Raw genomic sequence first — 47,142 nt, 5'->3', positions numbered from 1 at the left:
GTTGCGATCACGTTGACGCCTGTGGCGAATTTACCCATTGCATTTCTGAACTGACGATCTTCCATTATAATTTCCCCCTTGAGTTTATGATTATAAATCCACCCAGTCGAGCTATTGATTGATAATGTACTTTTGATGTCCTATAATGAAATCGCTACCAACGATCATTATAAAAAAATTCAGGATATAAGCACCCTGGATAGGATACTTAAATATTATCACCGGCAGGATTTAATTATAAGCTACCAACTGTGCTAAAAAATAAGGATTATTAGTACAGAATATACTAATAATTAAATCTATTCTGATTAATCAGGACCGGACAAAGGGGTGCATGAATGATGACCAACACAGTCAATGAGGAGAATAATGTGCAGAAATTAAGTGATGTCTTAAGATTGCCTGATGACCAGTTGGGCAGAATTTTCAATGACCGTACAGTGAGCATACCCGTCTCTGCGTTACATGCCTTGAAGCAGGAATTGATCTTCAGTATCGGAAACGACCGGACAAAAGGCGTTTTCATAAGGTACGGATGGCATACAGGTGTAAGCGAGGGGCAGAGGATGCGGGAGCTGGAATGGGAAAGGGAAGAAGAGCTGGTAAGGGCCGGACCGATGCTTCACAGGATGCATGGCCACCTGGATGATGTCATCGTCGAAGAGATAAAGTACGATGAAGAAGATACAATAAACTACATCAGGGCTTCATGGCACAACTCATATGAAGTGGAGAAGCAGCTGGAATTTGAAGGACCTGCCGATCAGCCGGTCTGCCATACACTTTGCGGGTTTGCCAGTGGCTATTTATCGAGTGCACTCGGCAGGCCGATGCTCGTTAAAGAATCAAAATGCGGCGCAACAGGGGATGGGCAGTGCGAAATGGTCTGCAAGCCCATTGAAGCGTGGGGGACGGATGAGCATGAAACCACATATTACCAGTCATCCAGTGTCATAGAAGAACTGGATGAGGTGGCGGCCAAGTTGAAAGAGGAAAGGGATTATCTCACCACCGCCCATGATGTACACAAGAAAATGATAGAAATCATCCTGTCGAAAAAAGGCCTGGAGCGCATTGTGGATCTGCTCCGGGGCACGACAGGGCTCCCAATATTCATCGAGGATGAGTATCATAACGTTGTTGTGAAGTCCGAAGACGTATCACTTGATTGTGATCTGAAGGAAATGACGGCCAAGACGACACGGTTCTTTGAGCTGGGACCTGAAATCGGTCTGCTCCGGACACCGATTTATTTCGATAATAAAATCCGCGGTTACTGTTCATTCATCTACCACGGGGACAGCAGACCGACGCCACTGGAGCACATGATCATCGATCAGGCGTCGCTCACGGCGTCAATCGTACTGCTGCATGACAACATCAAAATCCAGACCACCCAGAACATCAGACGGAGTTTCCTTACGGACATTCTGGATGAGAAGCTTGAAGAAGAGGAACTGTATAGGATAGCCAAGTATCTGAACCTGGATCCTGAAGGCGATTACTGGGTCTTCACTTTGGAAAAGGGGGAGGGCGAGGACGATGACTTGAGCCTGGAAATTGAGAGGAATGAAAAACTGCTGAGGCATATCAACCTGTTCTTCAAGCAGCGCGGACTGGACATTTTTGCCTGTTATAAGGCGGGAAAGCTGATCTTTGCTTTGGAAGAACAGACGGATAACACACTTTTAAAAGATAAGCCGTCAATGATTAACGATTTACTGAAACATTGCAGAAAGAAGTTTAAACGCCATCAGTTTTATGTCGGTGTCAGTTCTGTTCAGGAAAACATAAACTCACTGCCTGCACTCTACAAAGAGACGGAGATCGCCCTGAATACGAAGGCGGATGACAAAACCGTGCTTTACTATGATGACCTGGGGGTTGAGAAGCTGTTATTCCAGATCTCCGATCAGTCAATGTTGAACAGGTTCGTAGAAAGCCAGATAGGGGAGCTGATCGCTGCGGATAAACATGATGAACTTACGGAGACATTGAAGTATTATATCGAAAACGGCATGAGCATCAATGCGACTTCAAAGGCGATGGCGATGTCGATCTCAGGCCTCCGTTACAGGCTTGAGAAAATCAGTGATCTGCTGAACGTGGAGCTGGATGACACGAAAGCGTTGTTCTCGGTTTATATGGCATTGAACGTGGCTGCCGTGAAGAAGAAGTGAATATGAAAAAGCGCTTATCCCGAATTTCGGGATAAGCGCTTTTCATGATGTCATTGACCTTTCGTGAATGCAAGGATATGGTCGATGAACGGTTCGGTCTTTTCAATCTGCGTCCAGTGGCCGCACTGGTTGAAAAGATGCAGTTCTGCATTAGGCAGTAGCTTCATCAACTTGTAGCTGGTCGCTTCAAACGGGATGACCTGATCTTCCAGTCCGTGGAAGAGGATGGTTTGCTTTTCAATATTCTTGATCTCCTCATCTTCAAGGGACAGTTCCTCAAGCCTTTCCTGCTGGTTGGTGTAGAACATGTTATGGAAAGCCTCTTTGGATTCCGGATCCATGCTCGCCTCATATCTCAATTTGACCAGTTCCTCATTATTTGCGGCTTCCTGGTTGTACGAGAACAACTTGATCAGCTCGCGCATGTTTTCAATGCTCGGGTCATAACCCCACACTTTTTTGAGACCGTATGACAACTCATGTTTCACACCCGCGGGGCCCATCAGGATCAGTTTATTGATCAGGTCAGGCCTTCTGTGGGCGATATGAAGTGCCATGGCACCGCCGAAGGAGTTTCCGACGATATGGACGGGGCCGTCCGAAACTTCCTCGATGAAATTGATCAGGTGGTCCACCCATACATCCAGTCCATACTCGTTCTCCTCGAGTTTCGCGGTCTTGCCGAAACCGATCACGTCCGGTGCAAAGACATGGAATGTCTCACTCAGACGCGGTATCACCAGTCTCCAGTTGGCGAATGCCGAGACTCCGGGGCCGGAGCCATGGATTAATACCATGGTCTCCTTATTGCCGGCGCCCGCCTCAAGGTAGTTTGTCTGAATGCCGTCAACTGTCATCTGTTTTTCAATTTTTTCCAAAGTTGCTTCTTTGACTGCCAAATTCATTACCTCCGAATGTATTATTTATTGGTGACTTCTTCAACTTCAGCTTCAACCGGCTGTCTGTCAGGTGTGCCGTATGCAAGGAAATTCTCAGGCAGGTTGCTGCCGCCGTGCCACAGGATTGCTCTTGCTGCATCTTCGCCTTTCCATTCCACTGTCTTCCAGTCCGGATCGAAGATGAGGTAGCCTGAATCGCCAAACAGCTCAACACGGTTGCCGCCCGGCTCGTATACATACATGCAGTATGCCTGGGATATGCCATGCTTGATCGGTGCAACTTCAATGTGGTGGCCGGCTTCAACAAGCAGCTCGGATAAGTCGATCAGGTTTTGCGGCTGGCCATACCAGTAGCAGATATGGTGAAGGCGCCCCTTTTCCCCCAAAGGATCTGCCATGACTGCAATATCATGGACGAGGTTGGTGACACTCAGCCATGCTGCAACATGGGTATCATCTTCATTTACAATGCGTTCACGTGTTTTGAAACCGAGCGCCTCCTGCATGAATTCAACATTTTTATCTGCATCACTGGAGAGTAGATTGATATGGTCGATACGACGTACCGGCATGCCGCGGTTCGGGCGCTTCTGCACACGGTTCAACAGCTCGGTTTTTTCTTCTTCAGGGCAATCGTAGTAATCAACTTCCCAGAAGATTTCCATCTTATGACCGTCAGGTGATTGGAACTGGTATGCAGGGCCGTGGCCGATATCGCCGTCGATCCAGCCGATGCCGTAACCCGTCTCTTCGATGGCCGCGGCACGTCTTTCAAGTGCTTCAGGTGATTTAGTCCTCAATGCCAGGTGGCCGAGGCCCGCTTCGTGATGCTCTGTGATGATCAGTGAGTTATGGTAGTGATCTTCGTAAGCGCGCAGGTAGACGGAATTGCCTTTCCGCGTCACTTCATTCATTCCAAGCATTTCTTTAAAGAACGTCACTGATTCTTCCAATTTCGGGCTGTAGATTTCCATGTGCGCCAAATGTGCAATATCTAAGATTTCTTCATTAGTCATTTTCATTTCTCCCCTATATTAATATATTTTTTTCATATCATTTCAAATCAAAAGCTTTACCACATCGGGTGGCCGTCCTGACCGACGATCGTCTTGCCGTAACCGACCATGGCGTCTTCATACAGATGGGTCGGGTGGCAGGATACGGCAATCAGGTCACGGACGAATCTTTCCGCGCCGGATTCCCTGTAAAGGGCGTTTCCACCGAGCACCGTCAGAAGTCTGGTGGCGATGAGCGGTGCATGCTTAGCGACATAGCCGCGCATTGCAAACAATTCCTGACGCTCTTCCTCTTCCAGTACTCGGACACCTTTTTCAGCGTAGCCCTGCATCCTTGCAAGGTAATCATCAGCAATCTTCTCAAGAGCATTGTACTCCATCTTGATCTCACCGAGCGTCCGCTGGGAACTGCTGTTGTCCTTCTCCTGTGAATTGTTGTTGTATACTCTGACACGGTTCTCTGTCCTCTCAACGAACTCATCGACAAGTCTCTTCAGGCCGCCGACCAGGATCTGTGAGAATCCGGAAAGGAAGTAGGCGATGTACGGTACGTTGAAGAGCAGGTAATCCTCTTCGTAGTTGCCGTCCGGTGCAGTGGCACCTTCAACGACTCTGCTGAGCGGGAAAACATATTCCGGTGCGACATAGTTTTTATCCAGCTTCACCGCATTGCTCCCCGTGCCGCGGAGGCCCATCGTATCCCAGTTGTCGATGACCTCGACATCCTCCTTACGCACGATGAACAGGCTCAGTTCAGGCTTGTCGCCGTCTTTCATCGTATGGAAAGCACCGAGGGCAATCCAGTCGGACCATAATACGCCGCTGCAGAAGTTCCATTGGCCGCTGACGAGATAGCCTTTGCCGTCGTCTGCATCTTCCACTTTACCGACAGGTGCAAAGACATCGGCCATCAATTCGTTGCTGTTGAATAAAGTATCCCGGGCATCTTTCGGTATGAATGACGGCCACGTTTCATGGATGATGACGAAATACGTCGCCCATGCCGCCGATACACTGTGGTAGGCAACGGTGCGGATGATATCGCCGAACGTTTCAAAATCCAGGTCCTGTCCGCCGTATGCTTTCGGGCGGTGGAGCAGGTGGAAGTTGGATTCCTTCAGCTTTTGGGTGACCTCTTCAGGAAGTCTCCGCTCTTCATCTGTCTGCAGTGCATATTTTTCAGCAAGTTCGCCGATTTCTTTGGCTCTTCTCAGCAACTCTTCACGGGTCACCGGTTGTTGCTTGGTTATGCTGCTCATAAATAATCCCCCTTTGATTTGTAAGCGCTATCAGTTATAGCTTATAAATGAGTATAGAGCAGCATTTTATTTAAATATAGATACGAATCATACGAATACTTAAAATATTTTGACATATTTAATACTAAAAATCCGGAAACCAAAAAACCGCCCGGCATCATGTAGATTGATGTGCCGGACGGTCTGACTCATTTCTGTGCAACAACTTTATTCTTCTGCTCTCCGAGATCGATTGATGCATCTGTACTTTTGATGCTGGCACGGATGACATCGCCGTCTTTCAAATAATCGGTGTTGTCTGTCTGGGCATCCAGGAACCCCTCAACCTTTCCGCTCAACGGTGAGGTGATTTTAGTCGCTGCTTCCAAATCCGCTTTAGATAAGTTCATCGCGACACCGCCGGGCGTCCCGGTGAGCAGTACGTCCCCGGGAGAGAAGTCCATCACCCGGGAGAGTTCCGTCAGCGTTTCCTCAGGTTTGAACAGCAGTTGATTCGTATTGGCCGACTGGCGCAATTCATCGTTGACCCATAAATTCAGTTCCAAATCATGGATTTTCGGATATTCATCTTCATCAAGTATGTAGAGGAACGGGCCCGCCGGGGCGAAGGTGCGGTAACTCTTCCCCCTGAGCCACTGGCCTTCCGGCAGCTGGACATCGCGTGCGGAAATATCATTCATGATGACAAGACCAGCCACATGGTGATGAAGGTTTTCGTTGGTGACATCCACGGGTCCGGATATATCATTACCGATGATGAGGCCGAGCTCGATTTCATAATCGAGAAGCTTCACACCTGCGGGACGGATGACATCCGAATCATGGCTGCACAGTGCACTGTCCGCCTTGCCGAAGATCAAGTTGAACTCGGGGCGGTCGGCGGTCATGCCGGATTCCTGACGGTGACTCGAATAATTCGCCCCCTGGCATACTATGTTGGCGGGCCTGGTGACCGGGCTTGCCAGCACCGCTTCTTTCAAATCGACTGTATCTGAAGGCGGCTCATCAAGTGTGGCCCTGGCCTGATCGACACCTTCCTTCAAAAATTCTGCCAGTGTACCGGAATCATTTTCCACATCAAGGATCTGTTCACCCGAGAGCACTCCCCAGCGGAGGTCGCCGTCTTTCTTATACCTTACTATCTTTAAACCCATCCAATTACACTCCCTTTGTATAAATTAACTCACATTAAACTACTGAACTGATGAACTGTCAATCAATCAGCTGTGTAAAACACTTTTGAATTCAGCATCTGCAGTCTATTTTTTCAAGAGAAAATAAAAGCCATATTATGAAGGAATTGTCGGAACTGCCGAATTTTCATCTCCCGTCAGGGAGGATTTTAATTTTGGGAATTGACAAATGGTCAGTCTTGCCTTAAACTTCAAAATATAATTGTTAACATTTCAGAAAATTAAGAAGAAGACTGGTAGTTCAAATGGATTGGACACCTTTACGTAGAATATGTTTATAAATATGGGGGATGAAGAAATGGAAAAAGTGAAATGTGCAATCATAGGTTCCGGCAACATCGGCAGTGACCTGATGATGAAACTGCTGGAAAATGAATATTTGGAAGTGACCGCACTGATTGGTATCGACCCTGAATCGGAAGGTTTGAAAAGGGCTGAAAAACACGGCGTCAAAGCAATCTCGAACGGCATAGACGGACTGGTGGAAGATCCTGATATTGCGGATATCGTATATGAGGCAACATCAGCAAAAGCGCATCTGCACAACTCGAAGATATTGAAAGACCTCGGCAAAAAGGCGATCGATCTGACACCGGCGGCAGTCGGGCCTTTCCTGGTGCCATCCGTCAACCTGAAGGAAGAAGAAATCCCGCATCTGGAAAATGTCAACATGGTGACATGCGGCGGACAGGCAACGATTCCAATCGTCAAGGCGGTATCGGATGTACTTGAAGTGGATTACGCGGAGATTGTCGCGTCCATCTCGAGCAGGAGCGCCGGACCGGGGACGAGGCAGAATATCGATGAGTTCACGGTGACCACGGCAAATGCTCTGAGGGAAGTCGGAGGTGCCAAAGAGTCGAAGGCGATCATCACTTTGAACCCTGCCGACCCGCCGATACTCATGAGGAATACGATCCACCTGAAGACAGCAGGGGACGCCGAGGGGCAAAAAGATGAAATCCTGAAATCACTCGATGCAATGGTGGAAACCGTTCAGTCCTATGTACCGGGCTACCGCTATAAGGCGGATCCGGTCGTCAAGGGCGACATCGTGACGGTATCCGTTGAAGTTGAAGGCAACGGGGACTTTTTACCGAATTACGCAGGCAACCTGGATATCATCACGGCAGCAGCCGTTAAAACAGGTGAAGTCATCGCGAAAAGTATGCTTGAAAAGGAGAGGGTATGATGAGCCGTAAAATTACAATCAACGATGTCACTTTAAGGGATGGCATGCATGCCATCCGTCATCAGTATTCCAAAGAACAGATTGCAGAACTCGCCCGGGTGGTCGACGATTCCGGTGCGGATATCATCGAGGCGACGCACGGGGACGGCCTTGGCGGCAGCTCGATCCAGTATGGTTTTTCAAAAGAAAGTGAAGAGACCATCATCAGGACGACGGTTGAGAATGTGAAAAATGCAAAAGTCGCCGTGCTGCTCCTTCCTGGAATTGGTGTAATCGATCATCTTGAAAGGGCCCATGACTGGGGCGCGAGTGTGGCACGCGTGGCGACGCATTGTACGGAAGCCGATGTATCCGAACAGCATATCGGAAAGGCTGCAGAGCTCGGGATGGACACGGTTGGATTTTTAATGATGTCCCACCGCACGTCACCGGAAAACCTTCTTGAAGAAGCGAAGAAGATGGAATCCTACGGTGCCGGCACCGTATACGCTGTGGACTCCGCAGGCGCCCTGACGATGGATGGCGTCAAAGAGAGGGTTTCGCTGCTGAAAAATAATCTCGATCCGAAAACGGAAATCGGGTTCCACGGGCATAACAACCTCTCGCTCGCCGTTGCGAATTCCATCGTTGCAATCGAAGAGGGTGCAAACCGCATCGATTCGAGCCTTGCAGGAATGGGTGCAGGCGCCGGCAACACCGCAACGGAACAGCTCGTCGCAGTGCTGAACAGGATGGATATCGAACATAATCTTGATTTGTACAAGACGATGGATGCGGCAGAGAACCTGATGAAACCGATGATGGAGAGACCGGTGCAGATCGACCGTCTGTCCCTGACCCTCGGTTATACAGGTGTCTACTCAAGCTTCCTGCTGTTCGCTGAACGTGCAGGTAAAGAGTATGGCGTGGACCCGCGTGACATACTGACGCGCATTGCAGAGATGGGCGCCGTCGGCGGCCAGGAAGATTGGATCGTCGGTGTCGCACAGGAGCTCGCCGCTAATAAATAAACATTATTAAAATATAAAAAGACTGTAAAATCGCTGATGATTTTACAGTCTTTTTGCATCACTTCGTATTGAAGTTGCGGCGGTCCGGGTCATGGGCAGTATAGTCGCTCTCTTTGGTTTCCTCAAACTTATACTTGTTTCTGATTGCCCGGTCATCCCTTGAAAGGCCTTTATTTTGCGAAGCTTTGACGTCTTCACTCGACGTTTCAATATCATCACGGTTTTCGGTGTCATCGTAACCGTAGGTCGACACATCGACCCTTTCGCCCGTTTCTTTGGTGATATATTCCTCGAATGGCTCTTCGTCGACGACGCGTGCATCCCTCTCGATATCCTCATCACTGATATCTTCACCTTCATCCGGCTGGATCGTCCGGCCTGAGCCTGCAACCATGGCCGCTTCCTGATCTTCATACCGTTTTCCTGCGGTGCCGGCATCATATGTCTGCTCCGGTGCCGCTTCACTCACCCTCGCCTCTTCGTTGCTGACTGCATCACTCTTCTCTCCCGAGTCCGTATGCGCGGGGCCTTCGGTTGTGCGGTCATCGTCCGCCCGGGCGGCATCTGCTTCTATTATCCTGACACGTGAGCCGGATGCTTTAGTGCCATAACCGGCTGCCTCTTTATCCTCCCGTGTCGTGTCATCTGCATTGGTGCCGTAATCGCTCACATCCTTGTCCTCCCGTGTCCGGCCATCTGAATTGGTGCCGGGTTTGTTACTGATGCCCCGTGAATCGACATCCACTTCTTCGTCGCGCACATCGCTGCGCTCGTTTTCACCTGAACTCAACGTGGAACCGGGAGCAGTGTTTGCTGAAACGGCGGCTGCTCTGTCTGTGCCCGGCAGGCCGGGATCATCTTCTTCCCGTCGGTATTCGGCATCGTGGCGCTCGCCGCCGACCGCATCATCATCACTTTGAATGTTTGCCTCGTCTTCTTCATTGTTGCCGAGGTTTTCTTCCGAGGCGCTCCGGGCCTCTTCGCTGACGAACATCAAGATGTCTCCAGCCTGAAGGGCCGTCATGTATTCCTCCCTGTTCGCCTCATCCAGTCCAAGGTCTGCCATCGCCCGTTCTTCAGGCTTTTCAGAAGTGAAGAATGACACAAATTTGTCCCATGCTGTGCCGTCTGCACTTTTGAAATTGACGTTCGTGTAATTCAGGGAGGTCCCTTCCAGACCTTCTTTTGAAAAGACGGTGATATCATCGTCGCTGACACCGTCAGCACGCAGCTGTTCAATTCTTCCAATGAGTTCCTGTTCGCTTTTGAAGTTTTCAAACTTTCTCATGAGTACCCCTCCAGGCATGATAATTTATCAATTAGAAATCTCGTGTACTGTAAAGATACCCTCTCGTCATGCAGATAAAACGATGAACGTTTTTCCAACCTGAAGATAAAAAAATCTCCCTGATATATCAGGGAGATGTAGACCATTTATGATTATTAAAATCTATCCTTGTCATTATCTCTGCTGCGGTCATGATCGAGTGCCGAGTCATCTTCCTTGACGTCCAATTCTTCACGGCGGACATCCTCTTCCACGTGCTCAGTGTCAGTGACCTTGTTTTTCTTGACGACGACTTCTTCATCGACGACATTGTCTTTTGATACATTCACTTTTTCCTCATGGAGCGGGACGTTGATCGAGTCGTCCCCATCAAGTGAGGTGTCATCGAATGAACCACCAGCCCTTTTTTCACCTGAAACCGGACGGCGTTCGATTTCGACTTCTTCCCTCTCAACAGGAACGTCCACTTCCTGACGTTCAGTTTCAACATGCTTGTCCACCTGCACTTCACCTGTCTTGACATTTTCCTTGTCGACATTCAGTCTTTCTTCGCGAAGTTCAAGTGACTCTTCTTCGTCCGTTCTGCCTGCAGCCCCAGCATCTCTCGTTGTGCCGGCTGCAGCGCCTGTACCTGTAACATCATCTTCTGCACGCATCGTACCTTCGTAGTCCTTATCCATTTGGTTCCCTTCTTCGGTGTTCGGGGAAGGTCTGAGCGCTTCATCCTCTTTTCTGCCGGCCTTATCGTTCAGGTGTCCCTGGTTCTGGGCCACGCCGTCGTCGGCGGGATCCGGCACCCGGTCTTCCGAGCTCGTTGAGGCGACGGGTGATTCCGTTGTTTCACGTGTTCCGGCACCCACTCCAGCGCCAGCTGCAGCACCGGTGCCCATTTGAGACTCCGGTGGCGTGTTGTCGTCTACATATAACAGGATATCTCCAGCCTGCATGGCATTGATGTATTCCTGCTGCTCCGATTCACTCAAGTTCATATCTTTCATGACGCGCTCTTCAGGCTCTTCCGAAGTGAAGAAGGCCGCAAATTTATCCCATGCAGAACCTTCCGCATCCTTGAAATTGACATCAGTGTAATTCAGTGATGTGTTTTCGAGGGAATCTTTTGAAAATACTGTGATTTCATCATCGCGCACCCCATCGGCACGCAGCTGCTCGATTCTTCCGACAAGTTCCTGTTCGCTTTTAAACTTTTCCATCTTGCTCATCAGTACCCCTCCAGGCATAATAATTATTTTTACATTAAGTGATTCTTTACTTAATTGATCTATAAAAACGATACCCCTTCATGAAAATATTAAACAGGAATAAAAATATTTGTTGACAAAGCAGACCTGCGATATATATTTAAATTATTATAATAAGGGGGCAGCATATTGACGACTATAGGGGACAGGATCAGGCGGGAGCGCACAAAACAGAGGATTTCACAGAAGATGCTGAGCAGGGGGATATGCTCGCAGTCCAGCCTGTCCAGGCTTGAGAACAACAATGGGAGTCTCTCCATGATGAAAGTGAACCAGATTCTCGGGAGGCTGAACTTATCCTTCAATGACTTATTGGCAAATGAGGGGATGACCGGGGAGGAGGTTTTTACAAATGAACTGGATGCCGCAAGGGAACAGAATGATTATGCGGCAATGATGAAGGTCCTGGATGTGCATCAGGGGAATGTGAAGGCGTCCAGCGATAAAGTTAAAATGTATGCGAAATGGCACCGGGGGCTTGTGTCATTTCATGAAATGTCTTATGAGGACGCCGAGACCCAGCTTCGCCATGCGATTTACATTGCGGATAAACACAGGCTGAGCAGTTATCTCCCTCATCTCTACATGGCGCTCGGGGACACAAAGCATCACCTCGGGGAAAAAGCATTGAAATATTATGCGGACGCCGATAAACTTTACCGGAAATTGAATATCGATGATTTCAGGCTGGGGACGAAAATATTGTATCATCTGACCGCATGTTACAGTAATGAGGGCCAGCACCATCAGGTGATCTTGAAATGTAAAAAAGCGATCAACATATTGAGTATGAATTTTTCTTCTTATATGATGTGTGAAATCTACGATTTATGGCTGAAAGCCCTGGCCGGCCTGGGTGAGAAAAAAGGATACGATGACTTGAGGCAGCGGGCGCACATCATTTTTGAACAGCACAGCTGTCTTGAAATGTGGGAAAAATCAAAAAACTATCCAGTTGTGGATAGTTAGCTTCCGGCTATTCCTTTGCAGGTGAACCTCAACTATCATTTATATTAATAAAGAGGGGGTAATAAATATGAATGATGATTACAGGATGTACTGCAATGAATGGGCCGAAAAAGGAGTATATGGGAGAAAAGCGTCAGGAAATGAAAACCATAATGTATCGGAATGTGTATTTTAAATGGGGACGGACGATAAGCCGCTCAGTCGCAAAGAAGAACGCCTGCTGGTTTATTTATTATTGATGGAACGGCGTGACCGGTACACCAAAGGCAGTGAGAACTACAGGAATTATGAATATTACATCGATATCGTCATCAATGGCATTGAGAGTAAGTATAATGAAATATTCGAGCATGTACATCATATGGATGAGGGGATATCAAAAAAAGTAAGTGAAGAAGTGGAGATCATACTGACGATGTATCACTGCATTGAAACTTCCTTCGAGTTTTTGAGCCACTCGGACCAGCAGTATTTAAGAAAGAAATACATCATAGAGTTTGCAGGTTTCAGAAGCGATATCGAAAGTGAACATAAGTATTTGAGCTACTATAGATTCCTGAAGAAGCATGAACAGCAGAAGCTGCCGCGGGTCATTGAAAATCCGGATATGGATATAGAGACATACCGTAAAATGCTGCTCAAATTCAAAGACTTCAACATACCCAAAGTCGGCATCCCGACTTACATAACCAAGCAGCAGCTGGTTGAACTGTTCTCAGTGCAGGAGGGTAAAGGACGGATTCCGGCACGGGGAAGGCGCAAACACCCGCATCAGAGATGATGCGGGTGTTTCATCATGTGCTAATATGCACCGGCATCCGGCGCTTTGCCGGCATCTTTTTCCCTTGCATATTTTTCATCATCCGTATAAAAGAGGAAAAACTCCCCGTTTTTGATCCTTTCCAAATATTCAACCGACGATGCATCATCCAATTCGATTTTCTGCATGAAATTTTTTGCCGGTTCATTTGCAGAGAACATCGACTTCATGCTTTCACCTTCATCAAAGTAAGGATGGAAGTAGATGTCCGTATATTTGATCCACTGCATCTCATCAGGATCCGCTTCTTCAGCAGCCAGTACATGGAAATCGGATTCGTAATACCCCTCACCCTTCAATAATTCAATCTCTTCCAACAATTCATCACGATTCGGGAAAAACTCATAATAATTCATATCGATGCCTCCGATTATTAAATGTATTATTATGTATCTACCCCGGCGCCCTGAATTTTACTCATTTCATAATGAAGATATTTGTACTATAATCATGTACAATAAAGTTGTATGTCATCATTGTTTTTGTTATCATAAGTAATTATTTATTTCATATAATCACAATAATATGGATTGTGAGTTTCTAGGGTTTTCCTTAAAAAAACCTGCTATGAGATAACAATTAATTGAATACTTTAATTGTTCTTCGTCATATTCATTTATTGGAGGTTATCATCAAATTTTGGAGGCAAATAATATGTGGGAAAGAAAGTTTGAAAAAGAAGGTTTGACGTTTGATGATGTATTGCTGCTCCCTGCGCATTCAGAAGTGCTGCCGAAAGATGTTGATTTATCCGTACAGCTGTCACCGCAAATCAAGTTGAACATCCCTGTACTGAGTGCAGGCATGGATACTGTCACAGAGTCGGCTATGGCTATTGCGATTGCGAGACAGGGCGGACTTGGCGTGATACACAAGAACATGTCGATCGAAGCACAGGCGGAGGAAGTCGAGAAAGTCAAACGTTCCGAAAATGGTGTAATCAAAAATCCATTCTTCCTGACTAAAGAAGAACAAGTATATGCAGCAGAACACCTCATGGGCAAATACCGCATCTCCGGGGTGCCGATCGTGAACAACCCTGAAGAAAAGAAACTGATCGGCATCATCACGAACCGTGACCTGCGATTCATTGAAGACTATTCGATGACGATTGATGAAGTGATGACGAAAGAGGATCTGGTGACCGGCAAAGTGGGTACGACGCTTGAAGAAGCAAGCCGCATCCTGCAGGCGCACCGCATTGAAAAGCTCCCGCTGGTGGACGAAAATGATGTCCTGCAGGGATTGATCACAATCAAGGATATCGAGAAAGTGATCGAGTTCCCATACTCTGCAAAAGATGAGCAGGGCCGCCTGCTTGTCGCAGCGGCGATCGGGGTGGCCAAAGAGACTGAAAAACGTGCTGAAGAACTCATCAAAGCGGGCGTCGATGCGCTCGTCATAGATACTGCCCACGGCCATTCACAGGGCGTGCTCGATGCGATAAAGGATATCCGGGAGAAGTTTGAGGACATCACATTGATTGCCGGCAACGTCGCAACTGCAGAAGGTGCTGCAGCATTGTACGATGCGGGTGTGGATGTCGTCAAAGTCGGCATCGGTCCGGGATCGATCTGTACGACACGTGTCGTCACAGGTGTCGGGGTGCCGCAGATCACTGCGGTTTACGATGCAGCTACGGAAGCACGCAGGCGCGGCAAGGCGATCATCGCGGACGGCGGCATCAAACTGTCCGGCGATATCACAAAGGCGCTTGCCGCAGGCGGACATGCAATCATGCTCGGCAGCCTGCTTGCCGGAACGACGGAATCCCCGGGCGAAGTTGAAATGTTCCAGGGCCGCCGCTACAAGACATATCGCGGCATGGGCTCAATGGGCGCGATGGACCAGGGTTCGAAAGACCGCTACTTCCAGGAGGACAAGGAATCCAAGAAGTATGTCCCGGAAGGCATCGAAGGCCGTACCGAGTATAAAGGACCGGTCGAGGATACGATCTACCAGCTGATGGGCGGATTGAAATCAGGCATGGGCTATACAGGCAGCGCAGACCTTGAGGCATTACGTGAAAATTCCCAGTTTATAAAAATCACGGGTGCAAGTTTAGTGGAAAGTCATCCGCATAACATCCAGATCACTAAAGAAGCGCCGAACTACACTACCTAGACAGGAGATTTTTATAAATGGAAATGGCAAAAGAACAGGAACTTATTCTGGTAATCGATTTCGGCAGCCAGTTCAATCAGCTGATCACGCGGAGGATCCGTGACCTCGGCGTATACAGTGAACTGCACAATCCAAGCATTACAATCGAAGAGATCAAAGCACTCAACCCGAAAGGCATCATCCTATCAGGAGGACCGAAGAGCGTCTATAACGACGACGCCTACCGGGTGGACCCTGAAGTGCTTGAACTTGGCGTGCCGGTACTCGGCATCTGCTACGGCATGCAGCTGATGGTCCACACACTCGGCGGGGAAGTCGTCTCCTCCCCCGGCAGGGAGTTCGGCTCGACGGACCTCATACTGGATCCGTCGGAAGACATTTTCAAAGGGATGAACGAAGAAGAGATCATGCTGATGAGCCACAGCGACAAAGTGACGGGCATCCCGGAAGGCTTCCGTAAGATTGCGCATACCGAAAACTGCGAATATGCTGCGATCGCGCATGAAGAACAACCGCTGTACGGTGTTCAGTTCCACCCGGAATCCAAGCACTCACTGAATGGGGATGCGTTCCTTAAGAACTTCATCCGTGAAATCAGTGGATGCACGGGCGAATGGACGATGGAGAACTTCATCGACATTGAAGTGGAGAAAATCCAGGAACAGGTCGGCGACCGCAAAGTCCTCTGTGCGATGAGCGGCGGTGTCGACTCGTCCGTCACTGCAGTGCTGCTGCATAAGGCGATCGGAGACCAGCTGACGTGCATATTCGTCGACCACGGCCTCCTGCGTAAAGGCGAGGGTGACCTGGTCATGGAACAGTTCGGTGAAGGCTTCAACATGAACATCATCAAAATCGACGCCCAAGACCGCTTCATGGAAAAGCTGAAAGGTGTCTCAGACCCTGAGAAGAAACGTAAGATCATCGGAAATGAATTCATCTATGTATTCAACGATGAAGCGGCGAAGCTGACTGAAGTCGACTTCCTTGCGCAGGGCACGCTTTATACAGATATCATCGAGTCCGGCACCGAAACCGCGACGACGATCAAATCCCACCATAACGTGGGCGGACTGCCCGAAGATATGGAGTTTGAACTCATTGAGCCGCTGAACACTTTATTCAAGGATGAAGTGCGGGAGCTCGGCATCGAACTCGGCATCGCAGAACACCTTGTGTGGAGGCAGCCGTTCCCGGGGCCGGGGCTCGGCATCCGGGTGCTTGGTGAAATCACGGAGGAAAAACTTGAAATCGTGAGGGAAAGCGACTGGATCTTGAGGGATGAGATCAGGAAAGCAGGCCTTGATCGGGACATCTGGCAGTACTTCACGGTACTTCCTGACATCCGGTCCGTCGGCGTCATGGGCGACTACCGGACGTATGACTACACCATCGGCATCAGGGCCGTGACCAGCGTCGACGGCATGACCAGCGAATTCGCGAGGATCGACTGGGATGTACTGAACAAGATCTCGAAGCGGATCGTGAATGAATCCAAACATGTCAACAGAGTCGTGTATGATATAACGAATAAACCACCGGCAACAATCGAGTGGGAATAATTGCAGGAGAGCCGTAAATCCTTTGATTATAAGGGTTGCGGTTCTTTTTCTTATGGCATTGCTCCACCAGCAATACTGCGGGGCACGGTTATTCATTTCTTGCATCTACTTTTATCCAGGTAACTCAGAGAAAAAGTGCAGTGATTAATATTCCTATCGTGCTGGACGTGCAAGTCGCATGGTACGGCAGCTTGAACTTTTACGGATCTATGAACAAGGGCGCATTTACAATCAGACTGAAGCATGCGAAACTTGTGAAACAAATTATGGGGCGTAAATAGCAGGAAATAGAGTTTATTTTATTTACGTACTTAAAAACGTACGTTATAATAAATGTGAGGTGATTAATATGGAAATTTTATCTCCAACTGATGCACGCAAAGAATTTTACAATATTTTAAAAAAGGTTAACGAAGATCATCAGCCAGTGATCATTAATGGATCCAAAAAAGAGAATAATGCAGTCATCATCAGCCAGGAAGATTGGAACAGCATTCAAGAAACATTAATTTTAGAGCAAACTGGAGTGATGGATAAGGTAAGGGAAAGAGAAAAAGATGACAGTGGCTTTACAAATGTAGACGAGATAGATTGGGATAAACTTTAATGGAGAACTATCAAGTAGTATTTAAAAATTCAGTGAAGAAAGATTTAAAAAAGATAAAACAATCTAATTTAAAAAGCCAGTTTGAATCAGTAGTGCAGGTTTTAAAAGAAGAACCCTTTCAACCAACCCAATCTTTTGAAAAACTTCAGCCCAAGCATCTGGGCAGGTATTCCCGAAGAATCAACCATCAACATCGTGTAGTTTATACAGTAGATGAGGAATTAAAACTGGTGAAAATTTATTCTGCCTGGTCACATTATGAGTGATTATAACGAAAAGCGGATATGAATGAAAAGCCCATACCATCAAAAAGGATGATATGGGCTTATTCTTGATTTCATGAATTCATGTCGCTATACACATACTCTTAGACTTTATTGATATTTAAGATTTACAATCGTCCGGCCTTTGACTTTCCCCTCGATGATATTATGCAGCACTTCAGGCAGTTCCTCCAAAGTCACTTCATTCACGAGATCCTTATCCATGAGGTCGGGTTTCAAGTCTGAGGCCAGCCTTTCCCATACGTCTTTACGTAATTTCATCGGATAATTGACGGAATCCACACCGACCCAGTGGATGCCGCGGCCGATGAATGGTAAGACCGTAGTGTACACTGCGATGCCTGCCACCAGTCCAAACGTCGCCAAAGCACCTTCAGGCTGTATATGCTTGATGAGATACTCTGTCGTTTTGCCGCCGACCGGGTCGATGGCCGCCTGATATTTCGGCTCCCCGACAGGGCCGCCCTCCTGATTGGTCACCTCGTCCCGGTGGATGACTTCTGTGGCTCCCAGGGATTTTAAATACGCCTCTTCGTCCATGCTGCCTGTACTGGCAACAACCCTATACCCTGAAGCGGCGAGCATATTGACGGACAAACTGCCTGTACCGCCGGTGGCGCCGGCAACGAGGACAGGGCCCTCATCGGGGGTCATACCGACAGCCTCGAGTTTTTTTATTGAAATGCCCGCAGTCAGCCCTGCAGTGCCGAGCTCCATTGACTCTTTTAAAGTCATTCCGTCAGGCAAGGGTACAATCCAGTCTGCCGGAATTCGTGCCACTTCGGAAAAGCCGCCGGAGATGCCCGTACCGATTTTGTAACTTGTGGCGATGACGGCATCACCTTTCTTATACCTGTCATCACTGGATTCGATGACTTCACCGGCGAGGTCGATGCCAGGGACAATCGGGAATGCCTCTGCAATTTCACCCATTGCGGCGACCATGCCATCTTTGTAGTTGACGCTGGAATAATGGACGTCGATCAGCACCTCACCTTCGGTCAGATCATCGACTTGCAGTTCTTTGATGTGCATTTCGATTTTTTCATCTATCTTATCAGCAACTAAAGCATTGAAAGCGTTCATTATAGTCCTCCTAAGACAATTATTAACCATATCTTCCCTGAATTGAACTTATATAATCTGTTTTAAAGGATTTTTGCTATCAGACGCTCATCTTTGGAAGATGATGCTTTTGGATAATTCTGCGCCCATTTCCACACTGTGTTTGAACATCATTTCGCCGGCAGAGCCGTGGGTGATGACGACGGGTGCCTTGATGCCGAGTATGAAACCGCCGCCGATGTCCTGGTTCGTATATCTGTTGATATAACTGTACATAAGGTCTTCCATCATCTTTTCATCGTTTTCTGCCAAACTGCTGTTGGCCTTGATCTTTTCCAACAAGTCGTGCATCAATATGCCGGCTGTGCCTTCCACTGCTTTCAGCATGATATTGCCGGTGAAGCCGTCCGTCAGGACAACTTCATGGGTGCCGCCGAGCAGCGTGTGCGGTTCGACATTTCCGGTGAAGTTCAAATCTTCATCGGCCGAGAGCAATTGAAAGGTCTCTTTTGTGAAGGCGTTGCCTTTTGTACTTTCCGAACCGATGTTCAAGAGGCCGACCCGTGGATTTTCCGCTTGCAGCAATTGCTCGGCCACTTTACTGCCGACCCGGCCGTACTGTGCCAGGTGTTCCGGTTTGGCGGCAATATTTGCACCTGAGTCTATGATGAGATAATGGGGTGTGGATTCGGAGACCGTCGGCAGTACGGTCACGGAAGCGGGCCGGGTGACGTTCGGATTCTGCCCGATGATCGACACGCTGCCTGCAAAGATTGCGCCACTGTTGCCGGCGGAGACGAAAGCATCCGCTTCACCTTCCGCAACGGCCTTCAATCCCTTGACGATCGTGGAATCCTTCTTTCTGCGCACAGCCCGGAGCGGGTCATCTTCATCCGTGATGACCTCATCTGCCGCAATGATCTCCATTCTGCTTGTATCCGCAAAGCCCGGCAGCGCGGCTTCAATCTGAGATTGATCTCCAAAGAAGAGGCATTCCAATCCGGCGTTATCCCGCATCGCAAGACTGGCCCCGTATACCGTCGTGCCGGGACCATGGTCACCGCCTGCAGTATCGACTGCGATCTTCACCATCTATTCCACCCCGCACTTGGGCATCAATCCGAAGGATAATGCATTTCTGCCGAGATGGGAACAGAATGCTGTGCCGATCATACGGATTTCAACAGGCTGCCCAGGCAACAGTTCCCTGATGGCCTCTCTCAACTTCAGCGCTTTATTTTCGGAAAGGGTATGACCGATGCCAATCTGGATCTTGTGGTCCGGGAACTTTTCACTGTACTCAGCTGCAAATTCTGCCAGCTTCTTATTCCGTTGTTTACTCGTACGATACGTTTCCGTAAGGACCGGTGTATCTTCCGGTATGTACTCCAAAACCGGGAGCGTCTTGAACGCATCATTTTCCAGTTCTTTCAAAGATTCGCCCCGCCCGCCTTTGATCAGGTTGTCATGCTTTTCGACAGCGATGAAAAAGCGGCTCTGTGCATTCAGCCAGGTGGCTGCTTCCTGAATCTCTTCAACCGATTTTCCGGCATCGATCATGATGGTGAGCTGCCGGATCAGCTGCTCCATATTCACGGACAGGCCGACCGCATCAAAGTTGATGATATTCAATTGGTCGGCATACTCCTGTCCGACGGCGTGGGCGGTCTGGAATGTGCCGCTCACACCCGAACTTAAATATACACCGAAGACGGTGTCGTATCCTGCGGCGATGATTTTTCGGAAGGCGTCATGATAATCCTGAATGCCGGGCTGCGCCGTTTTGGGCTGTGGTGTGCCTTCCTGCATCCACTCATCGAAAAAATTTTCAAGGTGTGTTTCATCTGTCGACTCGGTGATCACTTCATCATTTGGAAGGACGAGCGTAAAGTCGACCTGGTACAGATCCTCCCTGCCTGTCAAAGGTGAAGCGAGATAAGCTGAACTGTCACATAGTATTGCTGCTTTCATAATGGTTCCTCCAGATGTTTGAATATATTATTCATCCCACCGCTTGATCAGCAGTGAGCTGTTGTGGCCGCCGAACCCCATCGAATTGGATAAGGCGTATTCAACCGGCTGCTGCCTGCCTGTTGAAGGTACATAATCAAGGTCGCATTCGGGGTCCCTGTTTCTCAGGTTCAGTGTCGGGGGGATGAAGCCCTCCCGGAGCGCTTGAATGCAGACGATCGCTTCAGTGCTGCCGGCAGCGCCGAACATATGACCGAAGTAGCTTTTCGTGCTTGAAACAGGTGTGTTGTAAGCAGATTCGCCCAAAGCATGTTTGATGGCCTCTGTTTCGCTTGTATCATTTGCGGGTGTGCTTGTGCCATGGGCATTGATGTACGTCACCTCTCCGGGATTGATTCCCCCCATGCGCATCGCCTTTTTCATGGCTGTGCCTGCTGCATGTCCGTCAGGAAGCGGGGCGGTGACATGATGTGCATCTGTGGTCGCACCATAGCCGGAGATTTCTGCATAAATCGTTGCCCCCCTTGCCTGTGCGGATTCCAATGATTCAAGCATCAATATGCCTGCACCTTCACCCGGGACAAATCCGTCGCGTGCCTTGTCGAACGGCCGTGAGGCCTTGTCGGGATCAGACTGTTTGGACATGGCTTTCAGGACTGAAAATCCGCTGAATGTCGAGTCATTCAAAGTCGCTTCAGCACCGCCCGCAAGGCATGCTGTAAGCTGGCCCTGACCGATCTTCATGAAAGCTTCCCCGATCGACTGGCTGCCGCTTGCGCAGGCGGAGGAGACGGACATCGAGTCACCTTTCATGCCGAACCGCATGGCGATGTTCGCCGCTGCCATATTCACGGGAGTCTTGATATGGAAGAGGGGCTCCACTTTGTTCGGGCCTTTTTCATGGAGCCTTATGACATTATCCTCCATGGCCATATACCCGCCGCTGCCGGAACCGACGATGACGCCGGCATCGAATTGATTTCCCCCGTTTATTACGAAACCGCTCATTTTGAAGGCTTCATCTGCTGCTGCAACCGCATATTGTGCAAACAAATCCATTCTTTTGGCTTCCCGCCTGTCCATCACCATTGACGGGTCGAAATCTTTCACTTCTGCGGCCACCGGTGTCCTGTAATCATCAGGATTCACTTTAGTTGCCGGACCGATGCCGTGTCTGCCGGCCCGGATGTTCGCCCACATGTCTGCAAGGTTATTGCCGATCGGTGTGACGGCCCCCATGCCTGTCACTACAACTCGCACCATCTAATCATTCCTTCAGTTTTCTTTATATGTAGAATACAAATACATTCACTTTGTCATTGTACCATTAGGGGGTGGGAGACTGAAGCGGGAGGTGTCATGATTGGGCTGGCTGAAAGAAAAATGAATAAGACATGATGCAGGTGATGACTGCAGCATGCCTTATTTCTGATTATGAAATTAATTTAATTCGTCATCTGTTTAATGTCCTACGGGTGCATACGACCAGATCCAGCAGACACCATCGAACATGAAGTGGTATTCATAACCTTCATGGATGAAATAGTGCTCGTAAGGGTGTGCATTCAACGGTCCCGAATTCAATGTTTCAGGTTCATGCATTGCGAGATAAGCCAGGTTGTCATATGAAATATCAACATTCAAAGGATGGATTTCATCATGCCATACTTTGTCCCCATAGTCATGGTGGTCGTAGTAATGATGATCATAGTAATAATAATCATAGTAATAATGATCATAATAGTGGACATCGTAATAATGATGGTCATGATATCCATCGTGGTATCCATCGTAATAGCCGTCATGATAACCGTCGTAGTAACCGTCTTCATAGCCGTAGTAATAATCATCGTAATAATAGTCGTCTGAGTACTCGTAATGACCGTCGTATTGACCTGCCATATGTGCTTCTTCTCTTTGCCATATCACTGCGACAGCTTCATTGAACGCAACCTGTGACAAATCGCCGAAATCCTTGTCATAAGCCAGCTGGTTGATTTCATTCTGTGCTTCCTGGGACATCCATGTCGGATCAAATCCCATATTTGCCCAGCCGTCACCATCCGGATCCGTTTCGGCAGGGAGTATTTCACCCCAGAGCGTTTTTGCGCCTTCTTCCTCGTACGCTTGTGCCGCATCATCCAACCCTGTAATCATCAATGCGCCTGCAGCTAAAAGTGAACCCAGCCAAATCCTTTTCTTCATCAAAGCAGCCTCCTCTCAATAAAAGGGTAATATCACACTAATGATAACACGGAATATTGAATATTAAAAATATTTTAAAATGGACATGATGGTTTAATCCTTTCAAGCATTCTCGTAAACGCCCTGACTCGGTGCTGCAGTATTATTCCCCCGTGTCCGACCTCCTTTTCTCAAATGGTTATTGATAATGTCATGAACGTTTGGTCTGATGATGTGGAGGGAATATGTATCTCATCTACATAATCAGCCTTAAGGAGGAGAGAGGGTATGTCTTGGCCGCTGCTTGATGATCTGCCGAATTATATGAATGCATATCTATTATTGGATATCATCCTGATCGCCCTCTTCCTCATCAACCTTCTCTTCGCAATCAGCCTGATTTTCCTTGAAAGGCGAAGGAGTCCGCAGAGCGTGTGGGCATGGCTCCTGATCCTTCTCTTCATCCCAATCGTTGGTTTCATATTATATATGCTGTTCGGCCGCACAATCTACAGGCAGAACTTGTTCCAGATGGATGAAGAAGAGCAGGCGAGGCTTGAGAGCATCGTTAATGAACAGCTCGAGGAGTTGCAGGACAGGGGTCATGAACTCCCAAACGAGGTGACCGAAAAGCACAGGCCTTTCATCCATATGATGCTGAAAAGCCATCTGACATTTTTGACGGACAATAATAATGTCGAAACATTCACCAACGGACGTGAAAAATTTGATTGTTTGCTGCAGGATATCAGGAATGCCAAGGATCATATCCACCTGCAATATTATATCTTCAAGAAGGACACCATCGGCAGGGAAATTTATGATGCGCTCGTCGAAAAGCAGAAAGAGGGCGTTGCAGTGAAGGTCCTGTACGATGATCTCGGCTCAAGAAGCTTGAGCAACCGCCACTTCAAAGAACTGAGGCAGGCGGGCGGCAGGGTGGCCGCTTTCTTCCCGAGCATACTGCCGCTCATCAACCCACGCCTCAATAACAGGAATCATCGTAAAATCGTCGTCATCGACGGAATCACCGGTTATGTCGGCGGATTCAACGTCGGAGATGAATATGTGGGCTTCGATAAAAACAAAGGGGAGTGGCATGAAGCGGACCTCCCGCCCCGGCGCGACACACATCTGAGGGTCGAAGGGGATGCCGTCAAGCTGCTCCAGCTCCGTTTCATGCTTGACTGGAACTCCCACAGCAAGCGGGATAACCTGACATGGGAGAAACATTACTTCCCGTCAGTGGCATACGATGGTGATGTAGCCATGCAGATTGCTTCCAGCGGCCCTGATGAAGAGTTTCAGCAAGTTAAAAACGGATATTTCGATATGATCAACAGAGCAAAAGAATCATTGTATATTCAAACGCCGTATTTCATTCCCGATCAATCGATATATGAAGCGATAAAATCTGCCATCTTAAGAGGTGTCAAAGTCCATCTGATGATACCGGACCACCCTGATCATCCATTCGTCTACTGGGCGACTTATGCCAATGCCGGTGAACTCGTCGACCTGGGCGCGGAAGTTTATATATATGAAACAGGCTTTTTACATGCTAAAACGATAATGATAGATGATGAGATGGTCAGTATAGGGACGACCAACTTTGATGTCAGGAGTTTCTACCTGAATTTTGAAGTCAATGCATTCATCTTTGATGAGGGGGAGGCAGTGCGTCAGCGTCATACATTCGAGGAGGACATCAAATCGAGCACATTGCTGACGAAGGAGAAATATGAATCGAGGAGTCACTGGATCAAGGTGAAAGAAGTGTTTGCGAACCTGATTTCACCTATTTTATAATGATGTAGATGAAATGAAGCATGCCACAGGATATTTCCAGCGGCATGTTTTTTATATTTCGGTCAGCTGTCACTGATGATGGATCTGCTTTTCTTCATTGACTAAAAAGGTTTGGAGCCGTGGAGGATCAAATCACAAACTCTTTTCCAATCAATTGAACCACGAACGGGTCAGGAATTTCTCCGTATAGAACGGCTGGTCGTTTTCATTGAAGGCGACGCCGACGCCCAGCTCCTCGAACCTGGTTTGCAGTATATTCTTACGATGTCCTTCGGAATTCATCAGTCCCTGATGCGCAAAAATGCTGCTGGGTTGTCCGGCGGCGAGATTTTCACCTGCGGTGCTGAATGAAATGTCATCTTCCGCCATCCGGTCGAATGGGGACTGTCCATCCTGATTCTGGTGGCTGAAATAGTCGTTCTCAGCCATATCCGTACTGTGTGCCCTTGCTGTCACGCTGACCGCCTCATGCCATTCGAGGGGCGTCAAATCGTGCTTCACACGTGCGGCGTTCGTCAAATCGAACAGCTGGTATTCCAGACCTTCGGCCAATGCTTCACTGCCGGGCGCAAATAGTCCATCTTTCGAGCGTTCAAGCCCTTCATCGATCAACTGGACGGCGGCCACCTGATCTTCCTGATGGACGTCATAAAAGAGGGTGGCATGCACGCCCTCCAGCACGTAAAGATCATAGGCGCTTTCATCATTAATCTGATAGATATGAGGGCCGCTTTGAAGGGTTTCCTCGGGTTCGCCCATTATTTCGTTCACCGTCTCCTGTGAGGTTCCGAGCGATATATCCGACCGTGAAGAAAGCATATCCTGGTTGGTGTAAAGCCCGCGTACCATATCCTCTTCATCATATGCGACCTTCATGAAGTTCTGATAGCTTTCATGATAGGCGGCCCACTCCACGCCGTATTCGTTTGCGCTTTCACGCTCCGGTGCGCCGTACATTTCTTCGACGGTCTCCCGTGTATCTCCAAGTTCGATATTGCCTATGGAAAAGAACTGCGCCTCCGGAACCGAGAGTGCCGGCGTTTCGGCTTCTTCTGCGGCGGTTTCAATTTCAGCCTCCGTAAAGGAGGAGATGAGTGAAGACGCCTGCTGCCTCAGGGCGTCAAAATCGATGTCTTCAATCATACTGCTGGTGAAGTCGCCTGCCGTATCGAATGCTTCCGACAGCTGCTTCGGCGTGTTTTCACGAACGGGTTCCTCCCAATACGGCTTTGTGAGAATCCCTCCGGCTATGAGCAGCAAGATAAAAAATAAACGTTTGAAAATTTCAACCACCACCTTTCTCGATAAAAATAAATCAACTGCATTTCATCATTCGAGAAGAAACACAGTTGATTTATGGACCGGGAGTCAGTGCCCCGTCTTTTATATGTTTTTGAATAATATTCATTTCCCTTGAACCGCATGCTTTCCGAGGAAATCCCGCAGCGTGTACTTAAGTTTACTTCATGAAGCGGATTAATTTCAAGTGAAGAGAACCGGGGGCATGGGGGAATCTCTTGAATAAAGACATGACCTGCTGCCTGAGTCAAACGCATAACATATATGAGAAACACTGGTTTTATTCGCCCTTATGTTTGCCAGGGTGAATTCTTATTGAAAATCATAGGAAAATAAAAGTAATCAAGGTTGAACCCTTGTAAATCCTAGTGTTAAAATAGGTTTTAATGTCATAGTTTTATTATATGAATTAAAAAGAAGGGTGAAGATACATAGTGAATGGAAAATATTATATCATCATCATGGTGGTAATGGCGGGCATACTGACTGCTTGTACCAATGACCAGGCAATTGATGGAAGTACAGAAGCGGCAGAAGATACGGTTTCAGAAGGTGGGGATTTCATTGTTTCCACTGGTACTGACGCAGTCTCCATGGACCCGCATGGCAATAACGACCTCTATTCTGACCAGGTGAGGAATACTATTTATGAGGGGCTCGTCAAACATGATGAAAACATGGCTATAACCCCGTTGCTTGCAGAAGAGTATGAGCAGGTGGATGAGGTGACTTGGCGATTTAGTTTGAGAAACGATGTTGTGTTTCATGACGGCAGTGAATTCAATGCAGAAGTCGTCAAAGCAAACCTTGAAAGGGTCACTGACCCCGCCACAGCATCACCCCGGCTGAATATTTTCGAAATGATTGAGGAAGTGAACGTCATCGACGATTACACTGTGGAAATTATAACAGAATACCCTTTTGCTCCTTTCCTGAACCATTTGACTCATAATGGCGGCGGGATGATCAGTAAGGCTGTCATAGATGAAGATTATGAAAATGCACTGGAGAGTGCGGGGCATGAAATGTCTGCTGCTGAATATTATGATTTAAGGCAAGGAAGCGATGAGGAGCATACCAATATAGCAGATGACATTTTCAACTATATCGGTGAAGTTGTGGAAAGTAATCCGACAGGTACCAACTATGCTGCCTTTTCATCAAGGTCACCTGGTGAAAAAACTGTCGTTGAAAAATTCGATGACTATTGGGGAGAGCCGATGAATCTGGATACCGTGACTTTTAAGATAATCACCGAAACAAACTCACGTATCGCAGACCTTGAAACAGGGAATTCCCATATGATAATGGGTTACGAAGGCAGCCATCTCTCACAGATTGAGCAAAGTGAAGTGATGGAGCCTTACACACTCTACAATATGGCAGTCCAGTATATAGGTTTCAACACCGAGAGCGAACCTATGGATGACAAACGTGTCAGACAGGCAATTTCCCATCTGGTGGACAGACAGGAAATCATTGACGGCATCTACAGCGGTTCGGGCAAGTTGCCGAAGGGTATCGTGACATCCGAGCTGCTGGGGTACGATGAAAGTTTGGAAGGCTACCCTTATGATGTGGAAAGAGCGCAGGAACTGATGGAGGAAGCAGGGTACGAAGACGGCTTCGAAATATCAATATTGACGAATGATGATGATGAAAGGATCAACGTAGCTGTTTATCTGCAGGAAGCTCTTGAAGAAATCAATGTGAAAGCGAATGTAGAGCAGTTGGAGTGGGGTGCCTTCCTTGAAAAAGCAGGACAGGGTGAGCACGATATATTCATACAAGGTGCACCGAATTCTACAGGAGACCCGGATCAGATGTTATGGGATGTTTTCCATTCTTCCATGAAAGGCACTCAGGGTAACCGGACTTTCTTTGATGATGAAGGATTTGATCAGCTGCTCCAAGAAGGCAGGGAAGCAACTTCCGATGAAGAGCGTGAAGAAATTTATAAAGAGGCACAGGCCATATTGGAAGATGAAGCACCGATGATTTATTTCAGGGAAACTGAGAGCATGAATGCATACGGTGAAGGAGTGGAAGGTTTATACATCGACCATTTCAACAGACCGGATTTCCGTGATGTCACCATCACAAACTAGTGGTGTACATCTAAGGATGTGTACAGATTTGCAGCCTCCCGGGCATGCGGATGATTAATGACTCTGTAAGCCCGGGATTTTTTGTCTGCGGTTAAGAAAATTTTTGAAATAGTTCAATCCATCTCCATCAGAGATATCCCTCATCTTTACCGCCTATTTTACATATGGATATGTAAGCGCTTAATATCAAGGTATATACAAATTGAAAGGCATCTGTTCTGTGTGCCTCATGGGGGAAGATAAGCATGACAAAGCATTATGAAGTGATTGTGATCGGTGCGGGTTCAATGGGGATGGCAGCGGGTTATTATTTGGCGGAACAGGGGATTAAAACACTGATGATCGATGCATTCGATCCGCCGCATGCGAGCGGCAGCCACAGCGGGGACACGCGGCTGATCCGACATGCATGCGGCGAGGGCTATGATTATGTGCCGCTTGCGATGCGCGCGCAGGCACTATGGGATGACCTGCAGACGAAAACGAGCGAACGGATATTCCTGAAAACAGGTGTGGTGACCTTTGGACCGAGTGACTCACTTTTTGTCCAGACGGCGATCAACGGCGGGCTTGAATATGATTTGAATCTGGATACACTATCAGCGGATGAAATCAATGCGAGGTGGCCGGGCATCGCCGTGCCGGACGGGCAGATCGGATGCTACGAACCGGATGCGGGTGTTTTATTCTCAGAGAATGCCATACGTACATTCAGAAGGCTTGCACTGGAGAGGGGTGCTGAACTGAAAGTCAACTCACCGGTGATGAACATCGATGCCTTCGCCGATTCGGTGAAAGTCGAGACGAATACGGAATCATTCACTGCAGATAAACTGATCATCTCAGGTGGTGCATGGAACAAGAAGATACTGGATGACCTGGACTTGAAGCTGCGCATCCAGCCGTCGAGGCAGACCATCGCTTGGTTTGATTCTGATGATGCCCTGTACAGAGCCGACGACTTCCCGGGGTTCTTTGCGGATGTGCCGACCGGTGTCTACTACGGATTCCCGAGCATCGACGGTTCAGGATTGAAAGTCGGCCGCTATGATAATGGTGAGGAAATCGATCCCGAATACTACAACCAGGAGTTCGGTGCGCTGGATAAGGATGAAGGTGATCTCCGAGGCTTTCTCGGGGAGTACATGAAAGAGGCGAATGGCAGTCTTGATGTGGGCCGGACTTGCATGTTCACGAATACACCGGATGAAAACTTCATCATCGATAAACACCCGGCGCATGATCATATTGCGATTGCGGCAGGTTTTTCGGGACACGGATATAAATTCTCAAGCGCGGTCGGTGAAATACTGGGTGAACTGGTGACGAAAGGGGAGGCTTCCCAGGACATCTCACTCTTTAAAGCGACACGCCCGAGCCTCCAGCCGGAAAATAAGGATGAGGTGTATTTTAAAGCGAGGGGGAAGTGAAGCATTTGAACGCTTGATGGACTTTAATAAAGGATTGATCAATGGTGATGCAGGATACAGGGCTGCGGCAGGGATCCCACTGCCTGCAGCCTTTTTAATATCTTCCTGAAACCGGTCTCGTGTATACTGTTATTCAAATGATACGAACGGGGCGGTATGATGGAATTCAAAGATCTGAGGATTTTTCAAAGTGTCGCGGCACACGGCAGCATCAGCCGTGCGGCCAAATCGTTGAACTACGTGCAGTCTTATGTGACAGCGCGCATCAAAGCCCTCGAGGCGGAGCTCGACACTCAATTATTCACACGTCACAGCAAAGGGACGAGGCTCACTTCGGAAGGCGAAAAGTTGCAGGTCTATGCAGAGCGGATCATCAAAACGATGGATGACATCAATAAAGCTTTCCACGATACCGAAGAGCCTTCCGGCCGGTTGAATATCGGGACGGTGGAGACCATTACAAAGCTGCCGGAAATCCTATCGATGTTCCGCGGGCTTTACCCGGATGTGTCACTCTCCATCGACAGTGATGTCACTGCGAAGGTTGCCGCCAAAGTCGTCGATGAGACACTCGACTGTGCCTTCGTCTCCGGTTTCGGCCGGCATCCCGCCATCCATAAGGCTGAACTCTTCCAGGAGCAGCTCGTGCTTGTGTCGAGTGACGGTGGAGCGAGCCTCGATGATCTGAAGGAGAAGCCGATGCTGGTGTTCAAAGAGGGGTGCAACTATCGCAGAAACCTGGAGCGGTGGCTGGGTGATGAAGGTGTCGAAGGTGAAAAGATCGTGGAGTTCGGAACGCTCGAGACAATCATCGGCAGTGTGAAATCCGGGCTTGGCATCAGTCTGGTGCCGGTCTCTACAGTAGCCGCATCCCTCTCGGCAGAAGAATTGTACGGCTATGAGCTGCCGGATCAATACAGCGAAATATCCACGGATTTCATCTGGCATAAAGATGCATTTTTGACTGCGTCCATGAATAAATTCATCGAGACAGTGAACGAATATAAAGAAAACAACATCAGTTGATATATGAAGTGCGGTTGCTCCCCGGGCGTTTAACGTGGTAAGGTTCATGAAAGTGAAGAATGAAGTGAACTATTCAAGGAGGCAGATGATGGAAAGAAGAAGCGGTTTTTGGATCAGACTGGGTGCCCGGTTAATAGATGGGCTGTTCATGGCGGGTGTGGTGTATTTTCTGATACTCATTTTTTCACTCGACACGCAGAGTGCCGCAGTACAGGCAGGAGAAAGTGCTTTGATGATCCTGTATTTTGTGCTGGTACCTGTACTCTGGTTCGGGCATACACTCGGAAAATGGGCGCTGGGCATACGGATTGTGCGTGATGACGGCAGTGAAGTGAACTTCTTGACGATGGTCATACGTGAATTCCTCGTCGGACTGCTTTATGCCGTGACACTCGGCATTGGCATAATCGTTTCAGCATTCATGATCGGTTTGCGTGAAGACAAGAAATCGATCCATGACCTGATCGCCAAGACGAAAGTGATCTACGGCAGGGCGTAGAATGATTTTTTAGGTTTTCCAACTTAGGCGCATCACGAATCCACCGGAAATCGGTCAACTTCAGCATCCTGTGAAATAAAACGGACAGTATTTCAGTTGGCTGGCAATACTATGTGCATCCCTCCACGGCCCGTGGAGGGATTTTTTATTTGGGGCTGGCATCAGCCCATGGTCGTTCCGCGGCGCACGGCGGCATAATTAAATGATGGAATTATTTTTATATATGGAATATGAAAAATGTTTTGACAAATAAGGTGATCCATAGTATCGTAATATGCATTACAGATAATCATAGTTTCAAGGTATGCATTTAAAATTGAATGATCGACTTATCCAGAGAGGCGGAGGGACTGGCCCTGTGACGCCCGGCAACCATCAGGCAGATGTGTCTGAAAAGGTGCCAATTCCAGCAGGATTCAAATCCTGAAAGATAAGAGGAGGTAACGAAGGCGCTCTTCTTATACACAGAAGAGGGCTTTTTTTAATTCATAATAAATTTGGAGGAATGGACATGTCAAATACACATAATTCTACTTACGATCTGGAAACTTTATCACTGCACGGTGGTCAGGCGCCGGATCCGACGACGGGTTCGCGGGCGGTGCCGATCTACCAGACGACTTCATACGTCTTCCACGACACAGATCACGCGGAAAGCCTGTTTTCACTTGATGAGCCGGGCAACATCTATTCACGCATCGGCAACCCGACTGTGGAAGTGTTCGAAAAACGTATGGCGCTGCTTGAAGAAGGCGTGGCGGCCGTTGCGACTTCCTCAGGGATGTCTGCCATCACGCTGTCCATCCTGAACCTCGCAAGTGCAGGTGACGAAATCGTCGCCGGATCGAACCTTTACGGCGGTACATACAACCTGTTTGCCGTGACGCTGCCGCGCTACGGCATCAACGTGAAATTCGTCGACCCGACGGACCCTGAAAACTTCAGGAAGGCCATCACGGATAAGACGAAAGCGGTATTCGGTGAAACCATCGGCAACCCGGGGCTGCAGGTGCTCGATATAGAGGCTGTGGCGGACATCGCCCACGAGGCGGGCGTGCCGTTCATCATCGATAACACTTTCGCCACACCGCATACATGCAAGCCGATCACGCTTGGTGCAGACATCGTCGTCCATTCCGCCACGAAATGGATCGGCGGCCATGGGACTTCCATCGGCGGTGTGGTCGTCGACGGCGGCCGCTTCAACTGGAATACCGAGAAATACCCGGAATTCACGGAACCGGACCCGAGCTATAACGGAATACGTTACGCGGTGGACTTCGGCACACTCGCATTCAGTACTAAAATCCGGGTGCAGCTGCTCCGTGACTTCGGAGCTTCCCTCAGTCCGCAAAACGCATTCAACCTGATCCAGGGGCTTGAAACACTGCACGTGCGTGTGGAACGCCACAACGAGAACGCAGAAGAACTGGCAAAGTTCCTGACGGAGCATCCGGCGGTCGAGTGGGTGAACTACCCGGGTCTTGAAACGCACCCTTCATATGAAATTGCGAAGAAGAACTTGAGGAACGGATTCGGCTCGATCATTACATTCGGCATCAAAGGCGGGAAGGCAGCCGGTAAGCAGCTGATCGACAATGTGGCGCTCTGGTCCCACGTGGCAAACGTCGGTGATGCGAAATCACTGATCATCCATCCGGCTTCAACGACGCACCAGCAGATGACGAAGGAACAGCTGGATGAAACGGGTGTATACGAAGAACTCGTACGCCTGTCGGTCGGCATCGAATCCATCAGGGATATACAGAATGATTTGAGCCAGGCGCTTGTTAAGGCGACCGGCATCGAAACGGGAGAAGCGGAAGAGATCGTCATCAATGATGAAGGTGTCATCAAATCGATACTGGACACCCCGACGGAAAAAGTGACGGAGAACGGTGAAGAAACGACGCGCCGGAAGACATTGGCAGTCGTCGGTCTCAGCGGCAAAGAATCACGTCCGAGCTACAGGCTCGCGAGGAAGATGCAGAGGCTCGGCTATAAGATCATCCCGGTCAATCCGAGGGAGACTGAAATACTCGGTGAAAAGGCATATCCCGATTTGAAGAGCGTGCCTGAGAAGATCGACGTGGTCCAGGTGTTCAGAAGCCCGGAAGCGGCGATAGGGATCGCAAGGGAGGCACTCGAAGTGAACCCTGAAGTCTTCTGGCTGCAGGAAGGCGTCATTTCACCGGAGGCGGCCGATATCGCCAGGGACGGCGGCCTGCAGGTGGTCCACAACCGATGCACATACAAGGAAGCACAGCGTCTGCGCGGCACCATATCCACATATGCATGTGAAATTTAATTGAGGAGGAACTGAAATGAAGCAACTATCATCTGGAAAACTTGGATTATTCACGGCCCTGGCGACACTCATGGTGCTGGCAGGGTGTTCTTCCGATACAGCAGAATCTTCGGACACGGCAGAAGGGCCGGAAGAGATCAGGCTGGATTATGCCTACTACTCACCGACGAGCCTGGTGCTGAAAGAATTCGGATGGGCGGAAGAGGAATTTGAAGAAGACGGCATCGATGTTTCATGGACGCTCAGTCACGGGAGCAATAAAGCGCTCGAATTCCTGAACAGCAACAGCGTCGATTTTGGATCTTCCGCAGGTGCGGCCGCACTGATGTCCAAGGCGAACGGCGCACCGATCAAAAATGTATATATATACTCCCAGCCGGAATGGACGGCACTCGTCAAAAGTGCAGATTCGGACATCGATTCGATCGGAGATCTGGAGGGTAAGCAAGTCGCTGCAACGCTCGGTACGGACCCTTACATATTCCTGTTGAGGGCCATGGCCGAAGAAGGTTTGAGTCAGGATGACGTGGAAATCGTCAATGTGCAGCACAGTGACGGGGCAACGACGCTGAACAACGGCGGAGTGGATGCATGGGCCGGACTTGATCCGCATATGGCACGCCTTGAAGTCGATTCAGGTGCAGAGCTGTTTTACAGGAATACAGATTTCAACACTTACGGTTTTCTGAATGTCAGGGAAGAGTTCGCAGAAGAATACCCTGAACATGTGGGCCGTGTGATTGAAGTGTACGAAAAGGCGAGGGAATGGATACAGGAAAACCCTGAAGAAGCGGCCGAAATATTGATGGAAGAAGCACAGATCGATCGGGCGGTTGCTGAAAAGCAGCTTGAAAGAAACGACTTCTCAAACCCGGTGCCGGGTGCGGACCATCATGAATCAGTATCGGAAGCAGGCAGGATACTCCAGGATTCCGATGCCATCGGAGCGGATATCGATGTGGAACAGCTGACGGATGACCTGATTGATCCATCATTTGCAGAAGGCACAATAGAATCTTCGAATTAGAGTGAAACGGAGTGATTTTAGTGAAGAAGAGTTCCGAATTGACGGCGGGCGGGCTGAATGAAACCAGACCGCAGGTCAAGACTGGATTGAAATCGCAGAAGGCCAGGCTTCAGCCTGTGCTGCTCGGAAGCCTGCTGCCCATCATCCTCATCATTGCTTGGGAACTGCTGAGCCGTGCAGAAGTTTTCCCTTCTTATCAGCTGCCGGCGCCCACGGTCATTTTGGACACGATCGCAGGCCTGGCGGCTGACGGCAGCCTGTGGGGACATGTCGGGATCACCGTGTACAGGGTATTCATCGGATTCCTGATCGGTACGGCATTTGCGGTCCTGCTCGGATCGGTCGTCGGCTTCTATAAGAAAGCGGAGCAGCTGTTCGATCCGATGATACAGGCTTTCCGTTCGATCCCCTCCCTTGCATGGGTGCCTTTATTCATCCTGTGGATGGGTATCGGTGAACCATCGAAAGTCACGATGATATCTGTCGGTGTCTTTTTCCCGGTGTACCTGAACGTCGTCAGCGGCATCAATGGTGTCGACCGGAAACTGATAGAAGTCGGGAAGATGTATGGCCTGAATACATTCGAGCTGATCAGGCGTGTCATACTGCCCGCCTCACTCCCGTCATTTCTGACGGGTCTCAGGAGCGGCCTCGGCCTCGGGTGGATGTTCGTGGTGGCGGCCGAACTCATGGGTGCCAGTTCAGGCCTCGGCTATCTGCTTGTACTCGGCCAGAACACTTTGTCACCTGAAACGATTTTGGCAAGCATCATCCTTTTTGCGATCGTCGGTAAGTTATCCGACTGGCTTTTGAAAATCGTGGAACAGAAATCCCTGCACTGGCAGGATAATGCTGTAAAAGCTTAGGAGGGGTCAGATGAGTTTGAAAATCAATAACATTTCCCGGTCCTTCAACGGCAGCGAGGCTGTTAAAAATGTTTCTTTTGAAGCAGGTCCGGGGGAAATCGTCGGGTTGCTCGGAACGAGCGGCTGCGGAAAAAGTACTGTACTCAGAGCGATTTCAGGTCTTGATGACGGATACCGGGGCGAAGTTGAAATCAACGGGGAAGTATCGAGGCAGGTCGAAGACTCCACAGGATTCATTTTTCAGGAACCGCGCCTCATGCCATGGTTGAACGTGATGGAGAACGTCACGTTCGGCCTGAAAGGCAACAAGGCGTCGAAGGACGAAATCGGGAAGAAATACTTGAGGGATGTCGGCCTCGCGGGCAGTGAACACCTTTACCCTAAAGAACTGTCCGGCGGCATGGCCCAGCGTGTCGCCATTGCCCGTGCACTGATCACATCCCCTGAAGTGCTTCTGCTGGATGAACCGTTCAGTGCGCTCGATGCCTTCACCAAAATGCAGCTTCAGGACCTGCTGCTGAAAATCTGGGAAGCATACAGGACGACGATCGTCCTGGTCACTCATGACATAGAAGAGGCGACCTACCTGTGCGATAAAATCGTCATTTTAAAAGACCGGCCGGGCCGGGTTGGACGTGAGATCACACTTGATGCGCCGCGCCCGCGCCACAGGGGCAGCAGTGAACTGGCGGAATATAAGACGGAAATTTTGAACAGCCTGGATTTGAGCAGGGTTTAAGCAATGAGTGCATAACCTCAGTAAAGGAGTTTTTATTGTGACTTTAAAACAGCTGAAAATCATTGAACCGGTGGCCGGGGATCATAACCTCCCGGATTATTCGGAAGTGCGTAAGGATTTCAAATGGGAAGATGCCGGAGCGGACTTGAGCTTCAAAGAGACGGGGCTTTTGAACATGGCCCATGAGGCGATCGACAGGCATGTCGATGACGGTTATGGAAGCAAGACGGCCCTCCATTATGTGAACGGTGATGAAAGAATCAGCTATACTTTTAAAGAGGTGAAGGATAAGACGGACCACTATGCCCGGATTTTGAAAGAGAACGGCATCGTGAAAGGTGACAGGGTGTTCGTCTTCCTGCCGAAAACACCGGAGTGTTACATAGCGATCCTTGCTGCGATAAAGATCGGTGCGGTCGCAGGCCCGCTGTTCGAGGCATTCATGGAGGATGCTGTGCGTGACAGGATGAATGACTGTGATGCGAAACTCCTCATCACGGATAAGGACATGGTGGAGCGGGTGCCGCAAACCGACATACCTTCACTTGAAACGATCCTTTACGCAGAAGATATCGAGGCGGCGCCTTTCCGGGAGGACGGAGAGGAGTATACGGAGTGGATGGAAGCAGAAGACGGTATGCTGATCCACTATACAAGCGGCTCGACCGGCAAACCGAAAGGTGTGCTGCATGCCCACCGGGTGGTGACGCATCAGTACGAGTCGGGTAAATGGGTGCTCGATATCAAAGATGATGATGTCTACTGGTGCACCTCCCACCCCGGATGGGTGACGGGCAGCGTATACGGCTTGTTTGCACCGTGGCTGAACCGTGCGACGGTCGTGATACAGGGCGGGCGCTTCAAGGCCGAGCACTGGTACAAACTGATTGCGGAGCTCAAGGTGACGATCTGGTACAGTGCACCGACCGCTTTCAGGATGCTTTTATCACAGGGCGATGTCCTGAAAGACTATGACTTGTCCTCGTTAAGGCATATACTGAGCGTCGGCGAGCCGCTCAATCCCGAAGTCATCTACTGGGCCTGGGAGGCGCTCGGCGTCAGGATCCATGATACATGGTGGATGACGGAAACCGGCGCACATCTGATCGTCAACCTGCCCGGGGAGAAGATAAAGCCTGGATCGATGGGACGGCCGTTCCCGGGCATCGAAGTCGGCATACTGGATGAGGCCGGGGAAGTCGTGCCCCGCGGCACAACCGGGCAGCTTGCGGTGAGGACGCCGTGGCCGGGGCTGATGAAGGAAATATGGGGGAACAAGGATAAATTCGACTCCTACTTCAAATATGAAGGATGGTACTTATCAGGTGACCTTGCCTATCAGGATGAGGAAGACTATGTATTCTTCCAGAGCCGGGACGATGATATGATCAATTCCTCAGGGGAGCGGATCGGGCCGTTTGAAGTGGAAAGCAAACTGATTGAACACCCGGCGATACAGGAGGCGGGCGTCATCGGCAAACCTCATGCGGTCCGCGGAGAAATCGTCAAAGCTTTCATCGTCCTCCGGGAAGGTTTCGAGGAGACGGCGGAACTGCTTGAGGAGATCCGGATATTCGTCAGGAACAACCTTGCGGCGCATCTTGCACCGAAAGAAATTGAAGTGATGGATGAGCTGCCGAAGACGACGATCAGCGGCAAAATACTGAGGCGGGAACTGAAGCAGATGGAAATTGAGAAATCTGCAGTGAAGCATACATTATAATGGGACATCTCCCCGCAGCGGGGAGATGTTCATTTGATGAGGGGGAAAGAGCTTGGAAACAGTATATCTCGCCGGCGGATGCCTTTGGGGTGTCCAGGCCTTCGTAAAGACACTGCCTGGAGTCGTGTCGACGGAAGCCGGCAGGGCGAATGGCAGGACGAGTTCACTTGAGGGTGAATATGACGGCTATGCGGAATGTGTGAAAACGGTATTTGACCCCGATGCGGCCACTGTTGAAAATTTGATGGGTCATTTATTCGAAATCATCGATCCATACAGTGTGAACCGGCAGGGGGAGGATGTCGGGGAGAAGTACAGGACGGGCTTCTACAGCGAAGATCCAAAACATCTTGAGCAGGCCGAAGCCTTTCTGAAGGGACGGTGCGACCATGAGCGGATTGCTGTGGAAGTGAGGCCCCTTGAAAACTACGTGAAAAGCGCCGAAACACACCAGGACCGGCTTGATAAGCACCCGGACGACTACTGCCATATCCCGGTAAACCTATTGAATAAATATAAAAACCCCCTTTGACTGTTCAAAGGGGGTTTGCTGTTCATGATCAGGTGATATTCCTTCTGTTTTTAGCCTGGACGAGCTGACCTTCTTCCTCATCCATGTACATCTGTATACCTTCAGCGGCACGGTAGGCCAGTGCACCGATCGTCGGTGTCGGGTGGTGTCCGCCGTGCTGAGGGAAGGCGGAGCCGCCGACGACGAACAGGTTGTCGACATCCCACATCTGCAGGTAGCTGTTTACGACCGAAGTTTCAGGGTCGTCCCCCATGACCACACCGCCTGTATAGTGTCCACCGCTGTAGACATGGTTGAACTCATCCGGCACGGACCCGGATTCTACTGTATCCGCGCCCATCTCTTCCATGATTTCTGTACATCTTTCAATGCCGAACTCGGCGATGTTCCTTTCGTTGTCACCGAATTTATAGGTGACACGCAGCAGCGGATCGCCGTATTCATCGGTATAGTTCGGATCAAGGTCTACGTAGTTGTGCCAGTAGGACATGGCATTCGACGTGTACCAGATCGTCAAGGTGCGGTATGCATAATGCAGGGAGGCATCTTTATACTCCCTGCCCCAGTTTGGTGTGTCACCGGGCACATTGTTGCTGCTGGTTATTGCGGCAAAGCCGTACTGCCTCAGTTCGATGGCACCGCCGCCAAGGAAATCGAGGTCGCTGTGGTCGAAGTTGTCCGCTGCATAATCACTCAGTGTTGCACCCAGGGCACCGGCCCCCATGTAGAGGTTGAACTGTTCATCTTCAAAGTACCCGGTTGCACCGTGGAAAGCATGGTTGTACTGACCGTTGAAGTTACGGCCGAGTGTGCCTTCCCTTGTTTCCGGATCATACTGTTCCCCGATGCCCGAGAGCATGAGGAGACGGTTGTTTGCGAATGCGAACGCGGCAAGGACGACGACATCTGCAGGCTGCTCATATTCCAGCCCTGTATTCTCATCCACGTAGAGTACACCTGTCGCCATATTTTCATCTTCATCATACAGCACGCGGCGTACGTTCGCCTTGTGCCTCAATTCGAAATTATCATGACGGTTGGCCGTCTTGATCACTGTCGCAATCGGGTCCGATTTTGCATCGAAGTCACAACCGTGCCTTGTACAGTAGGAGCAGTACATGCATGTGTTGAGCACTTCACCGTCCGGATTTTCATAGTTCTCCGTCATGTTTCCTGCAGCGAGCTGATAAGGATGCAGACCGAGGTTGCTTGCCGCTTCCTTGAACAGCCTGAGTGACGGTGTTTCCATCATCGGCGGGTTCGGCCATGGCTGATTGCGTTCCGGTGCCAGCGGATCCTGCTCACCAGCAATGCCCGCCATGTATTCCCATTGTTCATAATAGGGCTCCATCTCTTCGTATGTAATGCCCCAGTCCTGAAGGTTCATATCTTCAGGGATTTTATCTTCACCGTAACGGTCGATGGTCTGGCTGCGCATTTCAAATTCATAGGGCCAGTACCTGTAAGTCGCACCCGCCCAGTGTACGCTCGCACCGCCGGTGTCTATACCGATCTGCATCGTCTGCGGTGATCGGATCGGCAGTGCCGTTTCATCGACTTCATTCCTTGAAGTGACGGTGTCGCCCCTCAAGTTCTGCATGATGTCATAGCGGTTGTCGAACCTCAGTTCATCTTTTACACCAATATAGTCGCTGCGGACTTTTTCCTCACCTTTTTCGAGGGCAACGACATCTTTACCTGCTTTCGCGAGTTCTGCACTGACCACACCGCCGGCCCATCCGGTACCGACGACGACGACATCCACTCTATCCAGTTCTTCAGCCATCTACATTCCTCCTCCTTGGTACGTACGCAGGCCTTCAGGCTCGATTTCCTGAAACTCCTCCGACTCGATTTCATTGATCCATCCCATGCGCGGCCCCGGGAACTGGATCATCCGCCATCCGCCGTAATCGCGGTTGCCGCCGTAAACCGGATCCGCATAAACACCCTGGATCGTCATGGTGCGCAGCAGGCTGAAGAAATCGCCCCCGGCCGCTCCCGGCACTTCGACGTCGCCGGCTTCAAAATCCTCGAGGATGCCGATCTGCGTATCTTCATCCAAGTCATAAAATTCGTCATCATGATCTTCCTGACTGACTTCACGCAAACGGCGTACACCGTTGAGCAGCATTTCGGCACGTGTGATCTTAGCCTGGTAACCATGCGTTGACGAGGCAGTATAATCATACGGCCCCATCATATATTCCCTGGCGTTCCTGCCCCAGAATTCATTGCATTGCCTGTCGATGAAATAAGGCACCCCCAGCTCGATTGCGCCGGGCCCGTTATCATCCTCAGGGTATATCACTTCAGTCGCAGCCGCGAGTGTTTCGAAATCTTCACGCCTGCTGAAATAAGTCCGGGCATCATCAAGGGGTGCGCCATGCGTCAGTGAGCTTTCCGTATCTGTCTCCTGATCCGCCGTATCCGTCTCCTGATCCGAAGTATACAGGCTGCCGACCACACCGCCGAACATGGCACCACCCACGATGCCGCCTGCCGCAACCCCGGAAGTCTTAAGGAAATCACGTCTTGAAAACTTTTTCTCTTCATCAGCCATCAAAAAACCCTCCCCGTCATCTATTGATATAAAATGAAAATAAAGACTTTTCTATATACTTGAATTTTATAGCTATTTCACATAATTGTCAAAATTTTTTGGGGGTGGATCATGAGTGTCAGTCGATTTTCCCTGTGTTGCCTCATATATTTCGGCGTCCCGGGCCTTATATCCACGCACGAAGGGTATGGATACAGTAAGAATGGCTGCGGATGATATACGACAGAATTACAGGAGGCATGACTATGGAAAAAAAGGTTTTGATATCCGGCGCCGGGCCGAGCGGGCTTGCCCTTGCGATCTCTTTGAGCAGGCAGGGCACACCGTTCACCATCATAGACAGGGATGAGGGGCCCGGAACCACTTCGCGGGCAATGGCCATCCAGGCCAGAACGCTTGAACTCTATGAGCAGCTGGGTATCGTCAATAAGATAGTGATCAACGGAATGATCGTCAATGAAGTCAATTTCTTCAAAAATAAAAACCATATGGCTCAAATTCCCATGGGTCTGATCGGCCGGGAGATGAGTGAATTCCCTTATGTGCTCATCCTGCCCCAGGATGTGCATGAAAGGATACTGGTCGATGCATTGAATGAAGCGGGACATGAGGTCAGATGGCGTCATGAATTGAAGCATTTCAGGGATGACGGAGAGGTGGTGGAGGCCGAGATAGAGACGCCGGGCGGCACCGTGACTGAAGAGTACGCCTACATCTGCGGTTGTGACGGTGCCTCCAGTACTGTACGGAAAGCACTGGATATAGAATTTGCCGGCGGCACATACCACCCGGTGTTCTTTGTGGCGGATGTTGAAAGTGAGACGTTGATGGAAAGTCCGTCCATCGGCTTCCGTGATGAGAACTTCTGCCTGGGCTTTCCCATCAGGACGATCGGTCAGGTCAGGCTCATCGGCGTGATCCCCGATGAATACATGGCGGACGGGGAGGCGCCCCGCGATTTTTCAGGGATGAGGGCTCACGCAGAGAATATACTCCCGGTGAAAATAAAAAAAGTGAACTGGTACTCTGCCTACCGCTCGCACCATCGAGTGGCTGAATCATTCAGGAGGGGGCGTGTCTTTCTGGTCGGTGATGCCGGTCATGTCCACAGTCCTGCCGGCGGCCAGGGGATGAACACCGGTATCGGTGATGCGGTGAATCTGGCCTGGAAGCTGAGCGCGGTTTTAAAAGGGAGAGCGGCAGAGGGGATTCTCGACACTTATGAAGCGGAACGCATCAAATTTGCCCGTACACTTTTGAACACGACGGACCGGTTGTTCAGGTTCATGGTGAATAAGCAGCATTTGAGGAACTTTGTGATCCCCGTCTTCATCCCGCGCCTCCTGCGCTTCGATAATATGAAGGCGAGGCTGTTCAGGACGCTTTCCCAGATCCACATCGAATATCAGGAGAGCGGGCTCAGTGCGGGAGAAGCCGGGAAAGTGAAGGGCGGGGACCGTCTGCCCTGGACCGGGCGGGGCGAAGTGAACAACCACCGGCCGCTCAGATCCCTCGACTGGCAGATCCACGTCTATGGGAAATTGACGGGAGAGGTGGAGAGGCTTGCGGATGAAGCGTGCCTTTCAGTCTTTCATATGCCGTGGGATGAATCTATGAAAGGTACAGGAATAGAGGAAGACTCAATATATTTGGTGCGGCCGGACGGGTATATTTCTGCCGCAGCAAAGCATGAAAATCCCGATGCCATACGCACCATGTTGGCGGATTACCGGATTCGGGGCCTCTCCGGAGGCAAAGACGGATGAAAGTATGGAAATATGAACACCCGGGTTGAAGCTGTCTTCAACCCGGGTGTGTTTTTAACCTGCTGCACCATTATTCTCTTTTATGGTCCTGAGTATGATCGGGATGAGTATCAGGGAAAGGAGGCCGCCGGTGAGTGACAGGATTTCAAAGCCGGCGCCCGCGACCACCATGCCGGACATTGCACCGCCGGAAGCGCCGCCGAGAGCGATGAAGACATCCACAGTCCCCTGTGTTTTGGCACGGTTCGCCGGCCCGGTCGAATCGACGATCATCGCCGTGCCGCTGATCAGTCCGAAGTTCCAGCCGAGTCCGAGCAGGATGAGTGCCAATGTCATCAGAAGGACCGACCCGCCCGGTGCGAAGGCTGCAACAAGACCCGAAGCAAGTAGTGTCACACCTGCTGCCACGGCCATGAAGGGGCGTCCGAGCTTATCGACCAGGATGCCTGTGAGCGGCGAAGGCAGATACATTGCAGCAATATGGAAGCCGATGACCATGCCGATGGCCTGCAGTGTATGACCGTGGTAGCCCATATGTATCGGTGTCATCGTCATGATGGCGACCATCACGACCTGGGTCAATACCATGACGACAGCGCCGGTTGCGATGGTTCTTCTGTTCACTGCCCCGGAAGCCTGTAATTCATCTGTGTCGGGGACGGTTCTGTGTTCATTGAGTTTCAGGGCGATGAGGAACGGGTCGGGGCGCAGGAAGATGAATAAGACCAATCCTGCAATCAGGAATGCCGCAGCGGCCAGGATGAAGGGCCCGGCGAGCTCGGGGATCCCAAGGGAGCGTGCGAATCTGCCCATGACATCCACCAGGTTCGGCCCCGCTACAGCACCGAACGTAGTGGAGAACATGGCGATGCTGACTGCGGTGCCGCGCTGCTTTTTCGTCGCTAGATCCGTCCCTGCGTATCGTGCCTGCAGGTTGGTCGCCGTCCCCGCCCCATAAATGAGGAGGGAGAGGAACAGCAGGAATATACTGCCGGTCACGGCGGCAATGACGACACCGAGGGAGCCGACGCCTCCGGTGATGAAGCCTGCGGCGAGTCCCGTGCGTCTGCCGAAGCGGTTCGACAATCTCCCGACTGCGAATGCCGCCCCTGCAGAACCCAATGTGAATAATGCTGCCGGCAGCCCCGCAAGTGCATTCGTCCCGAGCATCTCCCCGGCAAGCAGTGCACCGACGGTGATGCCTGCCGCAAGGCCGGCGCCGCCGAAAATCTGGGAGATGACGACGATGATCAAAGTCCGCCTGTATAATTGCTGCCGCTTCTCCGGTGAATCCATATAGACCTGGATTGTTTCATCAGTTGCTTTCATGACACTCTCCACCTTCATTGTTATTTAAGTTGCTTCATTATTATCTGTCCTTTTCCGGGCTTTCGGGTAGACGAGGATCATCCTGAAGAATATGAGGATGAATAAAATCAACAACAGCAGACTCATATATGGGAAGGTGACGTCCAACAGCTCAAAAATGGTGAAGATGATGACGGGGTATGTCAGGGCATACACAGTCATCCTCCACAGGAGGGGATAGACCAGCTTCCTGCCGGTCAGCCGCCTGAACAGCAGGCCGAGCGATGCAAGCAGCGAGACCGCCAGAATGCCGAAAAGTATGACGAGTGACGGGTACAGTATCAGTATGATCAGATATTCCTGTGCAAACCTTCCGCTGTTCACCGAATCGGCGATGAGCTGGAGGCCGTTTGGCAGGAATATCAGTAAAAGAAGTAACAATATGTATCCGAAAAAATGTTTGGTCTTCACGCGGTTCAGTTGGAAAACAGCCCGTCGGGACGGTGCCGCGAGGCTCAGTTTCAAGACGTGCAGAATGCCCATTCGTTCAATCCTCCGTTAATATACAGCAATATTCAAGTTTAAGGTGAATGCTTTTAAATGTATATAAGCTTTTTGAATTATACCACTTTATAATCGCTTTATTCCAATCGATTTGCCTGTGTGCGTCGGCTGATTGATGGTAAAATGATTGGAAACGATGATTCAATCACGGTAAAGGAGCAGATGGAAATGAAAGAAGTTGAAGGATTCCAAAGGCCGCCGAGGGCGGAATCGATAAGGGAACTGGCGGCAGTGGCAAGAGGGGATGAGGCAGCGACACTGGTGATTAAAAATGCCAAGCTTGTCAATGTCATTTCCGGGGAGGTTCTGCCTGCCACCGATATCGCTGTAAAAAATTCGAGGATTGCGTATGTCGGGAATGACGCCACCCATACTACCGGTGAGGACACGGAAATCATCGACGCGGCGAACAGGTATGTGGCGCCGGGTTTCCTTGACGGCCACTGCCATATAGAAAGTACGCAGCTCACGCCTGCCCAGTTCTCCAGGGCGGTCATGCCACGGGGAACGACGGGCGGTTTCTTCGATGCGCATGAAATCACAAATGTCCTCGGGCTCCCGGGCCTCAGATATATGCTTGAAGAAGCGCGCCGCACACCGATGGCTGCCTACATGCAGGTGCCGTCCTCGGTCCCGTCGACAGATGCCAAGTTCGAGACGAACGGTGCTGAAATCGGCCCGGACGAAGTGGCGGAAGCTTTCTCATGGGGGGACGATGTGAATGCGCTCGGGGAAGTGATGAACTTCCCGGGTGTCGTCTACGGTGACGATAAGATGATGTCGATCCTTGAGACGACGATCAGGAACGGCAAAGTTGCGGACGGTCATTATACATGGCCGGCAGAAGACGGCGCAAAGTTGTCGGCGTATGCATCAGCGGGCATCAGCGGCGACCATGAAATCACGACGGCTGAGGATGTTGCGGCGCGTATCCGGCTCGGCATGTATGCAAAGCTCAGAAGAGGTTCTGCGTGGCTCGATGTGGAAGAGCCGATCAAAGCGTTTACGGAACAAGGGCTCGACACCAGGCGCATGATGCTGGTGACGGACGACCGCAGTCCGGAGTCCCTGATTGCAGAGGGGCATATGGATTTTGTCATCCGCCATGCCATACAGCAGGGTGTGCCGCCGGTCACAGCGATACAGATGGCCACGCTCAATACGGCAGAACGGTTCAGTGTCTCCGGTGATGTCGGTGTCATAGCACCCGGAAGGTTTGCAGATATCGTCATTCTGGAGGGCAGCCTTGCGGAAGTGGATGTCGGCATGACGATTGCTGCAGGAAAGGTCGTTGCGGAAAACGGAGAGATGACTGTAGAAGTCTCCAGCCATCCGTTGTCGGAGGAAGCGGTGAATTCCGTACATATAGGCAAAACGTTCACTGCAGATGATTTCAGGATGGAAGTGCCTGAAGGTGCACAGCATAAAGTCCGTGCGATCCAATTGATTGAAAATCAGGTGGGGACGAAAGAGCGCCACCTCGATGTGAGGAGTGTGGACGGAGAACTTCAGCTTGAAGGCGACTTAAGTTATATGACGGTGATCGAGCGTCATGGAAAGAACGGCAACCAGGCTTTCGGCATCCTGCAGGGCCTCGGTTTCAAGACGCCGGCTGCAATCGCGACCACTGTTGCACATGACAGCCACAATCTGATGGTCATCGGCAATGATCGTGAAAAAATGGCAGAAGCGGCGAACCGGGTGGTCCGCATGCAGGGCGGCATTGCCGTGGTGAGCGGATCCGGCGAAGCCCGGCTGCCGCTCCGTGTCGCAGGGCTGATATCCGATGCACCGTTTGAAGAAGTTGCAGAGCAGTCCCGGGACATTTCTGAAGCACTGGAGAAAGCCGGCTGTAATTTGAACTATGCCTTCATGACGTTATCCTTACTCGCGCTGGTCGTCATCCCTGAGATCCGTCTCTCGGATAAAGGGCTCGTCAGAATTACGGACAGCGGATTTGAAATTGTTCCATTATTTATTGGGTGATCATGAAAATATCATATCGGGGGAGAGAAAATGAACAATGAAATCAACGAATTGCTGCCATTTCTGCTGCCGCTCATTGCACTTCAGATGATCCTGATGATCACAGCGCTCGTCATGGCGGTCAGGCAAAACACATTCAGGTATATGAATAAGATGGCTTGGATCATCATCATCATCCTGTTCAACCTGGTCGGGCCGATACTGTATTTCGTTCTGGAGCGCCGATGATATGAACATACTGCAGATTGATGATCTCCACAAATCTTTCAGGGAAAATGACGTGATCAGCGGCTTGGACCTTTCGGTCGAAGAGAATACGATCTACGGCTTCATCGGCAGCAATGGTTCAGGTAAAACCACGACGATGAAGATGGTGCTCGGACTGCTGAAGCAGGATGCAGGGCAAATTCATGTAAACGGGGAGAAAGTCACGTTCGGGCACACGGCGACCAACCGCTACATCGGATTTCTGCCTGATGTGCCCGAGTTTTACGCTTACATGAATGCTGAAGAATACTTGAAGTTATGTGCTGAAATCACGGATATTAGAAAGTCCGGACAAAAAGAGCGTATCGATCATCTGTTGGCCCTTGTCGGACTTCAGGGCGTTGAAACCAGGATCAAAACATATTCACGGGGCATGAAACAGCGACTCGGCATCGCACAGGCACTGATCAATCAACCGAAACTGCTGATCTGCGACGAAC

Annotated in this window: 41 protein-coding genes and 2 riboswitches (1 of these 43 cut by a window edge); of the genes, 24 read left to right on the top strand and 17 right to left on the bottom strand. The window is 49.9% G+C overall.

Translation table 11 applies throughout. The features are described 5' to 3' along the window. Nucleotides 1-338 precede the first annotated feature (338 nt). Entirely contained in the window at nucleotides 339-2,180 is a 1,842-nt protein-coding gene (locus BUA12_RS09500; protein WP_245772801.1) for a XylR N-terminal domain-containing protein, read from the top strand. Nucleotides 2,181-2,230: 50 nt separating this feature from the next. Here the strand turns inward: BUA12_RS09500 and BUA12_RS09495 are convergent, their stop codons facing one another. The 4 genes from BUA12_RS09495 to BUA12_RS09480 all read right to left on the bottom strand — a co-directional run bounded on the left by BUA12_RS09495 (nucleotide 2,231) and on the right by BUA12_RS09480 (nucleotide 6,508). After that, complete coding sequence (locus tag BUA12_RS09495; protein WP_072710375.1) at nucleotides 2,231-3,037, bottom strand: alpha/beta fold hydrolase; 807 nt, start codon at nucleotides 3,035-3,037, stop codon at nucleotides 2,231-2,233. A 62-nt stretch (nucleotides 3,038-3,099) separates the two neighbouring features. After that, the gene (locus BUA12_RS09490; RefSeq protein ID WP_072710367.1) at nucleotides 3,100-4,095 is read right to left on the bottom strand and encodes a catechol 2,3-dioxygenase; all 996 of its coding nucleotides are present in this window, start codon (nucleotides 4,093-4,095) and stop codon (nucleotides 3,100-3,102) included. Nucleotides 4,096-4,151: 56 nt separating this feature from the next. Continuing rightward, a complete protein-coding gene (locus BUA12_RS09485; protein ID WP_072710366.1) occupies nucleotides 4,152-5,354 on the bottom strand; it encodes an acyl-CoA dehydrogenase family protein in 1,203 nt (400 codons plus the stop codon). 188 nt (nucleotides 5,355-5,542) lie between these two features. Then, on the bottom strand, nucleotides 5,543-6,508 hold the full coding sequence (locus BUA12_RS09480; protein ID WP_072710365.1) for a fumarylacetoacetate hydrolase family protein: 966 nt from the start codon (nucleotides 6,506-6,508) through the stop codon (nucleotides 5,543-5,545). Nucleotides 6,509-6,845: 337 nt separating this feature from the next. Between BUA12_RS09480 and BUA12_RS09475 the strand changes: the two genes are divergently transcribed. Together BUA12_RS09475 and dmpG are read left to right on the top strand one after the other, a co-directional pair. Continuing rightward, entirely contained in the window at nucleotides 6,846-7,739 is an 894-nt protein-coding gene (locus BUA12_RS09475) for an acetaldehyde dehydrogenase (acetylating) (protein WP_072710364.1), read from the top strand. Further along, the gene (dmpG, locus tag BUA12_RS09470; protein ID WP_072710363.1) at nucleotides 7,736-8,749 is read left to right on the top strand and encodes a 4-hydroxy-2-oxovalerate aldolase; all 1,014 of its coding nucleotides are present in this window, start codon (nucleotides 7,736-7,738) and stop codon (nucleotides 8,747-8,749) included. Before BUA12_RS09475 ends, dmpG begins: the two co-directional genes overlap by 4 nt. 58 nt (nucleotides 8,750-8,807) lie before the next feature. Here the strand turns inward: dmpG and BUA12_RS09465 are convergent, their stop codons facing one another. Continuing rightward, entirely contained in the window at nucleotides 8,808-10,037 is a 1,230-nt protein-coding gene (locus BUA12_RS09465) for a general stress protein (protein ID WP_072710362.1), read from the bottom strand. A 155-nt stretch (nucleotides 10,038-10,192) separates the two neighbouring features. Beyond that, on the bottom strand, nucleotides 10,193-11,257 hold the full coding sequence (locus tag BUA12_RS09460) for a DUF2382 domain-containing protein (RefSeq protein WP_072710361.1): 1,065 nt from the start codon (nucleotides 11,255-11,257) through the stop codon (nucleotides 10,193-10,195). A 168-nt stretch (nucleotides 11,258-11,425) separates the two neighbouring features. Between BUA12_RS09460 and BUA12_RS09455 the strand changes: the two genes are divergently transcribed. Together BUA12_RS09455 and BUA12_RS09450 are read left to right on the top strand one after the other, a co-directional pair. After that, complete coding sequence (locus BUA12_RS09455) at nucleotides 11,426-12,265, top strand: helix-turn-helix domain-containing protein (RefSeq protein ID WP_072710360.1); 840 nt, start codon at nucleotides 11,426-11,428, stop codon at nucleotides 12,263-12,265. A gap of 175 nt (nucleotides 12,266-12,440) precedes the next feature. Continuing rightward, nucleotides 12,441-13,046: a YfbU family protein gene (locus BUA12_RS09450; RefSeq protein ID WP_072710359.1), complete on the top strand. Its 606-nt coding sequence runs from the start codon at nucleotides 12,441-12,443 to the stop codon at nucleotides 13,044-13,046. A gap of 20 nt (nucleotides 13,047-13,066) precedes the next feature. On the opposite strand, the gene BUA12_RS09445 is transcribed toward BUA12_RS09450, so the two are convergent. Next, nucleotides 13,067-13,441, bottom strand: a complete 375-nt coding sequence (locus tag BUA12_RS09445; protein WP_072710358.1) for a general stress protein — start codon at nucleotides 13,439-13,441, stop codon at nucleotides 13,067-13,069. Nucleotides 13,442-13,572: 131 nt separating this feature from the next. Beyond that, a riboswitch (purine riboswitch) is annotated at nucleotides 13,573-13,673 on the top strand. Between the two features lie 66 nt (nucleotides 13,674-13,739). Between BUA12_RS09445 and guaB the strand changes: the two genes are divergently transcribed. The 4 genes from guaB to BUA12_RS09420 all read left to right on the top strand — a co-directional run bounded on the left by guaB (nucleotide 13,740) and on the right by BUA12_RS09420 (nucleotide 17,644). Beyond that, nucleotides 13,740-15,209, top strand: a complete 1,470-nt coding sequence (gene guaB / locus BUA12_RS09440; protein ID WP_072710357.1) for an IMP dehydrogenase — start codon at nucleotides 13,740-13,742, stop codon at nucleotides 15,207-15,209. 17 nt (nucleotides 15,210-15,226) lie between these two features. Continuing rightward, nucleotides 15,227-16,771: a glutamine-hydrolyzing GMP synthase gene (gene guaA / locus BUA12_RS09435; RefSeq protein ID WP_072710356.1), complete on the top strand. Its 1,545-nt coding sequence runs from the start codon at nucleotides 15,227-15,229 to the stop codon at nucleotides 16,769-16,771. A 349-nt stretch (nucleotides 16,772-17,120) separates the two neighbouring features. Next, nucleotides 17,121-17,378 carry a type II toxin-antitoxin system Phd/YefM family antitoxin gene (locus BUA12_RS09425; RefSeq protein WP_072710354.1) on the top strand — a complete coding sequence of 86 codons (258 nt, stop codon included), beginning with the start codon at nucleotides 17,121-17,123 and terminating at the stop codon, nucleotides 17,376-17,378. Beyond that, nucleotides 17,378-17,644: a Txe/YoeB family addiction module toxin gene (locus BUA12_RS09420; protein ID WP_072710353.1), complete on the top strand. Its 267-nt coding sequence runs from the start codon at nucleotides 17,378-17,380 to the stop codon at nucleotides 17,642-17,644. The genes BUA12_RS09425 and BUA12_RS09420 overlap by 1 nt, the downstream gene beginning before the upstream one ends. Before the next feature lie 108 nt (nucleotides 17,645-17,752). On the opposite strand, the gene BUA12_RS09415 is transcribed toward BUA12_RS09420, so the two are convergent. From BUA12_RS09415 to BUA12_RS09395, 5 genes are all read right to left on the bottom strand, one after another. Further along, nucleotides 17,753-18,748: an acrylyl-CoA reductase family protein gene (locus BUA12_RS09415; RefSeq protein WP_072710352.1), complete on the bottom strand. Its 996-nt coding sequence runs from the start codon at nucleotides 18,746-18,748 to the stop codon at nucleotides 17,753-17,755. Nucleotides 18,749-18,835: 87 nt separating this feature from the next. After that, on the bottom strand, nucleotides 18,836-19,819 hold the full coding sequence (gene plsX / locus BUA12_RS09410) for a phosphate acyltransferase PlsX (RefSeq protein ID WP_084670106.1): 984 nt from the start codon (nucleotides 19,817-19,819) through the stop codon (nucleotides 18,836-18,838). Then, nucleotides 19,820-20,698 (bottom strand): DegV family protein, encoded by an 879-nt coding sequence (locus tag BUA12_RS09405; protein ID WP_072710351.1) that lies wholly within the window; start codon nucleotides 20,696-20,698, stop codon nucleotides 19,820-19,822. 27 nt (nucleotides 20,699-20,725) lie between these two features. Further along, the gene (gene fabF / locus BUA12_RS09400; RefSeq protein ID WP_072710350.1) at nucleotides 20,726-21,961 is read right to left on the bottom strand and encodes a beta-ketoacyl-ACP synthase II; all 1,236 of its coding nucleotides are present in this window, start codon (nucleotides 21,959-21,961) and stop codon (nucleotides 20,726-20,728) included. A 198-nt stretch (nucleotides 21,962-22,159) separates the two neighbouring features. Next, complete coding sequence (locus BUA12_RS09395; RefSeq protein ID WP_072710349.1) at nucleotides 22,160-22,903, bottom strand: hypothetical protein; 744 nt, start codon at nucleotides 22,901-22,903, stop codon at nucleotides 22,160-22,162. A gap of 267 nt (nucleotides 22,904-23,170) precedes the next feature. Here BUA12_RS09395 and cls point away from each other — a divergent pair, with 267 nt between their 5' ends. Next, nucleotides 23,171-24,691 carry a cardiolipin synthase gene (gene cls / locus BUA12_RS09390; protein WP_072710348.1) on the top strand — a complete coding sequence of 507 codons (1,521 nt, stop codon included), beginning with the start codon at nucleotides 23,171-23,173 and terminating at the stop codon, nucleotides 24,689-24,691. Between the two features lie 150 nt (nucleotides 24,692-24,841). On the opposite strand, the gene BUA12_RS09385 is transcribed toward cls, so the two are convergent. Continuing rightward, complete coding sequence (locus BUA12_RS09385) at nucleotides 24,842-25,984, bottom strand: CAP domain-containing protein (RefSeq protein ID WP_245772800.1); 1,143 nt, start codon at nucleotides 25,982-25,984, stop codon at nucleotides 24,842-24,844. A 440-nt stretch (nucleotides 25,985-26,424) separates the two neighbouring features. Between BUA12_RS09385 and BUA12_RS09380 the strand changes: the two genes are divergently transcribed. From BUA12_RS09380 to BUA12_RS09335, 10 genes are all read left to right on the top strand, one after another. Further along, on the top strand, nucleotides 26,425-28,098 hold the full coding sequence (locus tag BUA12_RS09380) for a glutathione ABC transporter substrate-binding protein (protein ID WP_245772799.1): 1,674 nt from the start codon (nucleotides 26,425-26,427) through the stop codon (nucleotides 28,096-28,098). 245 nt (nucleotides 28,099-28,343) lie between these two features. Continuing rightward, nucleotides 28,344-29,528, top strand: a complete 1,185-nt coding sequence (solA, locus tag BUA12_RS09375) for an N-methyl-L-tryptophan oxidase (protein ID WP_072710347.1) — start codon at nucleotides 28,344-28,346, stop codon at nucleotides 29,526-29,528. A gap of 159 nt (nucleotides 29,529-29,687) precedes the next feature. Further along, nucleotides 29,688-30,554, top strand: coding sequence for a LysR family transcriptional regulator (locus BUA12_RS09370; RefSeq protein WP_072710346.1), 867 nt, complete (start codon nucleotides 29,688-29,690; stop codon nucleotides 30,552-30,554). A 46-nt stretch (nucleotides 30,555-30,600) separates the two neighbouring features. Further along, entirely contained in the window at nucleotides 30,601-31,053 is a 453-nt protein-coding gene (locus BUA12_RS09365) for an RDD family protein (protein ID WP_245772798.1), read from the top strand. 326 nt (nucleotides 31,054-31,379) lie between these two features. After that, nucleotides 31,380-31,490, top strand: a riboswitch (SAM riboswitch). Between the two features lie 74 nt (nucleotides 31,491-31,564). Beyond that, on the top strand, nucleotides 31,565-33,361 hold the full coding sequence (locus tag BUA12_RS09360) for a PLP-dependent aspartate aminotransferase family protein (protein ID WP_072710345.1): 1,797 nt from the start codon (nucleotides 31,565-31,567) through the stop codon (nucleotides 33,359-33,361). A 16-nt stretch (nucleotides 33,362-33,377) separates the two neighbouring features. After that, complete coding sequence (locus tag BUA12_RS09355; RefSeq protein WP_072710344.1) at nucleotides 33,378-34,388, top strand: aliphatic sulfonate ABC transporter substrate-binding protein; 1,011 nt, start codon at nucleotides 33,378-33,380, stop codon at nucleotides 34,386-34,388. Between the two features lie 86 nt (nucleotides 34,389-34,474). Next, entirely contained in the window at nucleotides 34,475-35,254 is a 780-nt protein-coding gene (locus BUA12_RS09350) for an ABC transporter permease (protein WP_245772802.1), read from the top strand. Nucleotides 35,255-35,264: 10 nt separating this feature from the next. Further along, nucleotides 35,265-35,993, top strand: coding sequence for an ABC transporter ATP-binding protein (locus tag BUA12_RS09345; RefSeq protein ID WP_072710343.1), 729 nt, complete (start codon nucleotides 35,265-35,267; stop codon nucleotides 35,991-35,993). A 37-nt stretch (nucleotides 35,994-36,030) separates the two neighbouring features. Then, a complete protein-coding gene (gene acsA, locus BUA12_RS09340) occupies nucleotides 36,031-37,716 on the top strand; it encodes an acetate--CoA ligase (RefSeq protein ID WP_072710342.1) in 1,686 nt (561 codons plus the stop codon). A 52-nt stretch (nucleotides 37,717-37,768) separates the two neighbouring features. Further along, nucleotides 37,769-38,248: a peptide-methionine (S)-S-oxide reductase gene (locus tag BUA12_RS09335; RefSeq protein ID WP_072710341.1), complete on the top strand. Its 480-nt coding sequence runs from the start codon at nucleotides 37,769-37,771 to the stop codon at nucleotides 38,246-38,248. Nucleotides 38,249-38,276: 28 nt separating this feature from the next. Here the strand turns inward: BUA12_RS09335 and BUA12_RS09330 are convergent, their stop codons facing one another. Together BUA12_RS09330 and BUA12_RS09325 are read right to left on the bottom strand one after the other, a co-directional pair. Beyond that, nucleotides 38,277-40,034, bottom strand: coding sequence for a GMC family oxidoreductase (locus BUA12_RS09330; RefSeq protein ID WP_072710340.1), 1,758 nt, complete (start codon nucleotides 40,032-40,034; stop codon nucleotides 38,277-38,279). Further along, complete coding sequence (locus BUA12_RS09325) at nucleotides 40,035-40,811, bottom strand: gluconate 2-dehydrogenase subunit 3 family protein (RefSeq protein ID WP_072710339.1); 777 nt, start codon at nucleotides 40,809-40,811, stop codon at nucleotides 40,035-40,037. It lies immediately after the preceding gene. Nucleotides 40,812-41,056: 245 nt separating this feature from the next. On the opposite strand from BUA12_RS09325, the gene BUA12_RS09320 reads away from it, so the two are divergent. Beyond that, entirely contained in the window at nucleotides 41,057-42,577 is a 1,521-nt protein-coding gene (locus BUA12_RS09320) for an FAD-dependent monooxygenase (RefSeq protein WP_072710338.1), read from the top strand. A gap of 54 nt (nucleotides 42,578-42,631) precedes the next feature. Here BUA12_RS09320 and BUA12_RS09315 read toward each other — a convergent pair whose 3' ends face one another. Further along, a complete protein-coding gene (locus BUA12_RS09315; protein ID WP_245772797.1) occupies nucleotides 42,632-43,906 on the bottom strand; it encodes an MFS transporter in 1,275 nt (424 codons plus the stop codon). Between the two features lie 24 nt (nucleotides 43,907-43,930). Further along, nucleotides 43,931-44,428 carry a DUF1189 family protein gene (locus BUA12_RS09310; RefSeq protein WP_072710336.1) on the bottom strand — a complete coding sequence of 166 codons (498 nt, stop codon included), beginning with the start codon at nucleotides 44,426-44,428 and terminating at the stop codon, nucleotides 43,931-43,933. A gap of 189 nt (nucleotides 44,429-44,617) precedes the next feature. On the opposite strand from BUA12_RS09310, the gene ade reads away from it, so the two are divergent. The 3 genes in view from ade to BUA12_RS09295 are tightly spaced (at most 30 nt apart) and all read left to right on the top strand, a layout consistent with a single transcriptional unit that may run on beyond the window. After that, complete coding sequence (gene ade / locus BUA12_RS09305) at nucleotides 44,618-46,435, top strand: adenine deaminase (RefSeq protein ID WP_072710335.1); 1,818 nt, start codon at nucleotides 44,618-44,620, stop codon at nucleotides 46,433-46,435. Nucleotides 46,436-46,465: 30 nt separating this feature from the next. Next, nucleotides 46,466-46,663, top strand: coding sequence for a PLDc N-terminal domain-containing protein (locus BUA12_RS09300; protein WP_072710334.1), 198 nt, complete (start codon nucleotides 46,466-46,468; stop codon nucleotides 46,661-46,663). A gap of 1 nt (nucleotide 46,664) precedes the next feature. Continuing rightward, nucleotides 46,665-47,142, top strand: partial view of an ABC transporter ATP-binding protein gene (locus tag BUA12_RS09295; RefSeq protein WP_072710333.1) — the 5' portion only. The gene runs 401 nt beyond the window's last position; only the first 478 of its 879 coding nucleotides appear in the window; its start codon is at nucleotides 46,665-46,667; its stop codon lies off the right edge, out of view.

The organism is Lacicoccus alkaliphilus DSM 16010 (assembly GCF_900142805.1).
GTDB lineage: Bacteria > Bacillota > Bacilli > Staphylococcales > Salinicoccaceae > Lacicoccus > Lacicoccus alkaliphilus.
This window is presented reverse-complemented; position numbering and strand designations above follow the sequence as displayed.

Coding starts and splice junctions, on each gene's coding strand:
- BUA12_RS09500 (WP_245772801.1), top strand. CDS start 339: ATGATGACCAACACAGTCAATGAGGAGAATAATGTGCAGAAATTAAGT.
- BUA12_RS09495 (WP_072710375.1), bottom strand. CDS start 3,037: ATGACAGTTGACGGCATTCAGACAAACTACCTTGAGGCGGGCGCCGGC.
- BUA12_RS09490 (WP_072710367.1), bottom strand. CDS start 4,095: ATGACTAATGAAGAAATCTTAGATATTGCACATTTGGCGCACATGGAA.
- BUA12_RS09485 (WP_072710366.1), bottom strand. CDS start 5,354: ATGAGCAGCATAACCAAGCAACAACCGGTGACCCGTGAAGAGTTGCTG.
- BUA12_RS09480 (WP_072710365.1), bottom strand. CDS start 6,508: ATGGGTTTAAAGATAGTAAGGTATAAGAAAGACGGCGACCTCCGCTGG.
- BUA12_RS09475 (WP_072710364.1), top strand. CDS start 6,846: ATGGAAAAAGTGAAATGTGCAATCATAGGTTCCGGCAACATCGGCAGT.
- dmpG (WP_072710363.1), top strand. CDS start 7,736: ATGATGAGCCGTAAAATTACAATCAACGATGTCACTTTAAGGGATGGC.
- BUA12_RS09465 (WP_072710362.1), bottom strand. CDS start 10,037: ATGAGAAAGTTTGAAAACTTCAAAAGCGAACAGGAACTCATTGGAAGA.
- BUA12_RS09460 (WP_072710361.1), bottom strand. CDS start 11,257: ATGAGCAAGATGGAAAAGTTTAAAAGCGAACAGGAACTTGTCGGAAGA.
- BUA12_RS09450 (WP_072710359.1), top strand. CDS start 12,441: ATGGGGACGGACGATAAGCCGCTCAGTCGCAAAGAAGAACGCCTGCTG.
- BUA12_RS09445 (WP_072710358.1), bottom strand. CDS start 13,441: ATGAATTATTATGAGTTTTTCCCGAATCGTGATGAATTGTTGGAAGAG.
- guaB (WP_072710357.1), top strand. CDS start 13,740: ATGTGGGAAAGAAAGTTTGAAAAAGAAGGTTTGACGTTTGATGATGTA.
- guaA (WP_072710356.1), top strand. CDS start 15,227: ATGGAAATGGCAAAAGAACAGGAACTTATTCTGGTAATCGATTTCGGC.
- BUA12_RS09425 (WP_072710354.1), top strand. CDS start 17,121: ATGGAAATTTTATCTCCAACTGATGCACGCAAAGAATTTTACAATATT.
- BUA12_RS09420 (WP_072710353.1), top strand. CDS start 17,378: ATGGAGAACTATCAAGTAGTATTTAAAAATTCAGTGAAGAAAGATTTA.
- BUA12_RS09415 (WP_072710352.1), bottom strand. CDS start 18,748: ATGAACGCTTTCAATGCTTTAGTTGCTGATAAGATAGATGAAAAAATC.
- plsX (WP_084670106.1), bottom strand. CDS start 19,819: ATGGTGAAGATCGCAGTCGATACTGCAGGCGGTGACCATGGTCCCGGC.
- BUA12_RS09405 (WP_072710351.1), bottom strand. CDS start 20,698: ATGAAAGCAGCAATACTATGTGACAGTTCAGCTTATCTCGCTTCACCT.
- fabF (WP_072710350.1), bottom strand. CDS start 21,961: ATGGTGCGAGTTGTAGTGACAGGCATGGGGGCCGTCACACCGATCGGC.
- BUA12_RS09395 (WP_072710349.1), bottom strand. CDS start 22,903: ATGAAGAAAAGGATTTGGCTGGGTTCACTTTTAGCTGCAGGCGCATTG.
- cls (WP_072710348.1), top strand. CDS start 23,171: ATGTCTTGGCCGCTGCTTGATGATCTGCCGAATTATATGAATGCATAT.
- solA (WP_072710347.1), top strand. CDS start 28,344: ATGACAAAGCATTATGAAGTGATTGTGATCGGTGCGGGTTCAATGGGG.
- BUA12_RS09370 (WP_072710346.1), top strand. CDS start 29,688: ATGGAATTCAAAGATCTGAGGATTTTTCAAAGTGTCGCGGCACACGGC.
- BUA12_RS09365 (WP_245772798.1), top strand. CDS start 30,601: ATGAAAGTGAAGAATGAAGTGAACTATTCAAGGAGGCAGATGATGGAA.
- BUA12_RS09360 (WP_072710345.1), top strand. CDS start 31,565: ATGTCAAATACACATAATTCTACTTACGATCTGGAAACTTTATCACTG.
- BUA12_RS09355 (WP_072710344.1), top strand. CDS start 33,378: ATGAAGCAACTATCATCTGGAAAACTTGGATTATTCACGGCCCTGGCG.
- BUA12_RS09345 (WP_072710343.1), top strand. CDS start 35,265: ATGAGTTTGAAAATCAATAACATTTCCCGGTCCTTCAACGGCAGCGAG.
- BUA12_RS09330 (WP_072710340.1), bottom strand. CDS start 40,034: ATGGCTGAAGAACTGGATAGAGTGGATGTCGTCGTCGTCGGTACCGGA.
- BUA12_RS09325 (WP_072710339.1), bottom strand. CDS start 40,811: ATGGCTGATGAAGAGAAAAAGTTTTCAAGACGTGATTTCCTTAAGACT.
- BUA12_RS09320 (WP_072710338.1), top strand. CDS start 41,057: ATGGAAAAAAAGGTTTTGATATCCGGCGCCGGGCCGAGCGGGCTTGCC.
- BUA12_RS09315 (WP_245772797.1), bottom strand. CDS start 43,906: ATGAAAGCAACTGATGAAACAATCCAGGTCTATATGGATTCACCGGAG.
- BUA12_RS09310 (WP_072710336.1), bottom strand. CDS start 44,428: ATGGGCATTCTGCACGTCTTGAAACTGAGCCTCGCGGCACCGTCCCGA.
- ade (WP_072710335.1), top strand. CDS start 44,618: ATGAAAGAAGTTGAAGGATTCCAAAGGCCGCCGAGGGCGGAATCGATA.
- BUA12_RS09300 (WP_072710334.1), top strand. CDS start 46,466: ATGAACAATGAAATCAACGAATTGCTGCCATTTCTGCTGCCGCTCATT.